This window comes from Gordonia sp. NPDC003504 (assembly GCF_053587995.1).
In genome coordinates this window covers 630,709-687,696 of sequence record NZ_JBSFPC010000001.1, presented here as the reverse complement: position 1 = coordinate 687,696, position 56,988 = coordinate 630,709, and the positions used below count along the sequence as shown (strand labels likewise).

Below are 56,988 nucleotides of genomic sequence, written 5' to 3'. Positions count from 1 at the left end.
GATCAACCTCGCCGCGGCGCTGGCGGGGTAGCGGGCGGCTCGTCGTCGGCAACTCTGGGCGAAAGTGGGGGAAGAGATTTCTTCCCCCACTTGTCCGTTCGCTCCCGAGGAGTTTCTGCCGCAGAACGCAAAGAGTGGGGGAGGAACGTTCCTCCCCCACTTTTCGCAGTTTGGCCGGCTCGGCGTCGGCGGCTCACAGCCAGTGCGGCGCAGTCACTTCCGCGGAGGTCTGCACACCGGAGTTCTGCGCACCGACGGTGGTGCGCTCGGCCATCCAGCCGACGACGGCCGACAACTCGCCGCGCACCTCGATGCGCTCACCGGCGAAATCCGGGTCGACGTCGGTGATGCCGGCCGGCGTGATCAGCCGGAGTTGCGCACCGCTGCCCTTGCGAGCCCATGCGCCGACGATGTCGCCGAACAGGTCGAGCAGCACGGCCTCGGGGAAGTCGGCGAAGGAGCCACCCGCGCCGAGATCGATGGTGTGGATCCAAACCTCCCGGGTGCGCATCCACGCGGTCTCCGCGGCCGGAACCGTGCGACCCTGGATAGTCTTGACCTGTGCCTCCCACTTCTCGGTGGGCAGCCGACGCCACGCCTCGTCGAGGCGTGCCGCGGTGTGATCGACGAGGTTGCGCAAGGGCTGCGCACCCAACGTCGATCCCTCCTCGATCTCGGTGTTGCGTTGTGTGGCCGAGGAATACATCGGTGTCTCGACTCCGGTCGCGGCCCAGATCATCAGGTTGCACAGGGCGGCGGCGTTGTAGCCGACGTGCGCGACGAGATGTTTGCGTGACCAGCCGGGCAGCAGTGACGGCCCGGCGAGCTCGTCGTCGGAGACGCGTGCCAGGTGCTGCACGAAGTACGCGGTTCCGTTGCGGGCGATGGCCAGTTGCTCGTCGAGGGGGAGCTGGTGGAAGCCCGCGATGTCGGTACTCACCGCGCTGACGTTACTTGACAATGGTCTTGTTCCGGACGGTTCCGAGGCCCTCGACGGTGACCTCGACGGTCTGGCCGTCGCCGATGTAGCGGGCCGGCTTGCGGGCGTGGCCGACGCCGCCGGTGGTGCCGGTGATGATGACGTCGCCCGGGTTGAGGGTCACGATGTGCGAGATGTACTCGACGAGTTCGGCGGGCTTGAACACCAGGTCATCGGTGGTCGACTCCTGCATGACCTCGCCCTCGAGGCGGGTCTCGATGCGGCTGCCGAGCTCGTAGTCGGTGTCGAGCCACGGCCCGAAACCGCTGGTCTTCTCGAAGTTCTTGCCCTGATCCCACTGCAGGGTGCGGTACTGGTAGTCACGCATCGTGTAGTCGTTGATGACCGAAAAGCCGGCGATGTGGTCGGCCGCCGAAGCGGCGCTGACCTGGTAGGCCTGCTTGCCGATGACGACGGCGAGCTCGGCCTCCCAATCGAGCTGTGAGGCAGCGTATTCGGGGACGACCACGTCGTCGTACGGTCCCGTGAGGGCATCGGCGACCTTGAGGAACAGGGTGGGGTACTCCGGCAGGTCGCGGCCCATCTCCTTGATGTGCGAGGCGTAGTTCAGACCGACGCAGAACATCTTGCCGGGGCGGGGGATCACCGGGGCGTAGTCGGCGTCATCGAGGGCGACGGTGGTGCCGTGGGCGTCCTCGGCGATGTCGCGCCAGTTGTCTTGGGCAAGAAGGGCTCCCAGGTCGGCATAGCCGTCGATCACGGTCGCGGTGGTCTCGTCGACGCGGGCGGCGGTAGTGGTGCCGGCAAGGCGGAGGGTGGTGAGTTTCATCGGGTGGGCTCCTTTTCGTGGTGGCCGAGTTCCGGCAGATTGTCGCGTGGTGTGGTCTAGATCTCGACAAATCGACCAGCGGGGGGTACTTCTGGATCTGCGAGCGATCGAAGTGCAGGCGCTCCATGATCGGGGCGTCGGAGAAGGTGAACACGTCGATGCCGGGATCGGTGGCCAGTGACCAGGGCACCCAGGAGGGGATGACCACGAGGTCGCCGGTGGACAGTTCGCGGCGGTCGTCGCCGATGGTGACCTCGCCCTCGCCATCGAACACCTGGAAGACGGTGGAGCCGACGTCGCGGCGGGTGGCGGTCTGGGCGCCGGCGCGCAGGCGGTGGAACTCGGCGCGGATGGTCGGCATGACATCGCCGCCGGTGGTCGGGTTGGTGTAGCGGACGGCGGCATGGCCGGGTTCGGTGGTCGAGGCGTAGCCCTCGGTCTCCAGCTCGAGCTGCTCGCGCAGCGCGGCGTCGGTGTACTCCCAGCGGTAGCACGCGATCGGCGAGCTGACCTTGGCGTCGAGCCCGACCAGCGGACGCAGGCCGGGGTGGCACCACAGGCGTTCGGACCGCGAGACCTCGGGCATCGACTCGTCGGTGACGCCGTCGGAACCGAATTCGAAGAAGCCGGTGTCGGCGTAGTAGCTGAACGGGATGTCCAGGCCGTCGATCCAGGCCATCGGCTGGTCGGTCTCGTTGTGGTGGCCGTGGAAGTTCCAGCCAGGGGTCAGCAGGAAGTCGCCGCGGCGCATCGCGACCGGGTCACCGTTGACGACGGTCCACACGCCCTCGCCCTCGACGACGAAGCGGAAGGCGTTCTGGCTGTGCCGATGCTCCGGTGCGGTCTCGCGCGGTCCGAGGTACTGGATCGCGGCCCACAGGGTCGGGCTGACGTACGGGCGTCCACCCAGACCGGGGTTGGCCAGCGCGATCGCGCGGCGCTCGCCGCCGCGGCCGACGGGCACCAGCTTGCCGGCCTGCTCGGCCAGGGGCAGGAGCTCGGCCCATCGCCAGACGTAGGGGATCGCCTGGGGCGCGGGCGACATCGGCATCAGGTCGCCGATCTGGGTCCACAGCGGGATCAGGTTGGCGGCGTTGAAGTCGGAATACAGGGCGTCGAGGGCCGCGTCCTCGTCGGGGGCGGTGTCGGTCCCGCTGGGGGTGGTGGTGGTCATCGCGTTCTCCGTCTGGCTATGGGATGGATCACTGCTCTCGACGGTAGGGGGAGGGCGAGGTGAAGATCCCGAAGTTTCTGTACAGCAGAAACGGAGTGGGCGCCGGCGGTCAGGGTTCGAGGTCGGCGACGTCGACCTCGATCTCGTGCACACACCTCCGCATCTGTCCGATCAGCGGCCCGCGGGCGTGCTGCTCGTAGCGGGTGGACGGGACGGCGACGGTGATCGCGCCGAGGGTCAGACCGCGGTGATTGTGGATGGCCATGCCGAAGGCCGACACCCCGTTCTCCGACAGTTGCAGGTTGATGCCAACGCCGGAGTCGCGGATCGTGCGCAGCGACGCGCTGAACGCGGCGAACTCGTCGGCCGGCAGTCGGGGATCGGCGTCGTCGCGCCGCTGTTGACCATCGGGCAGCAGGTAGAGATGGGTGAGCACCGCCTCGTCGAGTTCGGCGAGCAGAGCCCGCCCGCCCGCGGTGCGGTGTGCGTCGAGCACCTGGCCCTGCCGATCGCCGACCCTCAGGATGGTGGCGGATTCGGCCGAGTAGAGGAATCTCGCCTGGGTGCCGACCCGGATCACCAGGTTGGAGGTCTCGCCGGTCTGGGCGGTCAGCGCCTCGAGGTAGGGCCGCGCGCGATCGGTGAGGTCGCGGGTCCAGCCGCGTCGTGCCGGTCCGGCTCCGAGTGCCGGTCCGGGGTGATAGACGCGATGCTCGTCCTGCACGGCGAAACCGCGGTACACCAGCATCGCGAGGAGTCGGTGGGCGGTGGAGTTGGCCACCCCGAGCTCGGCGGCCGCATCCGACAATCGCACCGCGCCCACGTCACGGAGCAGCACGACCAGGCGCAGGGCACTGTCGACGGAGGTGATGACGTACGACGGCCGCTCGATCACGCGTTTCTGCATAGCAGAACAATATTGCGACGGTTGTGGTGTCCATCACTGTGATCGTCATGACCGCTTCACCGCACAGCACCCACGTCCCGCGTGATGCGGCGGCACGCCACGGCCTGTCTCCACGTCGCGCCGCCATCACCGTCACCGCGTGCTGGCTCTTCGTCGTCTTCGACGGATATGACCTCATCGTCTACGGCAATGTCATCGGCAGCCTGCAGAGGGAATGGGGGATCAGTGCTTCGACCGCCGGAACCCTCGGCAGCCTCGCCTTCCTCGGCATGATGATCGGCGCTGTCCTCCCGGCCGGCTCTCCGACCACATCGGCCGACGCGACGCCATCGTCGGATGCGCCGTCGTGCTGTCGGCGTTCACCGCCGCCTGCGCGTTCGCACCCGGACCGGTCACCTTCGGCATCCTGCGACTGATCGCCGGGCTCGGCCTCGGCGGTCTGGTGCCGACGGCCAACGCCCTTGCCGCCGAACTCGTTCCGGATCGCTGGCGCTCGCCGGTGGCCACCCTGATGATGTCGGGTGTCCCGCTGGGCGGATCGGCGGCCGCGCTCATCGGCATGTCGGTCATCCCTGCCTGGGGGTGGCAGCCGATGTTCCTGTTCGCCCTCATCCCGCTGGCGCTGCTGGTCCCGTTGGCCTGGCTCGTCTTTCCCGCGGCGCACGTGCATCACGTCGGGCATCCGGTCGGATTCCGGGTGCTGCTGGGCGAGCGCTATCGCACCCTGAGCATTCTGTTCGCCATCGCCACCATGTTCACGCTCCTGGCCTGGTACGGACTGGGGACCTGGCTGCCCAAACTGATGCAGTCGACAGGCTCCGATCTCGGCAGTGCCCTGACCTTCGCGCTCGCCCTGAACCTGGGCGCGGTGCTCGGATCGATCGTGACCGCCTGGGCCGGAGCGCGATTCGGTGCGGTGCGCACCGCCGTGGTGGCGGCGCTCGTCGCCGGCGGTGCTCTGCTGTTCCTGGTGACCGGACCGACCACCGCCATGATCTATGTGATCTTCGTCCTCGCCGGCGTGGGTACCCACGGGACCCAGTGCCTCATCATCGCCGCGGTGGCCTCGGCATATCCAACACCGTTGCGCGGCACCGCACTCGGCTGGGCGCTCGGCGTCGGACGTATCGGTGCCGTCGCGGCACCGCAGATCGGCGGCTGGCTGATCGCCGCGGGGCTCGGTGCGAACTCCAACTTCATCCTCTTCGGTGTCAGTGCGTTGATCGCCTCGGTGGTGCTTGTCGCGGTCTCCGCGGTGCGTGGCCCGCAGCCGGCCGCCGTCGCCCCGTCCACGGTCGCCGCCTGAGCGTCGGTGAACCCTGGTCCGTCACCGGTTCTCCCTCATCCTCATCTTCAGATCGGAGTCAGAAATGTCATTGTCAACCTCCCGGGTCCTGATCGCCGGCGGCGGAATCGGCGGTGCCGCCGCCGCACTCGCCATGGCGCGCAAGGGTGCCTCGGTCACCCTCTTCGAACGCGCCGCCGAGTTCGGTGAGGTCGGTGCCGGACTGCAGATCGGCCCGCACGGAGCACGCATGCTCGACTCGTGGGGTCTGCTCTACACCGCCTTGCAACGCGGCGTGCTGCCCGGCAACATCGTCTTCCGCGACGCCGTCACCAGCGAGGAACTGACCCGCATCGATCTCGGTACTGAGTTCCGGAACCGTTACTGCGGACCGTATTTCGTCATCCACCGCAGCGATCTGCACTCGCTCATCATCGACGCGGCGCGTGCGGCCGGCGCCGAACTGCTCACCGGACAGACCGTCGCCGACGTCGTCACCGAAGGTGACCGGGCGGTGCTCTCGACCGCCGACGGGCAGGCCCACGAGGCCGACGTGGTGCTGGCGATGGACGGCCTGAAATCCCGTCTGCGCCGCAAGCTCTCCGACGACGAACCCGTCGCATCCGGATATGTCGCCTACCGTGGCACCTTCCCGCGGGACGAGGTGTCCGCCGGTGCCGACATCACCGACGTGGTCGGCTACATCGGACCACGCTGCCACTTCATCCAGTACCCGCTGCGCGGCGGCTCCATGCTCAATCAGGTCGCGGTGTTCCAATCTCCCAAATATCTTGCGGTCGAGCAGGATTGGGGCGGGCCCGAAGAGCTCGCGCACGCCTACGATCACTGCCACGAGACCCTCCGCTCCGCCACCGATCACCTCTGGCGGGACCGGTGGTGGCCGATGTATGACCGTGAGCCCATCGAGAACTGGGTCGACGGCCGGATGATCCTGCTCGGTGACGCCGCGCACCCGCCGCTGCAGTACCTCGCATCCGGCGCGGTGATGGCGATCGAGGACGCCAAGTGCATCGCCGACTACGCCGAAGAGGAACTGGCCCTTGGTGGTTCGGATGCGTGGGACCGCACCCTGGCCGCGGTCAACGCCGAACGGGCGCCGCGCTGCAACCGCATCCTGACCACCGGCCGGATGTGGGGTGAGCTCTGGCATCTCGACGGGGTGGGCCGCATCGCCCGCAACGAACTGTTCCGGACCCGGGACACCTCGAGCTACAAGTACACCGACTGGCTGTGGGCCTACTCCAGCGACCGCACCCCCGCGGGCGCGTTGACCGTGTGAGTTGCCGGACTGAACCGCCCCGGGTTTGTCGGAGGCTCTCGAACCTGTGAAGGATGGAGAGCATGGCAGCACCACGGAAGTACAGCGTTGAAGGACAGGCAACGCGGATGGTGGTGGAAGCCCGCAACGACCCGGCTACGCGCGGCCGGGAGCGCTCAAAAGGATCGGTGATCAGCTCGGCGTGCCACCGGAGGCGTTGCGTACCTGGGTCAAGCAGGCCGAGACCCCACGACCCCACATCGACCGGCGCAGTCTGAAAGCAATAGGGACTGCCAGGGAAGGGGGTGGGTCATGGGGATCGGGTGGCGTGGGGTGACCATCCGCGCATCGTGGGATTGCGTCGTGCCGATGCCGGATTCGTGCGGCGCAGCGACACCGTCGGACTACGGCCCAGCGATCCGGTCGGTCCCGCTCACGGCGTGCCGTCGCCGGGCATCCCGCACACCAGCGGGCTCGGCATGGGATTTCAGGGCCCACGGTAGCTCGCCGGTGTCGAGGGTCGATCAGACCGAACCGGTGCCGCGATCCTCGACCGACGTGGGTGTGGCCGTGACGTCCTCGTCGACGATCCCCTTCTTGGCGGCGCGGTGTCGGCGGTACCACTCGATGAGCATCGGGGCCACCGAGATCACCACGATGAGGATGAAGATCGGTTCGATGAGCTTCTGCACGATCTCGAAGCCACCCAGCCAGTAGCCGAGCAGCACGATGCCGGCACCCCAGACGATGGCGCCGACGACGTTGTAGATGGCGAACACCGTCCACTTCATCCGCGCGGCACCCGCCACGATCGGGGCCAGGGTGCGCACGATGGGCACGAACCGGGCCAGGAAGATCGTGATCGGGCCGTGCTTCTCGAAGAAGTCGTGGGCCTCGGTGAGGTAGCGCTCCTTGAGGAATCGGGCGTCGGGTCGGAACATCTCGGTGCCGACGAACCGGCCGATCCAGTAGCCGATCTGGCCGCCGATGATCGCGGCGACGGGCACGAAGATCAGCAGTTGCCACAGCGAGGCGAACTTGTCGATGCCCTCCTTACCGCCGGCCGCGACGACCATGCCCGCCACGAACAGCAGCGAGTCACCGGGCAGGACCGGAAACAGCACCCCGGACTCGATGAGGATCACCAGGAGCAGGCCCCAGAACGCCCAGGCGCCGAACCAGCTGAGCACGTTGATGGGGTCGAGGATGCCCGGCAGTGCGACCGCGGTGGTCGTGGCCTGGGCGAGAGCGGAATCGATCACGGGTCACCAGGCTACTTGGTCGGCCTGTGAGACGGCCAAAACCCGCTGCGGGTCGCCTGGGCGACGTGGCGTCGCCTCAGGAGGCTGCGGGCGGGACCTGTGACGGTTCGGGCGCACGGTCGTCGACGGGTTCCTCGACGATCCCGCGGCGGGCGCGGAGGACGCGCTTGCCGACCTCGGAAATGATCGGCAGCACCGAGACGAAGACGATGAGCAGGAAGATGTAGTCGACGTTGTCGCGGATGAAGGCGATCTGGCCGAGGAAATACCCCAGCAGGGTCACTCCGGCGCCCCACGCGATGGCACCGACGATGTTGTAGGTGAGGAAGATCGAGTAGCGCATCTTGGCGGCCCCGGCGACGAGCGGGGCGTAGGTGCGCACGATCGGCACGAATCGGGCCAGCACGATGGTGATCGGCCCGTGCTTCTCGAAGAACTCGTGCGCCTCGATGATGTACTTCTCTTTCAGCACCCGCGCGTTCGGCTTGAACAGGGAGTATCCGAGCCGGTTGCCAATGAGATAGCCGACCTGATCGCCGAGGAAGGCGGCGATCGGAATGGTGACCAACAGCACCCACAGCGGTGCGAAGGGTTCGATGTCGGCGGACTTGGCGGCCACGATCAGGCCCGCGGTGAACAGCAGCGAGTCACCCGGAAGCAGCGGAAACAGCAGGCCCGACTCGATGAACACGACGAGGAGGAGCCCGGCGAGAATCCATGTGCCGAACGAGTTCAGCAGGTTGACGGGATCCAGGAAACCCGGGAGCAGTGCCAGATTTGTCGTGTTTGCGGCCAACGCGAAGTTCGTCACGGAAATTCAGGGTACCGGGTGGATATGAGTGTCTGGTGAATCCGTCGTGTGCCGACATCCCGGGCCGCTGCGCGCCGGTGGCTCGACCTTGACATACTGAATCCGAGTGGACCCGCTCACACGGTGAGAAGACGCCTACCCGGTTGGAGGACGTGACATGCCCATAGCAACCCCAGAGCAGTACGCCGAGATGTTCGCCAAGGCGAAGGAGGGTGGCTACGCGTTCCCGGCGATCAACTGCACGTCGTCGTCGACGATCAACTCGGCCATCAAGGGTTTCGCCGACGCCGGCAGCGACGGCATCATCCAGTTCTCGACCGGTGGCGCGGAGTTCGGTTCCGGGCTCGGCGTCAAGGACATGGTGACCGGTGCGGTGGCACTCGCCGAGTTCGCGCACGTCGTCGCCGCGAAGTACGGCGTGACGATTGCGTTGCACACCGACCACTGTCCGAAGGACAAGCTCGACACCTACGTGCGGCCGCTGCTGGCGATCAGCCAGGAACGCGTCGACGCCGGCAAGAACCCGCTGTTCCAGTCGCACATGTGGGACGGCTCGGCCGTGCCGATCGACGAGAACCTCGAGATCGCGCAGGAGCTTCTGGCCAAGGCGGCCGCGGCCAAGATCATCCTGGAATGCGAGATCGGTGTGGTCGGCGGTGAAGAGGACGGCGTCGAGGCGGAGATCAACGACAAGCTGTTCACCACCCCCGAGGACTTCGAGAAGACCGTCGACGCGTTGGGAACCGGTGAGAAGGGTCACTACCTGCTCGCCGCCACCTTCGGCAACGTCCACGGCGTCTACAAGCCGGGCAACGTGAAGCTGCGTCCCGACGTACTCAAGACCGGTCAGGAGGTCGTCGTCAAGAAGTTGGGCCTCGCCGAGGGATCCAAGCCGTTCGACTTCGTCTTCCACGGCGGATCGGGATCGCTCAAGAGCGAGATCGAGGAGGCGCTGAGCTACGGCGTCGTCAAGATGAACGTCGACACCGACACCCAGTACGCCTACACGCGACCCATCGCCGGGCACATGTTTGAGAACTACGACGGTGTGCTCAAGGTCGACGGCGAGGTCGGCAACAAGAAGACCTACGACCCGCGTGTGTGGAGCAAGAAGGCCGAGGCGAACATGAGTGAGCGCGTCGTCGAGGCCTGCACCGACCTGAAGTCGGTGGGCAAGTCGATTAGCGCATGACCTGACGGGTCCGAGGGGACCCGGCACAGACCGACGGCGGCGTCCCGGATGATTCCGGGGCGCCGTCGGCGTGTCGGGGGCGACGGGTGCTCGGCCTCAGAGGGTGAGAAGCCCGACCAGGACTCCGATGGCCAGCAGCACCATCACGGTGGCCGCCGTGATGATCAACAGATCCGGTCGGTGCTTGCGCGTGTGGCCGGGCGACGCAGAGGTGGCCCTGGACGGCGACGGGCGACCGGCCGAGTCGTGGGGGCCGCGGACCGGGCGGCGGGGATCAGCGGCGCGGGAATCGGTGCCGCGGGGATCGTTGGCTCGGGGATCGGCGGCGGCGCGGGGATCGATGGGATGGGGGCCTGCGGCGGGCGGACCGGCCGGACGTGGTTCGGCGATCTGCGGCGCGGGCGCAGCGGCCTGCGGGGAGCCCGGCGCACGCGGACCGCGGAACGCGGTCGGTGCGGGTTCACTGGGCTGCGGCAGTCGTGGAGTGGGATCGTCGGACCCGGCGATGACCGCCGCCGGGACGGGGAGGCCCTGCGGCGGGGCCGCTGGGGCCTCGGGTGCAACGGGCTGGGCCCCGGGCGGGACGGCTGGAGCCGCGAGTGGGGCTGGCGGAGCCGCGGATGGAATGGGTGGAGCCCCGGGTGGGACAGGGCCGTCGGCACGTGGGCCCGGAACCGGACGCGCAAGAGCGTCGGCATGATGCGCACCGGGCATCGGGCCGCGGACATCGGGTGCGGCCGGACGCGTCCCCATCGGCAGCGGTGGACGGTCCGGCGGCGGAATGGGCCGCTGGTGGCGCCCGCGACCGTCGATCCGGCGCGTCTCGGCGGCCTCGTGACCGGGGTCTGCCGCGGACGGATCGCCCGCGGCGCGATCACCGGTCACTGCGGATCGCAGACCTTCCAGTCATCGCCCTGCTTCTGCAGATTGATGGCAACCCGCTGTGGCTGGTCCGGGGTGCTCGTGTTCAGCGCGGTGACCTCGACGACCGCACTGTTGCCGCCGTCGTCGATGCGCACCGCATTGACCGACTCGACCTTGGTCAGCTCGTTCTTGGCCTTCTGGGTCTGGTAGAGCTTCGTCCAGTCCGCGTCGTTCATGTTGGTGTAATAGGCCAACTTCGCGCCACAGGTGACGTCACGAAGCGTCGCGAGATCGCCCTCGTACAGAGCGGTGGTGAAGGTGGTGGCGGTATCGGCCGCCTCGTCTTCCGGTGCCACCGGCCGCAATTGGAAGTAGGCGAAGATACCTCCGGCGATCACCACGAGCGCGATGATGATCCCGAGAACGGCGAGCAGTGCACCGCGGCCCTTCCGGGGCGTGGCCTTCTTGGGTTCCTGCGTACCCGGAATGACCTGCGGCTGATGGGCTGTCGTCGACCAGCCTGCAGTCGCCGATCCGGCGGAGGCCTTGGCGGCGGACGCACCTGCGGCCACGGCACCCCCGGCCACGGCTGCACCGGCGACCGCTGCACCGGCGCCCCTGGTGGCCGACTGCTCATCCTGCTGCGGGGCCCCGGATTGCTGCGATGCCTTGTTGAGGATGACGGTGTCGGCATCGTCGCCCGCGACATCGTCTGCGGTGTCGGTGGTTTCGGTCTCGGCGACGTCTGCCGCATCAACCTCGTCGGCGACCCGCTCGTCGACCTCCGCCTCATCCTCGGCGGCCTCGGCGACGGCGGCCTCTGCTGCGTCGGTGTCGGGGATGTCGGTATCGGTGACCGCATCTTCGGCTGTGGCGGAATCGGTTTCGGTGACGGTGTCGTCCGCCGTGTCGGAATCCGCCTCCGCGACAGTATCTTCCGCTATCGCCGAGTCTGCCTCGGTGTCGGCCTCATCCGAGGTGTCTGCGGTCTCGGGTTCTGCGGTCTCGGGTTCTGCGGTCTCGGGTTCTGCGGACTCGATATCTGCGGTCTCGGTGACGCCGGCCTCGGTCTCCGATCCCGTCTCCGCTACCGCATCTGATCCGGCGTCGGAGTCAACGGTCTCGGTATCTGCGGTCTCGGGGTCGCCGGCCTCGGTCTCGGCAACGGTGGGCGCATCCGCATCGGTTGCGGCGTCTGCTGGCACCGGCTCACCCTGATCCGGCTCACCCTGATCCGGCTCGGCCTGCTCCGCCCCACCGGGCTCGGTGGTGGCGGTTTCGGTGTTGCTCGGGGTGGTGTCGTCGCTCTCGACCTCGGCGGCGGGTTCCTCGGATTCCTGTGCCGGTGCCTCGGCGACGTCGTCGCCCTGCGGGGCGTCCTCGGCGGGCGCGTCCAGGGCCGATTCATCGGTGGTGGCGGTCTCGGTCGCATCGTCGTCGTCATCCGTGGTGGCAACGACTGCGGCTGCGGTGCCCGCGGCGACACCTGCCGCGACGGCCGTGCCGTGACCGGAACCGTCGTCATCCGGGGTGGCGTCATCCGAGGCTGCGTCGGCATCGGTATCGGCATCGGCAGATTCTGCGTCGTCCGCGTTCTCGGCGGACGGGCTTTCGGTCGACGGGCTCTCGTCGGTCACTGTGGCGTCGTCGGGGGAGGCGACGGGCTCGGTGTCCTCGGCGACGACGGCGTCGTCGGTCTCGCTCGGCGCGGTCTCGGTGGCAGCCGATTCCGCGGCGGGCGCCGGGGCATCGGTCTCAACTTCTGCCTGAACCGCGGATTCGGCGTCACTCGCGGTTTGGGCGGTGCCCTCCGATTCAGCGGTGCCGTCCGATTCAGCGGTGTCAGCGGTCTCGGTGCTGCTCTCCCGCTCGACGGTGTCGCTCGAATCGGCTGCGGCCGCGTCGGTCGCATCCACCGACTCCGGACCACTGCCGTAGACCTCGACATCCTCGAGGTCGTCGAGGTCCGTGGTGTCGGGGAGGCTGGCGCGTGAGATCACCTTGGTCGCCGAATCGATACCGCGCCCGCCGCGCGGCCGGGGATGCGGGCTCTCGGTGGAGGAGTCCCGCCCCGGCTTCGTACCCGGTGCGCTCTGCTGATCCGACGGCCTCCGTCCGGCTCCGGCGGTCGGATGGGGTGCGGTCGTGGCGTGCATCGGCGCCGTTGAGGGACTGTCACCGGCCGGACGCCCGGCCTGCGGTCCTCGCGCCGGACCACCCTGGGGGCGCGCGGGGCCGCCCTGCGGACGGGGCGGAACGGCCTGCTGGGGTCCCTGCTGAGGTCGAGGTGCGGGACCTGCCGGGCGCGGTGGCGTCGGTGCTGCGCTGCTCGATCCGGCAGCATCGCCGCCACGCTCACGCAGTTTCCGCAGCTTTGAAAAAGCCCTGGTGACAGCCGACTTCTGATCGTCAGACTGCGTCATCGGACATCACCACACCTTCTTCGAACACGAGGCTCGACATACCCACAAAGACTCACGTCGCCCCGAGTGGAGCGACGAAGCACATCCCGACTCGACGAAGTGCGCCATTCACACTAGCGAATCGATCTGCCATCTCTCCGCTGGGGAGACCGCGATCGACGCGGCGAGGAACGCCCATCGGAGACCTTCGGGGCATTGTGCCATCGAGACGACCGGACGTCCCGCCGAGAAGTCCGGTGATTGAATGGTGGGGTGACTTCCTTCGGAGACCTCCTCGGACCGCAACCCACGCTCCTGACCGGTGATGACGATGCCGAATCCGACCTGCTGAACGGAGCCGAACCCGCCGAGGTGGCGGCAACGCATCCGACCGCGTCGATCGCGTGGGCCTACCTCGCCGAACGTGCACTGGCCACACAGGGCGCCCAGAAACCCGAGACCGTCAAGGTGATCGAGGCCTACGCCTACGCCCGAACCGGATATCACCGTGGGCTCGACCAACTGCGACGCCACGGCTGGAAGGGCTTCGGCCCGGTGCCGTGGAGTCACGAACCGAATCAGGGATTCCTGCGGTGTGTGGGTGCGCTCGCCCGGGCCGCGCAGGCGATCGGTGAAGAGGACGAATACCTGCGGTGCCTCGATCTGCTCAACGACAGCGACCCGAGGGCCGTCGATCACCTCGGGCTGAGCTGACCCGTCGGTGACGTCGCTGACGTCGCGGGTGCGGGGCGGATACGAGGCGCTGCCGCGGCTCCTGCGGGTGCGGATCCGCCGGCTCTACCTGTCGGCGGTACCGATCCTGCAGTGTTCGATCGCGGCCGGGGTGGCGTGGTGGTTCGCCCTCGACGTCCTGGGTCATTCACAACCCTTCTTCGCGCCGATCGCCGCGGTCATCTCGCTCGGTCTGTCGCTGGGCCGCCGGTGGCGCCGATCGGTCGAACTGGTCGCCGGGGTCACCATCGGCATCCTGGTCGGCGATCTGCTGATCGTCGAAATAGGAAGTGGCGGTTGGCAAATCGTCGTCGTGGTGGCCCTGGCCATGGCGGTCGCGGTGTTCCTCGACGACGGGCCGCTGATCCCGATGCAGGCGGCGTCGTCGGCGGTCCTGGTCGCCACGCTGCTGCCGCCCGGGGGGATCGGCGGATTCCACCGCGCGATCGACGCGCTCACCGGTGGGTTGATCGGCATCCTCGTCGGGGCGTTGCTGCCGGCCAACCCGGCGGCCCGAGCGCGTCGTGACGCGGCCGGGGTGCTCGCCACGGTCCGTGATGCCGCCCGTCAGCTCGCCGACGGACTCCGCGCCGGTGACCAGGAACTGGTGCTCGCCGCGTTGGAGAAGGGCCGCGGTACGCAGGGCGCGATCAACACGATGCGGCAGGACATGAGCGGTGGCCGGGAGATCAGCACGCTCTCGCCGCTGTACTGGGGCTCGCGGATGCGACTCCAGAGAATCTCGGCGACCGCGGACCCGATCGACAACGGGGTCCGCAACTTCCGCATCATCGCCCGACGTGCGCTGGGCATCACGCAGCGGGGCGAACCACTGCGTCCCGAACTCATCGAGATCGTCGGCGACCTCGCGGATGCGTTCGAGATCCTGCGGGAGATGATGCTCGCCGATCCCGGCGAATCGCCCGATGCCGCCGACGCCGCACGGGTGCTGCGCACCATCGCCCGTAAGGCGCGGATGGAACTGGCCGAGGAGCGTGGCATGGCCGAGACGGCGTTGCTGGCCGAGATTCGGTCGCTGCTCGTCGATCTGCTGATGGTGGCGGGACTGCGACGGTCGTCGGCGGTGGCGACGCTGCGCTGAAGATCCGCGCGGTCGGCGGTCGGTTGCCGGGCGGGCATCGGAGTTGGCGCGGTTGTTGCTGCTCGACGCGGAGTCCGCGTACTTACGCGGTCGTTGCGCTAACCGCGTGACTATGGGCGTACCGCGCGGGTCAGGAGCGATCGCGCCACCCACTTAGCCGACCCTAACTCTTGTCATATATGCGAACTCGTGCATATATTGGCTGGGTCATGGGACATTCACATTCGCACTCGCACGGTCACGTCGACGCCGCCTCGGCCGCGCATCGACGGATCTGGCCGATGGCCGTGGCCGTCGGTCTGATCAGCACCTACTTCGTCGTGGAGCTCACCGTCGGCATCGCCGTCGACTCCCTGGCCCTCATCGCCGACGCCGGGCACATGCTGACCGACGTCGTCGCGCTGCTCATGGGGCTGACCGCACTACTGCTCGCGCGGCACGGCAAGACCACCGACACCCGGACCTTCGGCTGGCACCGGGCCGAGGTGTTCACCGCGGTCGCCAACGCGGTACTGCTCATCGGGGTCGCGGCGTTCGTGCTCTACGAGGCCATCGAGCGGATCGGCTCCGACCCGCAGGTCCCGGGTCTGACGTTGATCGTCGTCGCACTGATCGGGCTCGCGGTGAACCTCGCGGTCATGCTGCTGCTGCGGGACGATTCCCGCGACTCCATCGCCGTGCGCGGTGCCTACCTCGAGGTCCTCGCCGACGCCGTAGGCAGCGTGGGCGTGCTCGTCGCCGGCATCGTCGCGCTGACCACCGGGTGGGGCTACGCCGACATCATCGTCGCCGTCGGCATCGCCCTCTGGGTGGTGCCGCGCGCACTGCGGCTGGCCATCGACGCGTTGCGCATCCTCAACCAGCAGGCTCCCTCGCACATCGACGTCGATGCGCTACGGTCCGAACTCGCGGCCATTCCCGGCGTCGACGACGTCCACGATCTGCACGTGTGGTCGCTGACCACCGGGATGGACGTCGCCACGGTGCATCTCGGGAGCTCGCGGGAGGGCGCCGAGGTGCTCTCGGCCGCCCGGCAGGTGCTCACCCGTCATGGACTCGAACACGCGACGGTGCAGGTGGATCCCGAGGATCAGCAGCACAAATGCCACGACGAACTGCGGTGGTAGGGCCGCGGTTTCGTTTGCCGAGGTAACGAATGTCGCGTATGTCGCGAATCCTCCGGTAGGAGTTCACCACCCGATCCGGAAAAGAGGCATCACCCATGAGCATCATCCGACGACTCTGCACCACCACGGCCATCGCGGGTATGGCGCTGGGCACGGCTGCCACCCTGGGCGCCGGCGACGGTCAGGCCGCGACCGTGCGCGACTGCTCGATCTACAACTACTGGGCGGGCGCGTCCATCAACTGCCCGGCCAATGTCCGGGCCGTCCTCGAACTCGACTGCGTGGGTCTGGGCCGCAACACCGGCGAGACCGCCGGCGTCCGGGTCTTCTATCACCGCACCAGTCCGGCGACCGATGGCAGCGGATTCACCGCCACCGACTGCGGCAAGGGCAGCTACATCGGCTCCGGCGTCAACACCCGATCGTGGGTGCGCCCGGTCTGATCGGGTGCGGCGGCCGGCGCCGGAACATGAGGTCAGCGGCGCCAGAACAGGAAGGTTTCCCAGCCCCAGCCGGCGAGCTGGGAGGGCACACCCGACAGCTCGAACAGCCAGAAGATGACGTCGAAGAAGGCCTTGTTGAGTGCCGGGATGAACAGCAGCGCGAAGACGATCAGGAAGCCGTAGGGTGCGATCTTGGCGGCCGACTGCCGCGTCTGCGGCGACAGATACGGCTCGATGGCCCCGTACCCGTCGAATCCCGGCATCGGGATGAGGTTGAGGACCGCGGCGGTGATCTGCAGGAACGCCAGCATCGCCAGTCCGTCCCACAGGTTGATGGTGGACGGGTCGGTGATGATGACCCCGAACGGACTGTCGGTGAACGGCCCGAACGCCCGGATCACCGCAAGCAGGATGATCGCCAGCACTATGTTCATCGCCGGTCCGGCCAGCGATACGAGGGTGCGCTGTGCGCGCGTGAAGCCGCGCTCGTTCAGATACACCGCGCCGCCGGGGAATCCGATGCCGCCCATCAGGATGATCAGCAGCGGCAATCCCAGTGACAGGCCGGGGTGGGTGTAGCGCAGCGGATTGAGGGTCAGGTAACCGCGCAGTTCGGCGTCCCGGTCACCGAATCGGTAGGCGGTGACCGCGTGCCCGAATTCGTGCAGACACAGCGAGATCACCCAGCCGGACAGCACCAGCAGCAGCATGCCCGCGGTGGCCCTACCCGAAGCGCGATCGAATCCTGCTGTGGCACACAACCATCCGCCGACGATGGCCACGGCGATCAGGCCGAGGAAGATCGCCCCGGGCTGGACCGCCCGGCCGATCTCGGTGATCGTCGGCGTGCGTCGCCGCTCGAAGCCCTGGCCGGTCATGACGATTCTCCGGACGGCAGCACCAGTTTCAGATCCACGTGGTGACGGTAGTACGTCGAGCGCTTGACCACCCGCTCGGTGAGCTCACCCTCGCGTTCCACAACGATGTTCGTCCCGCCGGTCTGTACCGCCCGACCCGGATACCACCGCTGCCGGCGCAGCACCCGGCGCATTCCCGACGGCTCGAGGCGGGCCCGCAGTCCCGGCTCGCCCGGCGTCGGCTCGATCCGGATCCCGGGCACCTCGCCGCGGAAAAGCCGATGATCGTCGGCGTAACTCTCGCCGTGCAGGGGAGCGCCGTCGGCGCCGAGGTGTCGGGCGACGCCGACGAGCACCGTCGCGGCGTCGTCGCGGATCAGCGGTAGATCCCGTGCCCGTCCGGTGCGGGCCAGGTCCCGCGCCGCGTCGCCGTGGGGGAGGCCGTAGATGCGGGTCGCCGGTGTCGGTCGGTCGGCGACGTAGGCGACCTCGACGTCGAGACGCTCGATCAGCATCAGGGCGGCGATGACCTGCGCGAGATAGCGGTCGGAGGCGGCGGCCGCGTCGGCGGCGGGAGCATCACCGGGGCCGCCCGCGTCGGGTTCGACGATCAGGCGCGACACCCCGGGTTCGGCGATCCGCGTCGACACGGCGTCGCGCAGGGCCCGGCGAGAGCTGCCCACCGACGGTGCCTGGACGGACGTGATGAGGGCGAACGACATGGGAATAGCGTATCGAGCAGGCCGAACCAGTAGGGTTGTCCCGGTTCGACGAACGCAACTGAAGGGTGAACAGACCATGGCCGCGATCGTGCTGATCGGCGCCCAATGGGGTGACGAGGGCAAAGGTAAGGCCACCGATCTCCTCGGCGGCAAGCTGCAATGGGTGGTCCGCTACCAGGGCGGCAACAACGCCGGTCACACGGTGGTGCTGCCCAACGGCGAGACCTTCGCCCTGCATCTGATTCCGTCGGGCATCCTGACCCCGGGCGTGAACAACGTCATCGGCAACGGCGTTGTCGTCGACCCGGGTGTGCTGCTCACCGAACTCGGCGGCCTCGAGGACCGCGACGTCGACACCACCGGCCTGATGATCTCCGCCGACGCCCACCTGCTGATGCCGTATCACGTGGCCATCGACAAGGTGACCGAACGCTTCCTGGGCAACAAGAAGATCGGCACCACCGGTCGCGGGATCGGGCCCTGCTATCAGGACAAGATCGCCCGCGTCGGCGTCCGCGTCGCCGACGTCCTCGACGAGTCGATCCTCGCCCAGAAGGTCGAGGCGGCACTCGAGCTGAAGAATCAGATCCTGGTGAAGATCTACAACCGCCGCGCGCTCGATCCCCAGCAGGTCGTCGACGAGGTGCTCACCCAGGCCGAAGACTTCAAGCACCGCATCGCCGACACCCGGCTCCTGCTCAACCAGGCCCTCGAACGCGGTGAGACCGTCCTGCTCGAGGGTTCGCAGGGCACGCTGCTCGACGTCGACCACGGCACCTATCCGTATGTGACGTCGTCGAATCCGACCGCCGGCGGCGCGGCGGTGGGTGCGGGTATCGGACCCAATCGCATCACCACCGTGCTCGGCATCCTCAAGGCCTACACCACGCGCGTCGGCTCGGGCCCGTTCCCGACCGAACTGTTCGACGAGTGGGGTGCGTATCTGGCCAAGACCGGCGGCGAGGTCGGCGTGACCACCGGCCGGGCCCGGCGCTGCGGCTGGTTCGACGCCGTCATCGCCCGCTACGCGACGCGCGTCAACGGCATCACCGACTACTTCCTGACCAAGCTCGATGTGCTCTCCAGCCTGGAGACCGTGCCCATCTGCGTGGCCTACGAGGTCGACGGTGAACGGGTCGAGGACATGCCGATGACGCAGACCGGGTTTCATCACGCCAAGCCCATCTACGAGGAGATGCCGGGCTGGTGGGAGGACATCAGCGAGGCCAAGACCTTCGACGATCTCCCCAAGAACGCGCAGGACTACATCCTGCGTCTCGAGGAACTGTCCGGTGCGCACATCTCGTGCATCGGCGTCGGCCCGGGACGCGAACAGACGATCGTGCGCCGCGACATCGTCTGAAAGCGGGCGAGAATTGCGGATATCGTTGCCGGCTGTCCTGTTAGTCCCGGAATTCGCAGAAGCCTGGGCGTGTAAGCGCGGATAACCGCTGCCGATGTGTCTCAATACGGCGGTATCGGCGGCATGTCCGCGTGATGTTGGTTAGCCTCGTGGAAGCAGGTGGTGGCGCCCCGGCCACCCCGCAAACGAGGAGAGTGTCCGATGGGCCTGTACGCCGTCACCGATCCCGCGACCGGTGAGGTCGTCAAGGAATACCCGACCGCCACCGACGATCAGGTCACCGCCGCGATCGCGTCGGCCGCCGACGCATTCGCGAACTGGTCCAAGACCTCGACGGTGGCGCAGCGGGCCGAGTTGATCCGCAAGGTGGCGGCACTGCACACCGAACGCAAGGATGAGCTCGCCGCCATCATCCAGAGGGAGATGGGCAAGCCGCTCGATCAGTCGGTGGGTGAGGTCGAGTTCAGCGCCGCGATCTACGAGTACTACGCCGACAACGCCGAGAAGTTCCTCGCCGACGAACCGATCACCCTGCTCGAGGGCGAGGGCTCGGCATTCGTCCGGCGCAGTGCCGTCGGGGTGCTCCTCGGCATCATGCCGTGGAACTACCCGTACTACCAGGTCGCCCGGTTCGCCGGTCCGAACCTGGTGCTGGGCAACACGATTGTGCTCAAGCACGCGCCGCAGTGCCCGGAGTCGGCGGCCGCGCTACAGCAGATCTTCCTCGACGCCGGCTACCCGCCCGGCGCCTACGTCAACATCTATGCGACCAACGATCAGATCGCTGCGGCCATCGCCGATCCGCGTATCCAGGGAGTCTCGCTGACCGGTTCGGAGCGGGCCGGTGCCGCCGTCGCCGAGGTGGCCGGGCGCAACCTGAAGAAGGTGGTCCTCGAACTCGGTGGATCCGACCCGTTCATCCTGCTGTCCACCGATGATCTCGACGCGACCATATCCGCCGCGGTCGACGGGCGGTTCGAGAACACCGGTCAAGCCTGCAATGCCGCCAAACGTTTCATCGTCGACGAGAGCATCTACGACGACTTCATCACCAAGTTCACCGACAAGGTCAAGGCGACCGCGCAGGGACTCGCCCCGCTGTCGTCGCTGGCCGCCGCCGAACGTCTCGAAGAGCAGGTGAACACGGCCGTGAAGTCAGGCGCCACACTGGATTCGGCGGGTGAACGCTCCGGCGCGCACTTCCCGCCCGGCGTGCTCACCGGCATCGATCCGGAGTCGCCGGTCGCCAAGGAGGAACTCTTCGGCCCGGTGGCCACCGTCTACAAGGTGGCCGGCGAGGACGCGGCCGTCGCGCTCGCCAACGACATCCCGTTCGGGCTCGGTTCCTATGTCTTCACCACCGACGCGGATCAGGCGCTGCGGGTGGCCGACAAGATCGAGGCCGGCATGGTCTTCGTCAACGCCGTCGGTGCCGAGGGTGCCGAATTACCCTTCGGTGGCGTGAAGCGATCGGGCTTCGGACGAGAACTCGGACGTTTCGGTATCGACGAATTCGTCAACAAGAAGATGATCCGCATCAGCTGACGCGCTCGACCACCATCCCGGTGCGTCAGCGCACTGGGGTGGTGGTGGTCAGCGCCGAACCCCCGGCGGAACCCCGACGCTCGGTGATTCGCTTGCTGGCGAGGGGCTTTCGCTCGCGCCGGGATGGGCCGGGGTGGTCGTTCCGGCCGGGGCGGAGGTCGACGGATCATCCGCGTCCGACGACGGGACCGACGAGTCGGCCGTCCCCGACGACGGATCGTCCGAGGACGCCGCGCCCGACGGTGAAGCCACCGACGGCGATGCCCCTGACGAAGATGCTTGTGCCGCAAGCACTGTGGGCAACGCGACGGTGGTGCTCGCCCCGTTCCGTGCGGCTGCGGTGGCCGCGGCGACGCCCGTGGTGTTGGTGTCACCGCCGGCGCTGACGACCTGCGCCTTGGTGGTCACCGGCGGATTCGCCCGCAGAGCGGCCAGCAGGTCGTCCCGGCCGTCGGTGAGACTGCGGTCCCAGGTCGTCCAGGTGTGGCCGCCGTAGTTGGGCAGCGAGATCACCGACGCCCCGGACTGGGCGAGCTGCAACTGCATCAGCACCGTCGACACCGCCGACAGCATCTCCAGCGCCATCGCGCTGATCTGATCCTGCTGGGATAGCTTCGCCATCTCCGATGTGGTGAGGAATCCGTTGCCGGAGGAGATGATCAGCACCTGGCCGTTCTCCTTCAGCTTGTCGACGTTGCGGGACGGATCGTTGGCGGCCCACTGTGCGCTGCCCGGCGCACCCCACATGTTGACGATGCCGTTGGTGTAGTTGGAGACGATCGTCTGCGACGCCAGCACGCCGAGCGCGCCGATCGGGTTGTCGAGTTGGTAGTACCCCGACATCGCCTGCACCACCTTGAACTGCTCGGGATGCTTCTCGGCGAGGGTCACCGCCGGACCCGCCGACATCGACAGCCCGACGATCGCGTTGCCGGACTTGCTGACGCCGAAGTTCTGCGACAGATAGTCGGGCAGTTCCTGGGTCAGGAAGGTCTCCTGCTTGATCGTCGTGTTCGCCCCGGCCGGGCCGTTCCAGTCGGTGTAGAAAGACGACGCCCCGCCGGCCGGCATCACCAGCGTGGTGTCGGTCGACGAGTCATACACCTTGGCGGCCTGCACATCACTGGTCCATGCCGAATGGGTGTCCACCGCACGCATGCCGTCGAGCAGGTAGATGCCCTTGTCGCTGCCGTTGGAGGCGCGGACCTGCACGACGATGTACTTGTTCATCGACGCCGACCACACCCTGCAGTTCTGCACGTAATTGCCCGAGGAGTCCCAGGTGCAGCCCGGGCGCAGCACCTCCGGGTGCCCGACGAGCGCAGAGGCGGTGTTCCCGCCGGTGATCAGGCCGCTGAGGACGTAGAGGAGCAGCGTCACCACGGCGGCGATGCCCGGGATGACCAAGCGGCGACCCGGCAGGCGCCGACGACGCGGTGATCGGCCGGAGGGCTGCTGCTGTTGCGGGTGAATCGTCCACCCGGATGCGATCGGCGATCCGGCCGCATCCGGGGCGACGTGGGCGTCATGGGAACCGGACATCGACACTGCTATCCGCGGCGCAGAACCAGATCGCGCCGATATTGTTTGCATCGCGAATGACCGGCGCGGGTGTTACACGCACCGGACGCCCGGATCGATTCCACCTCGGGCGAGTCGTGAGAAGGTGATCGGGTGGCGAGGACGGGTAGACGTGACTACGGATCGATCCTGCTCGGCTCGTCGAAGGAGAGCGGGGTCAGACAGCGCGTCCGCATCCAGACGCTGCTCACGTCGTCGATCGTGTTCGCGAACCTGGTGGGTGCGATCATGGCGATCACGCTCACCTCGGTGGGGATTCCCGAACCGTCGGTGTTCCGGAGCAACCTGTGGTGGGTCAACTTCATCGCGCTCCCGGTGTACGTGGTGTTCGCCTTCGTCATCGGGATCGTCCTCGGTACCGTCGTCGTGGTCCGCGATCTGCGCTGGGCCATCCAGGATCGGGAACCCACCAAGAAGGACGCGCGCCGCGCCCGACGCGCCCCGATACGTCTGCTCGGCCTCCAGGCAGCCCTGTGGGCCGGTGCGGTGGTCTTCTTCACCCTCGCCTATGGGATAACCGACCCCGACCTCATCCCCAAGATGTTCTTCGTCGTCGGGCTCAGCGGGGTGGTGGTCGTCGCGATCTCGTCGCTGCTGATCGAGTTCTCCCTGCGTCCGGTGGCCGCGGAGCTCATCAGCGCCGGCTACGGCCGACGCAAACGCAGCGGCGTCCGCAGCCGATCGGTGACCTCCTGGATGGTCGGATCGGCCATCCCCATCGTCGGCATCCTGCTGGTGGTGATGTTCGGCGCGTTCCGCGCCGAGACGACCAAACTCGACCTGTTCGTCGGGGTGATGGTGCTCGCGCTCACCGCGCTGGCCACCGGTCTGATCCTGACCCTGCTGTCCAGTCTGTCCGTCATCGGGCCGATCCGCAGTGTCCGCTCGGCGATGGAACGGGTCCAGGCGGGCCGGCTCGATGACGCCGACCTCGTCGTCTACGACGGCACCGAACTCGGCGATCTGCAGGCCGGATTCAACTCGATGGTCGGCGGGCTGCGTGAACGAGAGCACATGCGGGACATATTCGGTCGGCATGTCGGACGCGAGGTGGCCGCGGCGGCGTTGTCATCGGACCCGGAACTCGGCGGTGTCGAACGGGTGGTGGCCGCTGTCTTCGTCGACGTGATCGGTTCGACAACCCTTGCGGCGCAACGTTCCCCGGTGGAGGTGGTGGAGATCCTGAACCGCTTCTTCGCGGTCATCGTGGCGGCGGTGGAGGAACAGAAGGGCTTGGTCAACAAGTTCGAGGGCGACGCGGTGCTGGCGATCTTCGGTGCGCCGCTGGCCCTTCCGGATGCGGCCGGGGCGGCGTTGGCCGCGGGCCGGCACATCTCGATGCGGCTGCGCTTGGAGGTGCCGGAACTATCCGCCGGCATCGGGATCAGCCACGGACCGGTGGTCGCCGGAAACGTCGGTGCCATCGAACGATTCGAGTACACGGTGATCGGTGATCCGGTCAACGAGAGCGCCCGGCTCTCGGAGCTGGCCAAGCGTGACCCATTGCGCCCCTTGGCATCCGGTCGTGCAATGGATGCGGTGAAGGGCGACGAGGGTCGGCATTGGCGCCGTGCGGAAACCGTCACGCTGCGGGGCCGGACCCAGGAGACGGTGGTCTACGAACTCGACGACGTCGACGACACCGACGATTCCGGGGGTGTCGAGCACATCGACGAGATCGGGGACCGCGTCGGCTCCGACGAGGCGTGACCCGGCCGCTCAGCTGTCGCTGCGGTCGGTGTATCCCTCGGCGAAGTCCAACCGCCGCAACGCCATCCGGAGCACCTCGTCGTCGATGCGGCCGGCGTCGCGTTCCTCGATGAACACCTTGCGTTGCACCGCGAGGATCTTGCCGCGGATGCGGTTGCCGGCCGCGGTGGGGCTCTCGCCGATGGCATCGGGTCCCCGGCCGAGCTCCTCCCACGCCGTATTCCGTTGCGTGGTCACCCATTTGCGCTGCATCCCGATCTGATGCCGACGGACGTCGTCGGGTGCCATCTGCGCCTCGATCTGATCGAGCAGCGCCTCGGATTCGCGCGAGGCCCGGTCCTGTGCGCCGGCATAGGCCAGGCGTTCGGTGGCGGCGTCGTCGCCGGCGACACCGAGACGTCGGATGATCCACGGCAGCGTGGTGCCCTGGATCAGCAGCGTGCCCACCACCACGACGAAGGTGAGGAAGATGATCTCCGCCCGCGCCGGGAACGGGGCGTCGGAGTTGGTGGTCAGCGGGATCGCGAACGCCGCCGCGAGCGACACCACCCCACGCATTCCGGCCCAGCCGACGATGAATACCCAACTCGGCTTCGGGAACGGCTCGCGTTCCCGGATGGTGCGTGACAGCAGCCGCGGCAGATAGGTCGCCGGATACACCCAGATGAAGCGCACCACGATCACCGCGAGGAGTACCACGACGGCGTCGATGGCGATCTGGGCCCACGACTCACCGTGTAGTCCGTCGACCAGGTCGGGCAGTTGCAGGCCGATGAGCAGGAAGACGAATGCCTCGAGGACGGCGTCGATGGATTTGCGCACCGCCTCGTCCTGCAGGCGGGTCTGGTAGCCCTCGCGGACCGATCGTTGTCCGAGCAGCAGGCCCGCGGTGACCACCGCGATCACCCCGGACGCTCCGAACTCCTCGGCGACGAAGTAGGTGCCGAATGGCACCATGATGCCGATCGCGGTCTCCATGGTCGGGTCGGTGAGCCAGCCGCGCACCCACGAGGTGAGGTAGCCGATCGCCAGGCCGACGAGGAGTCCGCCGATGGCGGCCAGCAGGAACGTCGAGATGCCGTTCCACACGGTCGTGGTCATCCCGACGGCCGCGGCGACGGCGACGCGCAACGCGGTGAGCGCCGTCGCGTCGTTGAGCAGGCTCTCGCCCCCCAGCAACGTCATGATGCGCCGCGGCAGGCCCACCTTGCGCCCGATCGCCTGCGCCGACACCGCGTCCGGCGGCGCCACGATCGCACCGAGCACCAGGGCGGCGGCCAGTGGCACGTGCGGGATGCTCCACCAGGCGACCAGCCCGACCAGCACCGTCGAGAACAGCGGCAGGCCGACGGCCAGCAGACCGATGGATCGGCGATTGGCCCGTATCTCCTGATACGAACTGTCCTGCGCGGCCGAGTACAGCAGCGGCGGCAGGATGACGAACAGCACGAAATCGGGTTCCAGGGTCACCTCGGGCAGACCCGGGATCCATCCGAGGGCCAGACCGACCGCGACGAGTACCAGCGGAGCGGACAGACCGAAATGACGACACAGCGCGGCGATCGCGAGCGACACCGCCGCGACGAGCAGGAGTGAGGCGCTCACTCGGACGAACGTAGCACCGGTGTGGCCGCGTCACAGTGGCGATAATGGATGAATGCGATTGTTTGGACGTGGAAACCGCAGCGACGACGCGGCGGGCGCCGGGGCGACGGGCGACCGTTGCCCGGAACTCGCCCGCTACGGTGCCGATCCGGCCGGCGACCCGCCGCCGGAGAACGGCCGTAGCGACCAATGCCAGGACTGTGTCGAACTCGGTGAGCAGCACTGGTCGCATCTGCGTGAGTGCCTGGAATGCGGGCATATCGCCTGCTGTGACTCGTCGCCACGTAAGCACGCGACCGCGCATTTCGCGGCGTCGGGCCACCCCGTCATGCGTTCGGCGGAACCCGGAGAAGTGTGGCGTTGGTGCTACGTCCACCAGGTGATGGGCTGACCGGCCGTGATGGTCCGGCGTCCCTGCAGGTCACAGCCCCATATCGACTCCCGGTTCACCGAGTGTGGTGTCGATGACCGCGCTCGGTGACGCCACGTAGAATCCGGGAATGACCTCGAACACCGAGAGTGGTGCATCGCCTCAGGAGCCGCAGCGCACCGAGGCCGCCGCGCCGAGTGCCCCGCCGGCCCAGGCGCCCGTCGTGCAGGTGCCGCAACCGTCGACGGATTCACCGGACGCCGCAGCGGTGCCCTCGGGACCGGGTATCGACACGCCGCTGTCGGTGACCGAATCCGCCCCCGCGGCGGAGTCGGGACCCGAGGCGGAATCCGCACCCGCGGCGCAGCCGGTGGTCGCGGAGTCGACACCGGAGCCGATGACGATGGCCAAGGAGCCGGCGGCAATGGGCACGGAGCCGGCGGCAATGGGCACGGAGCCGGCGGCAATGGGCACGGAGCCGGCGACAATGGGCAAGGAGCCGGCGGTACCGGCCGCAGCCGACGCCGCCGAGGTCGCGGCATCGCAGGCGCCGACGCAGGTGCAGGCAGTGTCCGGGCCGAAGGAATCACCCGTCGGGCCGCCCGACATCCTGGGTACCCCGCTGTCGCCGACGGCGACGCGCGTCATGGTGCTCGGCGCGGGTGAACTCGGCAAGGAACTCGTCATCGCGTTCCAGCGGCTCGGCGTCGAGGTGATCGCCGTCGACCGTTACGAGGGGGCGCCCGGGCATCAGGTGGCCCATCACGCCGAGGTCGTCGACATGACCGACGGCGCCGCCATTCACGCGCTGGTACAGAAGTACCGCCCGCATTACGTCGTTCCCGAGATCGAGGCAATCGCCACCGACGCGCTGAAATCGATCGAGGATCGCAAGCTGGCCGAGGTCATCCCGACGGCGTCGGCGGTGGTGGCGACGATGAACCGGGAAGGCATCCGCCGGCTGGCCGATGAGGATCTCGGGCTGCCGACCTCCCCGTACCTGTTCGCCGGCTCGCATGACGAAATGGCGGTCGCGGTCAAGCAGATCGGGTTCCCGTGCGTGGTCAAGCCGGTCATGTCGTCGTCGGGCAAGGGCCAGACCATCCTCAAGAGTGCCGCCGACATCGACTCGGCCTGGGAACGTGCCACCACCGGTGGCCGCGTCGCCGGGGAGCGGGTCATCGTCGAGGGATGGGTCGAATTCGATTTCGAGATCACCCTGCTGACGGTCCGGGCCATCGATCCGGCCACCGGTAAACTGATGTCGCACTTCTGTGCCCCGATCGGTCACAAGCAGGTCAACGGTGACTACGTCGAGAGCTGGCAGCCCCACGACATGACGCCCGACGCGCTGGGCGCGGCCACCTCCATCGCGGCCCGCATCGCCACCGCACTCGGTGACGGAAAGCTCGGTGGCCGAGGTATTTTCGGTGTCGAGATGTTCGTCAAGGGCGACGACGTGTACTTCTCCGAGGTCAGTCCGCGCCCGCACGACACCGGCCTGGTGACGATGGCGACGCAGCGGCTGAGCGAGTTCGAGATGCACGCGCGCGCCATCCTCGGTCTGCCCGTCGACGTCACGCTGGCCTCCCCGGGCGCATCCGCGGTCATCTACGGCCAACTCGACGAGAAGGCCATCGGCTTCGAGAACGTCGCGCGGGCGCTGGCCGTGCCCGAAACCGACATCCGGCTGTTCGGCAAGCCGGAGAGTTTCCATCGGCGCCGCGTCGGCGTGATCACCGCAACCGCCGACGACGTGGCCACCGCCCGCGAACGTGCCGTGCAGGCCGCCTCGATCGTCACGCCCGTTCCCGGCCGACCGGCCCGTCACGGCGTACCCGCGCCGATGCCGCCGACCGCGCCCGCCGGTGCCGCATCCCGCGGACCCGCGGGTCCGCCACCGGGCGCGCCACCACGACCGGGTCCACAGCAGATGGCACCACAGGCCGGGCGACCGCCGGTCGGTCCCGGTGGTCCGGGAGGCCCGGTCGGTCCTGGTGGTCCGGCGCCGCGTGGTCCGCAGGGGCCGGGGCCGGGTGCTCCGCAGGGTGGACCGCACGCCGGTGGACCCCGCGTCGGCCCGCCGCCGGGCGGTCCCCGTCCGCCGATGGCTCCTCGTCCGCCCGCGGGTCCGGGTGGTCCGCCCGCTGCGCGTCCACCGGCGGCCGCGCCGGCACCGGCACCTCGGGGTGCCGAATCGTCTCCCGCACAGGTCGACTGACGCCTCGCCCATGCCGCTCTACGGCGACGTCATCGTCGGTGTCTGCATCCTGATCGGTCTGCTCGGCATCGTGGTGCCGGTACTGCCCGGCACCCTGGTGGTGGTCGTGTCGATTCTGGTGTGGGCCATCGTCGTCGGCGGTTGGGCATGGTTGATCTTCGGGATCGCCGCGGTCCTGATCGCCACCAGTGAGGTCATCAAGTACGTGCTGGCCGGCCGGGTCATGCGGCGCCACGAGATACCCAACCGCACCGTCCTCGTCGGCGCCGTGGTGGGTATCGTCGGGTTCTTCGTCATCCCGGTGATCGGCCTGTTCATCGGATTCATCGCCGGCGCAATGGTTTCCGAGTTGATCCGCACCCGCAGCACCGCGGCCGCATGGCGCGGCACCGTCGGTGCCACCAAGGCATCGGCGGTCACCATCGGGATCGAACTGCTCGGTGCGTTGCTGGCATCCGGTGTGTGGCTGGCGGGCGCGATCGCGGTCTGAGTGCCCTCAGGCGCTGGGAATCTTGCGCAGGCCGGGAACCCCACGGGCGCTGTGCGTTCCGATCGGCACGATCATCGGGCCGCCGAACACCGGATCGGGGACGATCCGGGCGCGCAGGCCGAACGCGTCGTCGAGGAGGTCGGTGGTGATCACCTCGTCGGGCACGCCGTAATGCACCAGTCCGCCGTCCTTCATCACAAATAGTGAATCACTGTATCGCACAGCAAGGTTGAGGTCATGCAGGACCATCACGATGGTCTTGCCGTGGTCGGTCTTGAGGGAGTGGACCAGATCGAGCACCTCGAGGGAGTGCGCCAGATCGAGGTAGGTGGTCGGTTCGTCGAGCAGCAGCAGGTCGGTGCCCTGGGCGAGGGCGAGGGCTATCCAGACCCGTTGGCGTTGCCCGCCGGAGAGGGCGTCGAGGGTGCGATCGGCGAGGTCGGCGGTGGCGGTCAGTTCCAGCGCCTCGGCGACGGCCCGCTCGTCCTCGGCGGAGGCCTGCTGATACCACTTCTGATAGGGATGACGACCCCGCGCGACCAGATCCTCGACCGTGAGCCCTTCGGGCGCAACGGGATTCTGCGGCAGAATGCCCAGGGTGCGGGCGACGGTCTTCGGTTTGATCGTGGTGATGTCGGCGCCGTCGAGAAACACCGTGCCGGATCGGGCAGGCAACAGACGCGCAAGGCAGCGCAGCAGCGTCGATTTGCCGCAACCGTTGGGGCCGATGATGGTGCTGATCGCGGCGTCGGGGATGTCGATGTCGAGTCGGTCGATGATGACCCGTTCGTCATAGCCGACGACGAGGTCGCGTGCGGACAGGCGGGTCATGTCTGCGCCGCCCATCGGTGGGGCGGCGATGCTGCGATCGTTCACGCGGGGCCTGGTCATACGGTGGCCTTTCGGGAGATCGTGACCATCAGATAGATGAGGAACGGGCCGCCGATCGCGGCGGTGACGATGCCGACCGGCAGGCCGGAGGGCAGCAGGGTGCGACACGCGATGTCGCCGGCGACGACGAGGATCGCACCTATCGCACCCGACGCGACGGGGGTGGGGACGGCGCTGCCGGTGATGCGCATCGCGATCTGAGGGGCGAGAAGTGCGACGAAGGCGATCGGTCCGGCCGCCGACACGGCGAGGGCGGCCACGATCACGGCGATGAGCAGGATCGCCGAGGAGACCGCCAACGTCCGGACCCCGAGGGATCGCGCGAGATCGTTGCCGAGGCTCATCGCGTCGACCTGCCGGGCGAGCACCCCGACGCCGACGACGGCCAGCACGACGGCGATCGCCACCGGCCACACACTCGACCACGAGGTGTTGGCCACCGAGCCGACGAGCCACGTCTGGGCGCGTGCGACGTCGCGGATCTCCGCGCGGGTCAACAGGTAGGAGGTGCCGGCCTGCAGGACCCAGGTGATGCCGACGCCGATCAGCACCAGCCGCAACGGATTGATGGCGTGATTGGCCTTTCGGCCGGGCCACGCGAGGAGATACATCAGCGCCGCAGTTCCCAGACCGCCGACAAGCGCGGCCATCGGCACGCCGAGTTCGGCGAACCAAGCTCCCCAGCTGGTCCCGAAGGCGATCGCGGCCACCGCTGCGGCGCCGGCGCCGGCGGTGATGCCGAGCATGTCCGGGGTGGCGAGCGGATTCTGCGCGATCAGCTGGGTCAGTGAGCCCGACATCCCGAGAGCGAACCCGACGAGCACCGACACGGCCGCACGTGGCACCGCGTCGTCGAGGATGACGACGTTCTCGATGCGGGTGCCACCACCGAGCAGGATGCGCATCACGTCGATCGGGGTGACCGGGTACTCGCTGATGGTGACGCTGAGCAGGAACAGCACGACGGCGATCACCAGCGAGCAGGTCACGGTGATCAGCACCCGGGGCCGGATCACCCACGACGTCGGGCCGAACCGGACGATACGACGGGCGGTGCTTGTGGGCGCCGCGTCGGCGGCGACGGGGTGGGGCGTCGTATCGGTGCTCATACGCTCGTCAACTTCGTCCGTCGGACCATGGCGATCAGGAACGGGGCGCCGACGAAGGCCAGCACCACACCGACCTGCACCTCACCGGGTCGCGCGACGACGCGCCCGATGATGTCGCAGACCAGCAGCAGCGCGGCGCCGATCAGTGCCGAGTACGGGATGATCCAGCGGTAGTCCGGCCCGGTGATCGCACGCGCGATGTGCGGGACGACCAGTCCGAGGAAGACGATCGGGCCGCAGGCGGCGGTGGCCGCGCCGATCAGCAGAGTGATACCCAGGATGCCGACGCCACGGATCAGCAGCACCCGCGATCCGAGTGCCTTGGTCATGTCGTCGCCCAACGACAGCAGATTGAGAAAGAAGCCGCTGGCCATCGCCAGGATCAGGCCGATCACGATGAACGGCAGGCTCGCCCAGAACACGTCGATGGAGCGGCCGGACGTCGAACCGACACTCCAGAAGCGCCAGGCGTCCAGCGACTGGGTGTCGGTGAGGACGATCGCCGACGCGATGGCCACCAGCATCGCCGACAGGCCGGTGCCGGCCAGGACGAGGGTCACCGGGCCGGTGCCGGTGAGTGCGGCGACACCGAAGACGGCCGCCGACGCGACGATCGCGCCGAGCAGTCCGAACCCCATGTATGCCAGCGGCGAGGAGATGCCGAAAATGTAGACCCCGGTCACCACCGCGCACGCGGCGCCGGCGTTGACGCCGAGCATGCCCGGGTCGGCGATCGGGTTACGAGTGTGACCCTGGGTGATCGCGCCGGCCGCGCCGATTGCCAGGCCGACGACCAACCCGAGCAGTGTCCGCGGTACGCGGAGGTCCCAGACGATCCCCGAGACGTCGGTGGATGTGTCGATATGCGGCGCGGTGAAGTGGATCAGGCCGTGCCAGATCTGGGCGGAGCCGCTGGTCAGGCTGTCCCAGGTGGTGGCATACGGGATCTCGCGCGTACCAATCAGGACCGAGCCGATGACCGCGACGAACAGGACGGCCACGATGGTCACCAGCCCCGTCAGTCGTCGCACGAAGGGTTACCTTACCTGACACTCGATTTCGGCGAATCGGGTGACGGTCCGGGTACTGACCGGACACAATTCTTAAAAAGCAGTAACGGTTACCTGTGAGGTTGCGATAAACCTGGACGTAACTGATTTGGCGCGCAGCGCCGCCTGGTTCATGACCTTCGGGTCACATCGACGAAGAAGGAGTCGACATGAAGAAGACGCTGAAGCGCCTGGTGGCCGGTGTGGCCGTCGCGGCGGGTATTGCGAGTGGCTCGATGGTCGCCGCAGGTGAGGCGCAGGCCGCGACGCCGGGTAACCTCGCACTGTTCGGCGGGGTGGACTGCTACTTCAAGGGCTGGGGGCCCACCTGGGACAACCTTCCCGGCTGGCGTATGCACCGGTGGATGACCGTGCGAAATATCGGTGGCATGACCATGCACAACGTGAGCATCACCGAACTCGGTGGCGGTCCGATCTATGTGCCCAAGCGCACCAAGGCTCAGGCGATCGCGGCGGGTGCCGCGCCGGCGACCGCGCGGGATACCAAAGTCGGCGAACTCTTGCCGGGTCAGGCCTTCAAGCCGGCGCAGCTCGAGACGACCTGGCGTGCCTGCTTCCCGTCGTCGATCTCCGGCTACACGATCGGTCAGGAGGTCGAGGACGTGACCAACAACTTCGGCTTCTGGGCCAACGTCCGGCAGCAGCAGGGAACTCCGGGGACGGTCAACACGCCGCCGTCGGCGACGAACTGATCTTTCACACACCGAACCCGCGGAAGAACCTTCTTCCGCGGGTTTTGTGTTCTCTGGCGAACAGTTCCCCGGTGCGAAAACAAAGGTGGCGGAAGAAGATTCTTCCGCCACCTTCGGTATTTGTTTGAATCCCTGACGGAGTCAGGCCTTTTGCACCTTGCCGGGCTCGGACGCGGCGAGCATGTCCTCACGCTCGACGACCTTGATGCGCTCGCGGCCCTGTTCGGCGCCGAGGGACCGCTCGTGCTCGTCGAGGCGGTACCAGCCGTCCCAGGTGGTGAACGGGATGCTCTTGGACTCGAGCAGTTCGATGACGGCGTCTTCGGACGGGCTCGACGGCGTGTTCAGCACGCCGTTGGTCATGTCCTCGATGATGCACTCGACGGTCTCGTTGGCATCGCCCTTGGTGTGGCCGATCAGGCCGACGGGACCGCGCTTGACCCAACCGGTGGTGTACAGGCCCACGAGGTGGGTGCCCTCGTCGAAGATGCGTCCGGCCTCGTTGGGGATGACGCCGGCCTGGGTGTCGAACGGGATCTCCGGCAGGTTGTCCGACAGGTAGCCGACGGCGCGGTAGATGGCGGTGACGTCCCAGTCGGTGTGCTTGCCGGTGGGCTTGACGTTGCCGGTGCCGTCGAGCTGGGTGCGCTCGGTGCGCAGACCCACGACCTTGCCGTCCTCGCCGAGGATCTCGATGGGGCTTTCGAAGAAGTGCAGGAACAGCTTATGGATGGCGCCCTGCTTGGGCTCGCGCATCGCGTAGTTCTCGATGATCGTGGCCACCTGGTCGGTGATCTTCGATCCGCGACGGGCCACGGCTGAACCCTCGTCGTAGTCGATGTCCTCCGGGTCGACGATGACCTCGATGTTCGGCGAGTGGTCGAGTTCCTTGAGCTCGAGTGGGGTGAACTTGGCCTGCGCCGGTCCGCGTCGTCCGAAGACATGCACCTCGACGGCCTTGTTGGCCTTGAGTCCCTGGTAGACGTTGTCCGGGATCTCGGTCGGGAGCAGTTCGTCGCCGGTCTTGGCGAGCACGCGCGCGACGTCGAGTGCGACGTTGCCGACGCCGATGACGGCGACCTTCTCCTGGTCCAGCGGCCATTCGCGGGGGAAGTCGGGGTGGCCGTCATACCAGGCGACGAACTGCGCGGCGCCGTAGGAACGATCGAGGTCGACGCCGGGGATCTGCAGTCCGCGGTCGTCGGTGGCGCCGGTGGAGAAGATCACCGCGTCGTACAGCGACTTCAGTTCGTCGAGGGTGATGTCGGTGCCGTAGTCGATGTTGCCGAGCAGGCGGACCTGCGGCTTGTCGAGTACCTTGTGCAGGGCGGTGATGATGCCCTTGATGCGGGGATGATCGGGTGCGACGCCGTAGCGAATCAGGCCGAACGGCGCGGGCATCCGCTCATAGAGGTCGATGCTGACACCGCGATCCTTGGCGGTGTCGGACTTCATCAGCGCATCGGCGGCGTAGATCCCGGCGGGACCGGCCCCGATGATGGCAACGCGCAGCGGGCGGCTCTGATCGGTCATAAGGTGTCGTCTACCTCGTTCTCGTCTGTCTTCGACGCGCGCGGGAGGTCAGCGATGCGTCGACGCTTATCCCCTCTACGGTAGGCGTTGGTGGGCCGTACCCAAAATCTCGGGTTAGGGTGACCTCACTCGCGGCGGCGACGTGTGATCGAGCGCATCCGGCGACAAGGCCCTCGAAACCGGCGAGAACTGCGGCGATACACTCGCCACCATGGCCAAACGCGCACCTCGTAAGTCCGCACCGGAGACCGTCGGTGACGATCTCGGTGCCGACGACCCGGGTGCCGGGGTGCCGTCGTGGCGCAAGGCCTGGCCGTTTCTGTTGGCGTTGATCGTCGTGGGTGTGGCGGTGCTGGGGATCTCGCTGTCGTATCTGATCCGACCGGCCGAGGAACGGGCCAGTGAACCGGCGCAGGTCCAGTACGGCATCAACGATTTCTACACCGCGCGTAACAACCTCGACTACGCGGAGTTCCGCGATCACACCTGCGCCGCCGATCTGAATGCGAGTGACTTTCCGTCCGAGGCGGAGTTCACCGCCGAGAACCAGAAGTCACTGGAGGCCAACGGACGGATCGTGATTCCGGAGATCAGCGATGTCAGCGTCTCCGGTGACCGCGCGACGGCGACAGTACATTGGCAATTCGACAAGAAATCCGACGAGAAGCAGACGACGAACGTCGTGGTGCTTCGGGAGAACGGGAACTGGAAGGTGTGCAAGGCATGACTTATGCCGGAGATCTGACCCCGCAGCAGGCCTGGGAGAAGCTCGAGAACAATCCCAAGGCGAAGTTGGTGGACTGTCGCACGCGCGCCGAGTGGTCGTTCGTGGGTGTGCCCGACCTGGAGGTCCTGGAGAAGCAGACCATTTTCGTCGAGTGGACCACCTTCCCCGCCGGGACCCCCAACGAGGCGTTCGTCGCCGAACTGCGTGACGCGGGCATCGCCGATGACGACGAGGTCATCTTCATTTGCCGTTCGGGTCACCGGTCGATCGGTGCGGCCGAGGCGGCCACCGCCGACGGGGTCTCCCTCGCCTACAACGTGCTCGACGGATTCGAGGGTGCGCTCGACGAATTCGATCATCGTGGTTCCACCGGTTGGCGGGCCCAGGATCTTCCGTGGAGACAGTCGTGAGCGAAACGAGCGAGCCGGCCGACCGTGCAGAGTGGAGGCAGTCGTGAGTCGCGAACTGCCACCTGGTGTTTCGCCGGAGACCATCTCGGTCCGCGGCGGACTGGATCGATCCGGTTTCTTCGAGACGTCGGAGGCCCTGTACCTGACGAGCGGGTACGTCTACGACTCCGCCGAGGCCGCCGAGCGTGCCTTCACCGGTGAGGACGAACGATTCGTCTACTCCCGCTACGGAAATCCGACCGTCGAGATGTTTCAGGAGCGGCTGCGGCTACTCGAGGGCGCCGAGGCGTGTTTCGCCACCGCGAGTGGAATGGCCGCCGTCTTCGTCTCTCTCGGTGCGCTGCTGAAGGCCGGGGACCGGCTGGTAGCGGCACGCAGCCTGTTCGGTTCGTGCTTCGTGGTGGCCAACGAGATCCTGCCGCGCTGGGGTGTGACAACGGAATTCGTCGACGGTGAGGATCTCTCCCAGTGGGAGAAGGCGTTGTCCACGCCGGCCGACGCAGTGTTCTTCGAAACCCCGTCGAATCCGATGCAGACCCTCGTCGACGTGGCGCGGGTGTCCGAGCTGGCGCATGCCGCGGGTGCAAAGGTGGTGTTGGACAACGTGTTCGCCACCCCGTTGCTGCAGCGTGGTCTCGAACTCGGGGCCGACGTCATCGTCTACTCGGGCACCAAGCATATCGACGGGCAGGGCCGCGTGATGGGTGGTGCGGTGCTCGGCACCAAGGAGTACATCGACGGCCCGGTGCAGACGCTGATGCGTCACACCGGTCCTGCGTTGAGCCCGTTCAACGCGTGGACGCTGGTGAAGGGTCTGGAGACCCTACGCCTGCGCGTCGACGCGTCGGTCGCCTCGGCACTGCGAATCGCGCAGTTCCTGGAGGACGATCCGCGGGTGGGGTGGGTCAAATACCCGTTCCTGCAATCACATCCGCAGTACGAGCTCGCCAAGGAGCAGATGTCCGGTGGCGGCACCGTCGTCACCTTCGAGTTGGCCGAAATGGGCGGTGTCAAGGGCAAGAAACGCGCCTTCGACGTGCTCAACGCACTCCGCGTCATCGACATCTCGAACAACCTGGGCGACTCCAAGTCACTGATCACCCACCCCGCGACCACCACCCATCGGGCGATGGGACCCGAGGGTCGGGCGGCGATCGGGTTGGGTGACTCGGTGGTTCGGCTGTCGGTGGGCCTCGAGGGCATTGACGACCTCCTCGGCGACCTGGATCAGGCACTGGGCTGACCGATGTGTGGCCGCGGTTTGCGGTCGCGCAGCAATCTGGCAGGTCGTGTGCACGGCACCGCAAGGGTGGACCGGCATCGTGGAAGACGTCAGAGAGAAACGCACACAGCGGATCTCACGTCTATGAACACAGGAGTTCATCATGCCCGCACCTCGCCGCAACAACAATCCCGTCCGCGTCCAGCGTCGTCGCCGCGTGCGTCGCTACGACCCGCGCAGCCGTCAGTGGCTGTGGATGTGGATCTGATCGGCTGGCCTCGGTCGATATGCAACGGCCCCACCCGGGAGTTCCGGGTGGGGCCGAGGTGCGTGAAAGTGGTTCTGGTTCAGATGAACTCGTCTGTGCTCTTCCGGGTGTATCCGGCGGGCGTCGAGCCAGGGCTTCGCCGCAGTCAGCGGATCGGCGGTCGATGGCGCAGCGTCGTGCCGATGCGTTGATCGCGTTGACCCAGGGGCAGGACCGATTGGCGGTCGGTCTCCGGTGTGTGAGGAGCAACGCGATTCCGACGTGGTTCCTGGCGGTGCTCGCACTGACGATGGCATGGGCGAGGATCCAGCAGATCCTGCGATCCCAGTCGACGCACCTGTGGTCGCCGGCACAGAGTTGGCCTCCGCCCAGTCGGGGTCCGCCCAGCCCGATCCGCAGCAAGCTGTTTGTGTACTGGTCCCGAACACCGCGCCCCACCGCCGCTACCTGTGCCGCCGCCCGCGCATCGATCTTCGTGGTCGCCGACCAATCCACCCTCGACGCTGAGGATGACGAACCCGGCTATCTCGACGGGTACGGCGTCATCGATGCCGACTCGGTGCGCGCCCTCGACAATCGGGAGTTCACCTGCCGCGTCGGGGTGTCCCGAGAACTCGCGATGCAAGGCGGGAAAGGGCACCCACTCGACGGGAAAGGGCACCCACTCGACGGGAAAGTGCGCCCACTCGACGGGAAAGGGCGCCCACTCGACGCGGCGAGTCAGTCCTCGATACCCAACGCCCGCAATACCGTTAGGAGTTTCGCGGTGGTCTCGGCGAGTTCGGCATCGGGGTCGGAGTCGGCGACGATGCCGCCACCCGCCCAGCTGCGGAAGGAACGGAGGTCGGGCTCGAGTTCCAGGCACCGGATGGTCACCATCCATTCGCCGTTGCCGGCCGCGTCGGCCCACCCGACCGCACCGGCGTACAACCCGCGCGGTTCCTCGTGTGCGCGAATGAATTCCGTGGCCACCTCGCTCGGTGTGCCGCCGACCGCCGGTGTCGGACTCAGCGCGATCGCAAGATCCAGGGCGCCGACGGCGTCGTCGTCGAGTATCGCCCGGATCGGGGTCGCCAGATGCCACATCTCGCCGGTCGACAACAACTGCGGCTCATCGGGGATCGCGAGTTCGCGGCACAACGGTGCCAGGCGATCCCGGAGGTGCTCGACGACGAACGCGTGCTCGCGGTGATCTTTCTCCGACGCCGCGAGCTTCTCGCGGGACTCCCGGTCGGCCTCCGGATCGGCCGAGCGCGGCGCCGAACCGGCGTATGGCCGGCACGTCACCTCGCGACCGTCCTTGCGCAGCAACAGTTCCGGGCTCGCGCCGAGCAGCCACGAGGTGCCGGTGTCGACGGCAAAGGCGTTGTGTTCGCTGTTGCCGCCGGCGAGTGCGGCCAGCAGCCCGTCGACCGTGACCGGCGAATCCAGTTGAGCCCGAATCATTCTGGCGAGGACGACCTTCGCCAATGCGCCGGAGGCGATCGCCGACAACGCGGCACGCACCCGATCACGATGGGTGGCCGAATCGGGAATCTGCTCCGACGAAATCAGCGTCCGGCGCGGTGGTCGGCTCCCGGCGAGCGGAGTCGGTTCATGGGACAGCGTCACCGGCTCGAACAGCGCCGACGGGGCCGAGGGATCGAAGGCCACCGCCCCGACGACCGCATCGACGGCGCCGCTGCGCAGCCGGGTCGCGGCGTCGTCGGCGTCGGCGAATCGCGTCCGCACGCCGCGCGCTCGCACCGTCCCGTGCGGCCGCGACAGGACGAACGGTGACGCGGCGTGGGTATCGGAGACGGGCACCCAACCAACTTAGGCGACGACGGGCCGCGGCCTTTCGCTCACGCTGAGTGAAAATTGACACCCTTGCGCGCCGTAGGCCACCCTTGGTGCAGGTCATGAGTGCCAGCGACAAGCCCCGGCTAGCTGGCCGGCAACCCTCCTCCGCGGTGGGGTGCTCCGGGTGACGACCTGGCCGTGTACCGACCGGGCACGGCAAGCGTGGATTCCAAGGAGCCTTTGCGATGACTGCTGTCGCCACCACCACTGATTGCCGCAACGACTGCGCGGTGCAGTCCGATGCCGCCGACCTGTCGACCATCGGACCGCTGACCTCGGTCGTCGGTGCCGCCGAACTCGTCCCGCTGACCAGCGGTGATCAGATCCGCTACGCCAACTTCGACTACGCGGCCAGCGCGCCCGCCCTCACCGCCGTCGCCGACGCCGTCGCGGCGTCGGTGAGTCAGTACGCCAGCGTCCACCGCGGCGCCGGCCACCTGTCGCAGGTCACCACCCGCCGCTACGAGCAGTGCCGGGACACCGTCCGACGTTTCGTGCGTGGCCGCACCGACGACACCGTCGTCTTCACCCGCAACACCACCGACGCGATCAACCTGGCCGCCCACTGCACCCCCGGTGACGTCGTCGTTCTCGACATCGAGCACCACGCGAACCTGCTGCCGTGGGTGTCCCGTGACAACGGGACCGCGCGCATCGTCTCGGCGTGCGACACCCTCGAGGACACCCTGGCCGCGCTCGACGCCGAACTCGCCGCGGCGCCGGCCGCCCTGCTCGCCGTCACCGCGGCATCCAACGTCACCGGCGAGGTGCTGCCCATCTCGCGGCTGGCCTCGATCGCCCACCGCCACGGTGCCCGCATCCTCGTCGACGCCGCGCAACTGGTGGCACACCGACCGGTGTCGATCGTCAGTCACGGCATCGATTACCTCGTCTTTTCCGGCCACAAGCTCTACGCACCCTTTGGATCCGGAGTCCTCATCGGTCGCAGCGACTGGCTCGACGCCGCCGACCCGTACCTTGCCGGCGGCGGGGCGTCGGCGCAGGTGAGCCTCGTCGACGGACCCGACGAGAACTGCGCCTCGACCGCCTGGCACTCGGGTGCCGCGCGGCATGAGGCCGGCTCACCGAATGTGTTGGGCGCGATCGCCATTGCCGCCGCCTGCGATGCCATCGTCGATCTCGGATTCGAACTGATCGGCCTGCATGAGGCGGAACTGCGCGCCCGTCTGGACGTCGGACTGGCCGGCGTCGCCGACGTGACGCCGCTGCGGATCTTCTCCGACGACCTCGATCGCGTCGGCATCGCCGGCTTCTCCGTCGACGGACACACGCCGCGCGCCGTCGCCGAGTACCTCAGCGATCATCACGGAATCGGCGTGCGCGACGGCAAGTTCTGCGCGCATCCGCTGCTGGCCCGACTCGGACACACCGACGGCGCGGTCCGCGCGAGCTTCGGTCTCGGTACCGATTCCGCCGACGTCGACCGGCTCGTCACCGCACTCTCCGAACTCACCCGCACTACTCCCGGAAAGGCACAGCCATGACCGCCGAACTCTCCGACGTCCGCATCAGCATCGGCCGCCCCGGTCTGCGCGTGGCACTGGCCGGGGATGTGTCGGCCATCGACGTGCCGATCGTGGTGCGTCGACCGACCCTTCGCGACGCGCAGCGGGCGCGGTCGGTGCTGCGATCCGGCACCCGGGACACCGCGAATTTCTGTGTGGCACTGGAGGTCGAGGTGGCCATCGCCCCGAATGCCGCGTCCGCACGGGCGGCGGTCGCGGGTATCCCCGACGAGCTCGACGGCGGTACCGTCCGCTACATCGGCACACCCGGCGGGCTGGTCACCCTCATCCGCGACATCTACGCCGCCGAGGTCGCCGACGCGGTGATCCTGGTGTCGTTGGACGGGTCGGCGACCGAGAACCGGGTCCGTCAGCTCGTGCTGCCGGCGTTCACCGGTGCCGCCCGACGCGTCGCCTGATCCGCAGATCTCGCACCGGTCCGGAGTGCACAGACTCGACCTCAGGCCTCGCCGCGCTCCCACTGCTCGATGAGCCCGGCGTAGGACTCCTCGGTGAGCAGTCCGTACAGCTTGAACCGGGCCATGCCCCCGTCGGGGTAGATGTCCAGCCGTGCCTCGGTCATCGGCCGGTCCAGGTCGATGACGAACCGATGCCGGGTGTCGGGCTGCAGCTCGGTGCGGGGCAGGACCTCGAACCACTCGCCGTCGTCGCCGTCACGGCCGCGGACCGTGGCGGCGCCTGGTGCATTGCCCAGGAAGTAGCTCGTGTCGAGCTCGATCAGACTGACCCGCCCCTGGCCGGCCAGGCGCACCTGCACCCAGTCGTTGCCGTCGTCGCGGCGTCGGGAGGTCTCCCAGCCCTCACCCATGTGGCGGGCCCGGCCGGGCATCAGCAGGTTGTTCGGTGAGCTGTAGAACATGTTGGAGCAGGCCGTGATCAGGCCGCCGTTCTCCAGCGCGGCCAGGTCGAAGTGGCCGTACCGGAAGAAGTGCGGGTTGGGCACGCCTCGGCCGTGCACCCGGAAGCGGGCGATGCCGCCGTCGGGGTGCATCGTCAGACGCACATGGGTGAAACGGTCCTTGGCATCCACCCGGAACGGATTGCGGGTGTCCCCGTCGACCGGACTCTTGTCGACGATGGTGATCCACTCGGTGTCGTTGACCAGTTCGTCGACGGAGACCACACCCTCCTTGGCGGCGGCCTCCACCGAGATGAACGGTGGGTAATTGCCCTTGAACCAGGCGGTGTCGACGACGACGCCGTAGATCACGCCCGGAGCGCCGAGGCGGATGATCGCCTGGTCGACCCCATCGCGACGACGACGCCGTGTTTCCCAGCCGTCATAGATCTGGCCCTTGTGACCGAACGTCGCGGGCCGGTACTCCGCGGGCGGCGTCGAGATGAGGTTCTGCGCCTCCGCGAACAGGTCGTCATTCGACCACACGACGGCACCGCCGAGATCCCGTAATGCCAGGTCAGGCATCGAAGTGAAGTGAGGGCGGGTTCCGGACGCGGTGGGTGGGGGCGAAGGGGTCACGGCCACCGATCCTAATGGCGTTTGCGATCGCGGCACATTCGAGGGCATACTTGCGCAGTCCAACTAGGTGCACATTGCAACTGATTGATTCGCGCACCGAAGAATTGCTCCGACTCATCCGGGGGGATCCGCCATGCTCGATCCGGTCGAGGTCGACCGCCTCTTCGACGCGCTGTCCCGCTACCTGCGGGTACGTGACCGAGCCGTGCACACGACCCTGCGCACACCGGACGGCGACGTCGAGATCGCGGCGTTCAAGGGACTCTTCCATCTGCAGCGCCGACCGATGCGTTCCCGCGAACTCGCGGGCGCGCTCAACTCCGATCCGTCCACGGTCAGCCGACAGGTCGCCCAACTCGTCGACAAGGGGCTGGTGCGTCGGGAGGCCGACCCGCACGACGGACGGGCGACTTTGCTGGTGATCACCGAAGCCGGAGACGCCCAGGTCGAGGCCATGCGCTCGGCTCGGCGCGCGGCGATGAACGACGCCATGTCGGACTGGACCGCCGACGAACTCTCCACCTTGGTGAGCTTGCTCAACCGATTCGTCGACGCCACCGAGACCTTCATGGTTCCCGACTGCGCGAGACCCCCATCCGGGAAGCACGCCAACGACGAATCCCAGCCCGATCGAAAGGACCCCGATGACCAACCATGACGCGGCGGCCGCCTCGTCGGCCTCACCCGTAGAACACGCGGGTGCCGGTCTGACGCATCGCCAGATCCTCACAGTGATGGCCGGACTGATGATCGGCATGTTCCTCGCCGCCCTCGACCAGACCATCGTCTCGACGGCGATCCGCACCATCGCCGACGACCTGCAGGGCTACGACCTGCAGGCCTGGGTCACCACCGCCTACCTGGTGACCTCCACGATCGTCACCCCGCTCTACGGCAAGCTCTCCGACATCTACGGCCGCAAACCGTTCTTCCTGCTGGCCATCTCGATCTTCGTCATCGGGTCACTGCTGTGTTCGATGGCCACGTCGATGTACATGCTGGCCGGCTTCCGAGCGCTCCAGGGGCTCGGTGCCGGTGGTCTGTTCACCCTCGCACTGACCACCATCGGCGACATCGTCCCGCCCCGGGAACGAGCCAAGTACCAGGGCTACTTCCTGGCGGTGTTCGGCACCTCGAGCGTGCTCGGCCCGGTCCTCGGCGGCTTCTTCGCCGGCCAGTCGTCGATCCTGTGGATCTCCGGGTGGCGCTGGGTGTTCCTGGTGAACGTGCCGATCGGCATCATCGCGCTGTTCGTCGTCTACGCCGTCCTCAACTATGACCAGAACAAGGGCACCGGAACCCGCACCGACTACTGGGGCGCGACGGCACTCGCGGTGACAGTGGCGCCGATCCTGGTGGTGGCCGAGCAGGGCCGCGTGTGGGGATGGTGGTCGACGAAGTCGATCGTGTGTTACGCCATTGCCGTCGTCGGGCTGGCTGCGTTCATCTGGATTGAGAACAAGATGGGCGACGACGCCCTGATCCCGCTGCGGGTGTTCAAGAATCGGGTCTTCGCGCAGGGCATCGTCGTATCGATGGTCGTCGGCGCGGTGATGTTCGGCGGCATCTCGATGCTGCCGCAGTATTACCAGGTGCTGCGCGGTTCGAGCCCGATGGTGGCCGGACTGCAGATGCTGCCGATGGTGCTCGGACTGATGTCCGGATCGGTGGCGTCGGGTCAATTGATCTCGCGCACCGGCAAATACAAGGTCTTCACGATCCTCGGGTCGGTACTGATCACGGTCGCGACATTCCTGCTGCACTACGTCAGCATCACCACGCCGGTGTGGGTGGTTATGCTCTATGCCGCACTGCTCGGCTTCGGCCTGGGCAATCTGATGCAGCCGATCACCCTCGCGATGCAGAACATCCTGCCGCCCAAGGATATGGGACTGTCGACCGGAACCGCCACGTTCTTCCGGCAGATCGGTGCGACCCTCGGTGTGGCCGTGTTCTTCTCACTGCTGTTCTCACTGATGGGACCCAACATCAAGGACGAGATGACCGCCGCGTCGACGCAGCCGGGATTCTCTGCCGGGGTGATGGAGGCGGCCCAGAGCAGCGATCCGCAGGTGCGTGAATTCGGTCAGTCGCTGATCGCGAGCCAGGCCAATCCCGGCGCGGCCGGTTCCGGATCCTCCGACAGTGTCATGAATGACACGTCGATCATCGCGAAGCTGCCCGACTCGCTGTCGGAACCCATCATGACCGGCTTCGCCAACTCGATGGACCGGGTGTTCCTGACCGTGTCGATCGTGTCGCTGCTCGCCATCATCGGCACCGTCACCTGGAAGGAACTGCCGCTGCGGTCGGGGCGCCCGATCGGTGCGCCCAAGGACGCACCGAGTGGGGAGCCGCAGAAGTCCTGACCGAGCCCCACTGACGGCGCTCTCCTGAACGTTGACAGCGCTCTCCTGAACGTTGACAGCGCTCGTCACCACACTGACAGCGCTCGCCACCACACTGACAGCGCCCAGACAACAGCCGAGCGCGCCCGCGGATCAGATCGCGGGCGCGCTCGGCGTCATGTAGAGCGCTGTCAACGAGAATCAGAGCGCTGTCAACGTCAGAAAGAGCGCTGTCAGCGACATGGCGTCAGCCGCGTGAGGGCTCGTTGGCCTCGCCGGGATGCTCGGCCAGGCGTGCGATCGCCGCTTCGGCGACCTTCTCGGCCTCGGCCTTGCCGACCCATCCGCCCGGCGTGACCTCCTTGCCCGGCTCGAGATCCTTGTAGTGCTCGAAGAAGTGCGAGATGGCGCTGGTCTCGTACTCGGAGACGTCACCGATGTCCTGGATGTGGTTCCAGCGGATGTCGTTGGCCGGGACGCACAGGAGCTTGTCGTCGCCGCCGGCCTCGTCGGTCATGGTGTACATGCCGACGACGCGGGCCTTGACGATGACGCCCGGGTACACCGACTCCGGGAGCAGCACGAGCGCGTCGAGCGGATCGCCGTCGTCGCCCAGCGTGTTGTCGATGTAGCCGTAGTCGGCGGGATAGCCGAACGCCGTGTACAGGTAGCGATCGAGATAGATCTTGCCGGTCTCGTGATCGACCTCGTACTTGTTGCGGCTACCCTTCGGGATCTCGATGGTCACATCGAATTCCACGCGTCCTCCTTGATCGTGGCACTGTCGTTGGGGTGATGGCGGCCGCCCCAACTGCGGAGTCGGCTACGCGAATCGCCTCAACGATACTGTTAGGACGCCACCAAGAGAATGTCGAGACCCGGAGGTCATGCGGTGCACAGTACTCCAGCGGCGGACGTGAGCGGACCGCGACGACGCCGCTGGATCGTTCGATCGCTGCTCTCGGTCATGCTGGTGGCGGTGATTGCGGTCGGCGCCGGATTCACCTACCTGCAGCTGACCAAGCCCGATCCGCTGCCCGCCGGCATCCCGGCGCGACCTGCGGCGATCGCGGCCGACCCGCAGATCGACCCGGTCGCCGCCACCGCGCCCGAACCCACCTCGGCGGGGGTCACCGCCGCGATCGCCGACTCCGTCAAGGCGCCTCAACTGGGCACGTTGACCGGGCAGATCAGTGATTCGCTGACCGGCGCCGTGCTGTGGTCGGAAGGTGCCAGTACGCCCCGGACGCCGGCCTCGAACGCGAAGGTCCTCACCGCGGCCGCCGCTCTGCTGGCCCTGCCGCACGATCAACGGGTCACCACGACCGTGCTCGCCGGACCCGACGGACAGGTGATCCTGCGCGGCGCCGGCGATCCGACGCTGACCGCGCAGGCCCCCGGTACCGACACCTTCTACACCAACCCGGCGCGGATCTCCGACCTCGCCAACCAGATCGTCAAATCGGGCGTCGACGTCACCTCGGTGGCGGTGGACCTGTCCGCGTATTCCGGCCCGACCATGGACCGCACCTGGTCTCGGGACGACATCGCCGGCGGTGACATCGCGCCGATGGAATCACTGATGGTCGACGGCGCGCGGATCAAGCCGCTCGACGAGTATTCGCCGCGCGAGGAGCAACCCGGCATCGCCGCCGGGAAGGCGCTGGCGAGTGCGCTCGGCGTTTCCACCGACGTGACCGAGGCGAGCGCACCCGCCGGTGCCCAGACCATCGCGACGGTGCAGTCGGCGCCGCTGGCCACCCGCGTCAACGACATGCTCCGGTTCTCCGACAACGTACTCGCCGAGGCATTGTCCATCGAACTCTCCACCTCCCAGGGCGGGCCGGCGACACTGGCCGGTGGTGCGCAGGCCGTGCTGAAGACCTTGTCGCAGAACGGTTTCGATGTTTCCGGGGCGACGTTGACCGATTCGTCGGGCTTGTCCTACGGCAACAAGGTGCCCGCGTCGCTGCTCGACGAGGTGATGTCGGCGGCCAGCGGCGACACCGAGGCCGGCGCGTCGGCGTCGGACGGCGACGCGTCGAGCACCACCCGGGACCGGGACATCAAGATGCGACCGATGCTCGACGGGCTGCCGGTGGCCGCCGGGACCGGAACCCTGGCCGACCGCTTCGACCCGCGCACCAATCCGGGCGCCGGATGGGTGCGCGCCAAGACCGGAACACTGACCGGGGTCAGTTCGTTGACCGGGATAGTTCAAACCGTCGATGGGCGGGTGCTGTCGTTCGCGTTGATGTCGGGGGGAACATCCCCGGTCGATGCGCGGCCCGCACTCGATGCCATCCCCGGCGACTTGAGGGAGTGCGGATGTCGGTGAGCCAGAGCAGTGAGAACGAGGTCGCGGCCCGCAGTGGGTTGCTCGATCCGGTCGGCGCCAAGATCGACTGGGGTCTGGCCGCGGGGGTGGGCAAGAAACTGTCCCGACCCGGACCGAAGATGACGACCTACACACGCGACGCGGCGCGGGCCGAACTCGCCGACGCCGCCACGCGCGCCGAGGGTCCGGTCCGTGAGGTCACCGGACTCGCCGACGGTCTGGCCGTGCCGGCCGCGCGGGTCCTCGAACGTGACGAGTGGATCGACGCCGCGGCCCTGTCGATGCGGTCGATGCTCTCCGGCGACGGTGAGACCCTCGACGAGTCGCCGGGCATTTCCGGCCGCATCGGCGGACTGCAGGCATCGGGGTTGCTCGCGTTTCTGTCCACCGCGATCCTCGGCCAGTACGATCCGTTCTCGCCGGGACCGGCCGGCGCCGACGATCCGGGCGTGCTGATGCTGGTGCTGCCCAACATCGTCGGGGTGGAACGGTCACTGAAGGTGTCCCCCAGCGACTTCCGGTTGTGGGTGTGTCTGCACGAGGTCACCCACCGGGTCCAGTTCTCCGCGAACCCCTGGCTGCGCCAATATATGTCGGACAACATCGAGGTGCTGACCTCCGATGCCGGGGAATCGGTGGCCGACGTCGCCGCGCGGATCACCGGTGCACTCAAGGGCGGAAAGCCCAGGGAGAAGGGGATCATCGGAGCGATGCAGCTGCTGCAGACGCCCGAACAGTACGACGCGTTCAACCGGATGCTGATGCTCGGCACCCTGCTCGAAGGTCACGCCGACCATGTGATGGATGCGGTCGGGCCCGCACAGGTGCCCACCGTCGCCTCCATCCGGGCGGCCTTCGACAAACGCCGCACCGGACCGCGAAATCCGGTGCAGCGCATCATCCGTGCACTCATCGGAATGGATGCCAAACTGGCCCAATATATTCGGGGCAAGGCCTTCGTCGACGAGGTGGTGTCGACGGTCGGCATGGAGCGGTTCAACACCATCTGGACCTCGCCGGAGACCATGCCGCTTCCAGACGAGATCGACGAGCCGTCGAAGTGGATCACGCGGGTGCTCTGAGACGTGCGGTCGCGGACTTCGCGGCCGCACACCTCGACGGTGCCCGCGAGGTGTGCGTCGGATTGTCCGGCGGCCCCGACTCTCTCGCCCTGACCGCCGCCGCCCTCGACAGCGGCCTGGCCGTGCGGGCGCTCATCGTCGACCATCGGTTGCAACGCGGATCGGCCCACGTCGCCGACTCCGCCGCGCGCGCCGCGACGGCGCTTGGTGCCCGCGCCGACGTCATCGAGGTCAGCGTCGGGCACGACGGCGGGATGGAGGCCGCGGCCCGTACGGCCCGCTACGACGCGCTCGAGCATGCCCGGGAGGGGCTGCCCGTCCTGTTGGGACACACCATGGATGACCAGGCCGAGACCGTGCTGCTGGGTCTGGCCCGCGGATCGGGTGCCCGGTCGATCGCCGGGATGCGCCCGTGGTCGGCGCCGTGGGCCCGCCCCCTTCTCGGAATCCGCCGCGCCCAGACCCTGGCGGCCTGCGCCGAAAGGGGATTGGCGCCGCACTCCGACCCGCACAACCGGGACCCGAGGTTCACCCGCGTGCGTCTACGGTCCGAGGTCATTCCGCTGCTCGAGGACGTGCTGCACGGGGGTGCGGTGGAGGCGCTGTCACGCACCGCCGGTTCCCTGCGCGAGGACAACGATGCGCTCGACGGTTTTGCGGACACGCTGTACCGCGAGGCCGTCCGCACCGGTGATCCGGCGCCGGAACTACTGATCGCATCACTGGCCGCGACCGTGCCGGCGATTCGTCGGCGGGTGATCCGGTTGTGGCTGCACGACGCCGGTGCCACCGAGCCGACGTCCCGGGTGATCGTCGGTATCGATGCGCTGATCACCGATTGGCGTGGTCAGGGTGGCGTCGCCATCGGTGGGGATGCGGATGTACGACGCAGCGCGGCCAGGTGCGGTGACGCCATCGTCGTGCAGGAGAGTCCACGTCGCTGAGGTGCGACGGAACGGCGAGTTGATCGTCTCGATGTACCGGAAGTCGGCGACCACCAGGCTGCCACCGCCGCCGAGGATGCAGACGGTCGACCCGGCGAGCAGTCCTCCTGCGATTCCGCCCACCAACGGCGCCGATGACGGTCCCGACGAGAGTCGAGATCGTCATGCCGGGCACTGACCGTCTGGTTGAACCGTGCCAGTGCCGCATCGTCACGTTCCTAGTTGGCAGTCGGACCGGCCGGGAGCCGATTGCATGCGGCGGCCCGAAATGGTGCCACCTGCTTCGGATCGACGGCGACGGAATGCGCAAGATCATTTGTGGGCATGAGGGTTGCAGCGGTATCGGTGACATGCGCGCCGATCGGGAATCGGCGATCGTCGAGACGATAAACCAGCGGCATCCGGAACACCTCGACGTCGGCGTCGCGTCGGCGTCGATCGACAGGGAGGTGCCGCGGTGCCGGAACGTCCCGTCGGTCAGGGTGAGTGACACTGAGGTGTCGTCGAACGACACGGTGTGGCCGACGATTCTCGGTGGGGCGGCACAGGCCGGAGCGATCACCGAAAAAGATAGCAGTGCAAGGCAATACGGCACGGCAATGGTGAGGTGACGCAGTCGGATCCCGAACGGTCGGGCTTGTCGGTAAGACGCGGCGGAAGGTCGAGGTGGTGCGGTGGTCGACATGGTGGGTCATTTCGATGGTGTCGGGTCCGGTGCCCCGGAGTCGAATCCGCCCGGCGGTGGTCGACCGGGCTCTGTTTTGTGGTCCCGTTATTCATTTTTTTCGGCAATCAAATGGTGCGGTGGCTCGGGGCGGAATGTTGGGAATGACCCGGAATTTCCTGTGGATATTTGATCTACGACCGTGAGAATTAACGAATAAACGCTGCCGTGACTGATGTGGCGTGTTGTGATCGCACCGTGACGCCGGTGCCGACCGACGGTGTACGACGTCGGGCACTCATGGCGGTAGGTCGGCCGATCACCGGCCGATGGTCGATGTCGACGGCGGGCGAATTCTGCCCGTGCGTGCTGCGCCGCCTCGTGGACGTGTCAAGCTTGAGTCCGTGGCGAACGAGACCCAACATCACTACGGCGACGACATCGAAGCGGTGCTGATCACCGAGGAGCAGATCAAGGTGCGCACCGCCGAGCTGGCCGAGTCGGTGGCCGCGCGGTATCGCGAGCTCGACCAGGATCTCGTGCTCGTCGGAGTCCTCAAGGGCGCGATCATGTTCATGACCGACTTCGCCCGCGCGCTACCCATCCCATCGCAGATGGAGTTCATGGCGGTGTCGAGCTACGGGTCGTCGACGTCGTCGTCGGGTGTGGTGCGCATCCTCAAGGACCTCGACCGCGACATCGAGGGCCGTGACGTCCTGATCGTCGAGGACATCATCGACTCGGGGCTGACGTTGTCATGGCTGATGAAGAACCTCGCGACGCGCAACCCGCGGTCGCTGGAGGTGTGCACGCTGCTGCGGAAGCCGGAGGCGGTGCGCTCACCGGTGTCGGTGGCCGACGTCGGCTTCGACATCCCCAATGAGTTCGTCGTCGGCTACGGCCTCGATTACGCCGAGCGGTACCGTGACCTGCCGTTCATCGGCCGGCTGCGCTCGAGCGTGTACGAGCACTGACGCACGGTCGCACCCGTCCTCGTCGGTCGCACCGTTTCCCGCTGCCGGCACGGGACTCACAGGCTGTGCTCGACGCGACCGTTCTCGAACCGGACGAGTCGGTGCGGGCCGCCCATGCCGGGGCGTCCACCAACGCGATATGAAGCACTCGACACCCGATTCGCCCGCGATCGTGCTCGGGCGCTCGCTCTCGATTTCCCGGAATTCGATGTCGAGTTCGCGGCATCGTGACATCGCGTCGGCGATGGCGTAGAGCCTGCCGTCGAGTGAGTCCAGCGACGAGGAGGTGGTTGCTGCGGCCGTCAGGTCGTCCCAGAGTGGTGCAGGTGGGCGCGCACACGCGCGATTGCCGGAGGCGGCGCCAACAAACACAGGGAACGGTTTCACCTGCGTGATCGTTGACCGGTAGCCTTATCACAACGAGCGCGGTTGCTGGTCTGTTCGCCGCGCTCTCGAATCGATGGGAAGGACGATTGGGAACGGCGCCGTCTCCACCGGCCCGCCGGCCCTCCACCAATTCGCATGAACCGCAAGACAGTCTTTCGTAACCTCGCCATCGTGGCGGTCATCGTGCTCGCCTTCTGGGGCTGGAGCGTGTGGCGTGACAATGATCGCGAGTACACGGCCGTGGACACCTCGGTCGCGTTGACGCAGCTCAATGTCAAGAACACCAAATCGATTCAGATCGATGATCGTGAGCAGCAGCTCCGCATCGAGACCGATACGCCGGTCAAGGTCGGTGACGATGAGCTGACCAAGATCAGCACGAAGTATCCGGCGGCGGCGAGTGAAGAGATCTTCAACGACGTCAAGGCCACCGGCGCTCCGTATCAGACGAATGTCAACGAACAGTCGGTGTTCTGGCAGATCATGCTGTTCATCCTGCCGATGATCTTGCTGTTCGGTTTGTTCTTCTTCGTGATGAGCCGCATGCAGGGTGGTGGTCGTGGTGGCGTGATGGGCTTCGGCAAATCGCGCGCCAAGCAGCTCACCAAGGACATGCCGAAGACGACGTTCTCCGATGTGGCGGGTGCCGACGAGGCCGTCGAGGAGCTGTACGAGATCAAGGATTTCCTGCAGAATCCGGCGCGCTACCAGGCGTTGGGCGCGAAGATCCCGAAGGGCGTGTTGCTGTACGGCCCGCCCGGTACCGGTAAGACGTTGCTGGCGCGGGCGGTGGCCGGTGAGGCCGGGGTGCCGTTCTTCACGATCTCCGGTTCGGATTTCGTCGAGATGTTCGTCGGTGTCGGTGCCTCGCGTGTGCGTGACCTGTTCGAGCAGGCCAAGAACAACAGCCCGTGCATCATCTTCGTCGACGAGATCGACGCCGTGGGTCGCCAGCGTGGTGCGGGACTCGGCGGTGGTCATGACGAGCGCGAACAGACCCTCAACCAGTTGCTCGTCGAGATGGACGGTTTCGGTGACCGTCAGGGCATCATCCTGATCGCGGCCACCAACCGACCCGACATCCTGGATCCGGCGTTGTTGCGTCCGGGCCGTTTCGACCGGCAGATCCCGGTCGGCAATCCGGATATGGCGGGTCGTCGCGCGATTCTGCGTGTGCATGCCAAGGGCAAGCCGATCGACGCCGACGCCGATCTCGACGGTCTGGCCAAGCGCACCCCGGGTATGTCGGGTGCGGATCTGGCGAATGTCGTGAACGAGGCCGCGTTGCTGGCCGCGCGTGAGAACAAGCAGACGATCACCGCGGAGATGCTCGAGGAGGCCGTCGACCGGGTGATCGGTGGGCCGCGTCGTAAGAGCCGCATCATCAGTGAGCACGAGAAGAAGGTCGTCGCCTACCACGAGGGTGGTCACACCCTGGCCGCGTGGGCGATGCCCGATCTCGATCCGATCTACAAGGTCACGATCCTGGCGCGTGGTCGGACCGGTGGTCACGCCCTGGCGGTGCCGGAGCAGGACAAGGATCTGATGACCCGCTCGGAGATGATCGCCCGGCTGGTGATGGCGATGGGTGGTCGTGCCGCCGAGGAACTCGTCTTCCACGAGCCCACGACGGGTGCGTCGTCGGATATCGATCAGGCGACGAAGATCGCTCGTGCGATGGTCACCGAGTACGGCATGAGTGCCCGCCTGGGTGCGGTGCGGTATGGCCAGGAGCAGGGCGATCCGTTCCTGGGTCGTTCGATGGGCAATCACACCGACTACTCCGCCGAGGTCGCGAATGAGATCGACGAGGAGGTGCGTCGTCTCATCGAGGCCGCGCACACCGAGGCGTGGGCGATCCTGTCGGAGTATCGCGACACCCTTGACGTGTTGGCCAGCGAACTCCTCGAGAAGGAGACGTTGACGCGTAAGGATCTGGAGAAGATCTTCGGCCAGGTCGAGAAGCGCCCGCGGATCACGACGTTCAACGATTTCGGTGATCGCACCCCGAGTGACAAGCCGCCGGTGAAGACTCCCGGTGAGCTCGCCATCGAGCGCGGTGAGCCGTGGCCGCCGCCGGAGCCTGCGAAGGTTCCGGAGCCGGTCGGTGCGGCCGGTGGCCAGCCGGGCGGTTTCGGTCAGCCTGCCGGTGCGGCACCGGCGTATCCGCCGCAGGCCGCTCCGGGTGGGTATCCGCCCGCGCAGCAGCATCCATATCCGCCGCAGCAGAATCCGTATCCGCCGCAGGGGGGTTACCCGCCGCAGCAGCCGCAGCCGGGTGGCTATCCGCCGCCGGCCGCGCCGCCGGGTGGTGGCGCCACGTGGCCCGACTATGGCGCACCGCGCGACTGGTCGGCTCCCGGCTGGCCGCCCCGTGAGGAGGGGCCGGGTGTCAACGGCGGCTCCGCCCCGAACGGCGCGAACGGTCAGCATGGGCCCGGCCCGAATGGGACCGGTCAGCATGGCAATGGTGTGAACGGCAACGGCGCCTGAAGGGTCAGCTCGATGACGATCAGCAATGGTCACCACCCGGACGTCGCTGCCCTGATCGGTGACGATTCCGTGGAATCTCCGGCGTCGGTCATGTCCGGACGTCACTTCGATCAGGCGCGCGCGGAGGCGGCGGTGCGCGAGCTGCTCATCGCGGTCGGGGAGGATCCCGACCGAGAAGGGTTGCAGCGCACGCCAACTCGTGTGGCGAACGCCTATCGGGAGATGTTCGCGGGGTTGTACACCGATCCGTCGGCGGTGCTCGCGACGACCTTCGACGAGGACCACGACGAGTTGGTGCTCGTCAAGGACATCCCGATGTACTCCACCTGTGAGCATCATCTGGTGTCGTTCCACGGGGTCGCCCACGTCGGCTACATCCCCGGTGAGAGCGGTGAGGTGACCGGCCTGTCGAAGTTGGCGCGGCTGGTGGACCTCTACGCCAAGCGGCCGCAGGTACAGGAGCGACTGACCAGTCAGATCGCCGACGCGTTGGTGGCCCGGCTGAAACCGCGGGGCGCGATCGTGGTGATCGAGGCCGAGCATCTGTGCATGGCGATGCGTGGCATCCGCAAACCCGGTGCCCGCACCACCACGTCGGCGGTGCGTGGACTGTTCAAGACCAGCGCGGTCTCACGCGGCGAAGCGCTCGACCTCATCACACGTTGACCGGCGATCCCGATGCCCGCACGCAGATCATGGGCATCATCAACGTCACCGCCGATTCCTTCTCCGACGGTGGCCGGTACCTCGATGTCGACGCCGCACTCGCGCATGCGCGGCGCCTGCTCGACGACGGGGCCGACAGCATCGACGTGGGCGGCGAATCGACCCGTCCCGGCGCGATCCGCGTCGACCCCGACATCGAGATCGCCCGGGTCACACCGGTGATCTCGGCACTCGCCGAGGGCGGCGTCACCGTGTCCGTCGACACCATGCGTGCGTCGGTTGCGGCGGCCGCGATCGAGGCCGGCGCCGCGATCGTCAACGACGTCTCCGGTGGTCGCGCCGACCCGGACATGGCGCGGGTGCTGGCCGATTCGGGCCTGCCGTGGATCCTGATGCATTGGCGCCCCGCCGGGGAGGATTCCGACGCCGGACGCCGCTTCACCCATCGCGTCGACGACACCGGCGGCTATCACGACGTGGTGGCCGAGGTGAGTCGTGAACTGCTCGGGCAGGTCGACGCCGCGGTGAGCGCCGGCGTCGATCCCGATCGGATCATTCTCGATCCCGGTCTCGGTTTCGCCAAGACCGCCACCCACAATTGGGCTCTGCTGCATGCCTTACCGACATTCGTCGGACTCGGTTTCCCGGTGCTCGTCGGGGCGTCGCGCAAGCGCTTTCTCGGTACCCTGCTCGCCGACGGCGAGGTCGATCGGCCGCCGGCCGGGCGTGACATCGCGACCGCCGCGGTCAGTACCCTGGCCGCCGCGGGCGGTGCGTGGGGTGTCCGGGTGCACGACGTGGCGAGCAGTCGCGATGCCGTGGCGGTGGCGACGGCCTGGGCACACGGTGGGTCCGGGCGTATTGAGGGAGGACTCTGATGGCCGACCGGATCGAGCTCCGCGGATTGCGGGTGCGCGGCAATCACGGCGTCTTCGACCATGAACGCGTCGACGGCCAGGACTTCATCATCGACATCACCCTATGGCTCGAGTTGCGGATCGCCGCAGCCTCCGATGATCTCGCCGACACCGTCGACTACGGCGCGTTGGCGCAACGCGCCCACGACGTCGTCACCGGGACCCCGCGGAACCTGATCGAGACCGTCGGCGCCGAGATCGCCGACGACATCATGGGCGATGAGCGCATCCACGCCGCGGAAGTGGTGGTGCACAAGCCGTCCGCACCGATCCCACTGACCTTCGACGACGTCGCCGTGGTGACCCGACGTTCCCGGAAGTCGCAGCGATGAGCCACACCCGCGCGGTCCTGTCGGCCGGGTCGAACGTCGGTGATCCGATGGCGAATCTGCGGTCGGTGGTCGACGGGTTCGGCGCCGATGTGGTGGCGGTGTCCGACGTGTACGCCACCGCCCCGTGGGGTGGTGTCGAGCAGGCCGATTTCCTCAACATCACTCTCATCGTCGAGGGGGAGCGGAGTGCCGCCGACTGGCTGCGCCATGGTGCCGAGCTTGAGCGGCATGCACATCGGACTCGTGACGTTCGTTGGGGCCCAAGGACACTCGACGTCGACGTGATCACCGTCAGTGATGCGGCGGGGGTGGTGCGCAGCGACGACGAGGCGCTGATCCTGCCGCATCCGCGTGCCGCGCAGCGCGCCTTCGTGCTCGTGCCGTGGCTCGAGATCGATCCCGACGCGACGTTGTGGACCGATGGCGGTGAGCAGCGTGTCGACGATCTCGTCGACCGGCTGCCGGGCGCCGATCGCGAGGGTGTGCGTCGTGTCGGGGCGGTGCCGCGATGACCACACCCACCCCGCCGCCCGGCGATGACGAAAAAGAGCGGATGGGGCCGACGAAGCCGTTCGACCTCGTCGTTGTCGCCCTCATCGTCGGTGTCACCGCGTGGATCCTGGTCCGCTACAACTACTCCAGCGTGCCGCCGCTGCCGGTGCTGACCGGCATCGTGCTCTACATCCTCGCCGTCATCGAGGTGGTGGTGGGGTTCATCGTGCGCGCGCGGGTGGAGGGTCGCGACGTGGGACGTGCTCGCGGACAACTGCATCCGCTCACCGCGGCCCGGGTCCTCGCGCTGGCGAAGGCGTCGGCGATCCTCGGTGCCATCGCCACCGGTCTGTGGGCCGGGGTGCTGGTGTTCCTGCTGACCCAGCACGACATCGCCGCGGCCGAGCACGATCGGCCCGCCGCGGTGGTCGGCCTCATCGGTGGGGTGCTGCTGACGGTTGCCGCGTTGTGGCTGGAGTACTGCTGCCGGGCCCCCGACGATCCGGAGGATTCCTCGATCAACGGGTCGAGTCCCGGTCCGGCCTGAGCGACGATGTCGACCGGAGGGGCGTCTACCGGTACGCATGACCCGCGATTTCCCGGCCGACCCGGCGCGTTATCTGCGGCACCTCAGGGTACCCGGGGCCGCGCCCTACCAAACCCGCGATTCGTGACTCTCCGCCGGGCTTGGGAGATAACACAGAGATCAACGGGTAAGTTGCACTGATATGACGACCACCTCCGGCCGTTCCTCGGACACTCGGCGCACGGGCCGCTCCGTCGGCCAGTGGCTGCTGGGTCTGCTCATCGTCCTTGCCCTCGCGGCCAGCATCCTGATGATCTTCACCGACAACCTCTCGATCACCGGCTCGCTCGCGGTGATCGCGGCGCTGTGGGCCGCGGTGATCGGTGCGATCCTTGTCACCCGGTTCCGCAAGCAGGCCGAGACCGCGGAGGCCAAGAGTCGCGATCTCCGCCTGGTCTACGAACTGCAGTTGGAGCGGGAGATCGCCGCGCGCCGGCAGTACGAGCTCGACGTCGAGTCGACGATCCGCCGCGAGGTGGCGGCCGAATCGGGTGCAGAGCTGGCCGCACTCAAGGAGCAGGTCGTGTCGCTGCGATCGAGTCTGGAGCGACTGCTCGGCGAGTCGCTGCCCGATGATCAGGTGGCGTTGCCCAACGAGAAGCTGCGTGAGCTGGCCTCGGGCCTCGGTGGTCACGGACTCGATCCGCATCCTTACGGCGGTCAGTACGACTCTCCCGAGGCCTACGCCCACGACGACGGGGTTCTTGCCGCCCGCGACTTCGCGCAGACCGCACCGTCGGCCGCCGACGGTCGCCACATCGGGCCCACCGCCGATCCGAACGAGATGACCGAGGTCATCCCGGTCATCACCGACGATCCGCTGTCGCGTCCCTACGGGGCCGAGGCGCCCTACGAGTCGGTGTACGAGACCGAGTATGCGTCCGTGCTCGCCGAAACCGACGAGGTGACCGACGTCGAGACCGCCGACGCGGCGGACGCGGAGATCGCCGACGTCGTCGACGACGGTGGTGTGGCCGGTGGCCCGGGGGTCGGGGAGGCCCCGTCGGCCGACGAAGAGTCACCCGCCGCCGTACCGGTCTCGGCCTACGTCGACGAAACGCCCACCGATGAGTGGGCGACGCAGGCCGCTCAGGCCGAGCCGACCGCACCGGCCCAGCCGACCGGTGGTCCGGTTCCCTTCCTCGGTGGTGGACGGCATGAGAC

52 protein-coding genes, 2 pseudogenes and 1 riboswitch (2 of these 55 cut by a window edge) are annotated in these 56,988 nt (G+C 67.5%); of the genes and pseudogenes, 35 read left to right on the top strand and 19 right to left on the bottom strand.

The annotated features are described in order from the left end of the window. A protein-coding gene (locus ACWDPV_RS03035; RefSeq protein WP_449741694.1) for an acid phosphatase crosses the window boundary here: on the top strand, positions 1-31 show its final stretch. It extends 1,112 nt beyond the left edge of the window; 31 of the gene's 1,143 nt are visible here — the last part of the coding sequence; the start codon falls outside the window, past its left edge; its stop codon occupies positions 29-31. Positions 32-193: 162 nt separating this feature from the next. On the opposite strand, the gene ACWDPV_RS03030 is transcribed toward ACWDPV_RS03035, so the two are convergent. The 4 genes and pseudogenes from ACWDPV_RS03030 to ACWDPV_RS03015 all read right to left on the bottom strand — a co-directional run bounded on the left by ACWDPV_RS03030 (position 194) and on the right by ACWDPV_RS03015 (position 3,850). Then, positions 194-940, bottom strand: coding sequence for a maleylpyruvate isomerase family mycothiol-dependent enzyme (locus ACWDPV_RS03030; RefSeq protein ID WP_449741693.1), 747 nt, complete (start codon positions 938-940; stop codon positions 194-196). Positions 941-950: 10 nt separating this feature from the next. Next, positions 951-1,769 carry a fumarylacetoacetate hydrolase family protein gene (locus ACWDPV_RS03025; RefSeq protein WP_449741692.1) on the bottom strand — a complete coding sequence of 273 codons (819 nt, stop codon included), beginning with the start codon at positions 1,767-1,769 and terminating at the stop codon, positions 951-953. Between the two features lie 88 nt (positions 1,770-1,857). Further along, positions 1,858-2,943: pseudogene (locus ACWDPV_RS03020) on the bottom strand (cupin domain-containing protein); the annotation flags it as partial. Positions 2,944-3,052: 109 nt separating this feature from the next. Then, positions 3,053-3,850, bottom strand: a complete 798-nt coding sequence (locus tag ACWDPV_RS03015) for an IclR family transcriptional regulator (protein WP_449741691.1) — start codon at positions 3,848-3,850, stop codon at positions 3,053-3,055. A gap of 32 nt (positions 3,851-3,882) precedes the next feature. Between ACWDPV_RS03015 and ACWDPV_RS03010 the strand changes: the two are divergent. The 3 genes and pseudogenes from ACWDPV_RS03010 to ACWDPV_RS03000 all read left to right on the top strand — a co-directional run bounded on the left by ACWDPV_RS03010 (position 3,883) and on the right by ACWDPV_RS03000 (position 6,917). After that, positions 3,883-5,156, top strand: a pseudogene (locus ACWDPV_RS03010) (MFS transporter). A 64-nt stretch (positions 5,157-5,220) separates the two neighbouring features. Then, positions 5,221-6,435 (top strand): FAD-dependent monooxygenase, encoded by a 1,215-nt coding sequence (locus ACWDPV_RS03005; protein WP_449741690.1) that lies wholly within the window; start codon positions 5,221-5,223, stop codon positions 6,433-6,435. 284 nt (positions 6,436-6,719) lie between these two features. Continuing rightward, positions 6,720-6,917: a hypothetical protein gene (locus ACWDPV_RS03000; RefSeq protein ID WP_449741689.1), complete on the top strand. Its 198-nt coding sequence runs from the start codon at positions 6,720-6,722 to the stop codon at positions 6,915-6,917. Positions 6,918-6,938: 21 nt separating this feature from the next. On the opposite strand, the gene ACWDPV_RS02995 is transcribed toward ACWDPV_RS03000, so the two are convergent. Next, the gene (locus ACWDPV_RS02995; protein ID WP_449741688.1) at positions 6,939-7,676 is read right to left on the bottom strand and encodes a DedA family protein; all 738 of its coding nucleotides are present in this window, start codon (positions 7,674-7,676) and stop codon (positions 6,939-6,941) included. A 76-nt stretch (positions 7,677-7,752) separates the two neighbouring features. Continuing rightward, positions 7,753-8,487, bottom strand: coding sequence for a VTT domain-containing protein (locus tag ACWDPV_RS02990; protein WP_449741687.1), 735 nt, complete (start codon positions 8,485-8,487; stop codon positions 7,753-7,755). A gap of 157 nt (positions 8,488-8,644) precedes the next feature. Between ACWDPV_RS02990 and fbaA the strand changes: the two genes are divergently transcribed. Continuing rightward, positions 8,645-9,679, top strand: a complete 1,035-nt coding sequence (gene fbaA / locus ACWDPV_RS02985) for a class II fructose-bisphosphate aldolase (protein ID WP_348807086.1) — start codon at positions 8,645-8,647, stop codon at positions 9,677-9,679. A gap of 96 nt (positions 9,680-9,775) precedes the next feature. On the opposite strand, the gene ACWDPV_RS02980 is transcribed toward fbaA, so the two are convergent. Both ACWDPV_RS02980 and ACWDPV_RS02975 read right to left on the bottom strand, forming a co-directional pair. Next, positions 9,776-10,564 (bottom strand): hypothetical protein, encoded by a 789-nt coding sequence (locus tag ACWDPV_RS02980; RefSeq protein WP_449741686.1) that lies wholly within the window; start codon positions 10,562-10,564, stop codon positions 9,776-9,778. Beyond that, on the bottom strand, positions 10,561-12,699 hold the full coding sequence (locus tag ACWDPV_RS02975) for an Rv0361 family membrane protein (RefSeq protein WP_449741685.1): 2,139 nt from the start codon (positions 12,697-12,699) through the stop codon (positions 10,561-10,563). The genes ACWDPV_RS02980 and ACWDPV_RS02975 overlap by 4 nt, the downstream gene beginning before the upstream one ends. Before the next feature lie 519 nt (positions 12,700-13,218). Here ACWDPV_RS02975 and ACWDPV_RS02970 point away from each other — a divergent pair. The 4 genes from ACWDPV_RS02970 to ACWDPV_RS02955 all read left to right on the top strand — a co-directional run bounded on the left by ACWDPV_RS02970 (position 13,219) and on the right by ACWDPV_RS02955 (position 16,349). Further along, positions 13,219-13,659 (top strand): DUF3151 domain-containing protein, encoded by a 441-nt coding sequence (locus tag ACWDPV_RS02970; protein WP_449741684.1) that lies wholly within the window; start codon positions 13,219-13,221, stop codon positions 13,657-13,659. A gap of 16 nt (positions 13,660-13,675) precedes the next feature. Next, positions 13,676-14,779, top strand: a complete 1,104-nt coding sequence (locus ACWDPV_RS02965) for an FUSC family protein (protein WP_449741892.1) — start codon at positions 13,676-13,678, stop codon at positions 14,777-14,779. Positions 14,780-14,988: 209 nt separating this feature from the next. Next, positions 14,989-15,906 (top strand): cation diffusion facilitator family transporter, encoded by a 918-nt coding sequence (locus tag ACWDPV_RS02960; protein WP_449741683.1) that lies wholly within the window; start codon positions 14,989-14,991, stop codon positions 15,904-15,906. A gap of 95 nt (positions 15,907-16,001) precedes the next feature. Next, positions 16,002-16,349, top strand: a complete 348-nt coding sequence (locus ACWDPV_RS02955) for a hypothetical protein (protein ID WP_449741682.1) — start codon at positions 16,002-16,004, stop codon at positions 16,347-16,349. 32 nt (positions 16,350-16,381) lie between these two features. Here ACWDPV_RS02955 and ACWDPV_RS02950 read toward each other — a convergent pair whose 3' ends face one another. Both ACWDPV_RS02950 and ACWDPV_RS02945 read right to left on the bottom strand, forming a co-directional pair. Beyond that, a complete protein-coding gene (locus ACWDPV_RS02950) occupies positions 16,382-17,227 on the bottom strand; it encodes a site-2 protease family protein (protein WP_449741681.1) in 846 nt (281 codons plus the stop codon). Next, complete coding sequence (locus ACWDPV_RS02945; RefSeq protein ID WP_449741680.1) at positions 17,224-17,928, bottom strand: hypothetical protein; 705 nt, start codon at positions 17,926-17,928, stop codon at positions 17,224-17,226. The genes ACWDPV_RS02950 and ACWDPV_RS02945 overlap by 4 nt, the downstream gene beginning before the upstream one ends. Positions 17,929-18,004: 76 nt before the next feature. Here ACWDPV_RS02945 and ACWDPV_RS02940 point away from each other — a divergent pair, with 76 nt between their 5' ends. Then, entirely contained in the window at positions 18,005-19,291 is a 1,287-nt protein-coding gene (locus tag ACWDPV_RS02940) for an adenylosuccinate synthase (protein WP_449741679.1), read from the top strand. Between the two features lie 201 nt (positions 19,292-19,492). Beyond that, a complete protein-coding gene (locus ACWDPV_RS02935; protein WP_449741678.1) occupies positions 19,493-20,836 on the top strand; it encodes an NAD-dependent succinate-semialdehyde dehydrogenase in 1,344 nt (447 codons plus the stop codon). 48 nt (positions 20,837-20,884) lie between these two features. On the opposite strand, the gene ACWDPV_RS02930 is transcribed toward ACWDPV_RS02935, so the two are convergent. Continuing rightward, positions 20,885-22,378 (bottom strand): alpha/beta hydrolase, encoded by a 1,494-nt coding sequence (locus tag ACWDPV_RS02930; protein ID WP_449741677.1) that lies wholly within the window; start codon positions 22,376-22,378, stop codon positions 20,885-20,887. 132 nt (positions 22,379-22,510) lie between these two features. Between ACWDPV_RS02930 and ACWDPV_RS02925 the strand changes: the two genes are divergently transcribed. Beyond that, positions 22,511-24,127: an adenylate/guanylate cyclase domain-containing protein gene (locus ACWDPV_RS02925; protein WP_449741676.1), complete on the top strand. Its 1,617-nt coding sequence runs from the start codon at positions 22,511-22,513 to the stop codon at positions 24,125-24,127. Between the two features lie 9 nt (positions 24,128-24,136). On the opposite strand, the gene ACWDPV_RS02920 is transcribed toward ACWDPV_RS02925, so the two are convergent. Further along, positions 24,137-25,732, bottom strand: a complete 1,596-nt coding sequence (locus ACWDPV_RS02920; RefSeq protein ID WP_348809778.1) for a Na+/H+ antiporter — start codon at positions 25,730-25,732, stop codon at positions 24,137-24,139. A 52-nt stretch (positions 25,733-25,784) separates the two neighbouring features. On the opposite strand from ACWDPV_RS02920, the gene ACWDPV_RS02915 reads away from it, so the two are divergent. The 3 genes from ACWDPV_RS02915 to ACWDPV_RS02905 all read left to right on the top strand — a co-directional run bounded on the left by ACWDPV_RS02915 (position 25,785) and on the right by ACWDPV_RS02905 (position 28,813). Beyond that, positions 25,785-26,123 (top strand): UBP-type zinc finger domain-containing protein, encoded by a 339-nt coding sequence (locus tag ACWDPV_RS02915; protein WP_348809777.1) that lies wholly within the window; start codon positions 25,785-25,787, stop codon positions 26,121-26,123. Between the two features lie 466 nt (positions 26,124-26,589). Then, on the top strand, positions 26,590-28,323 hold the full coding sequence (purT, locus tag ACWDPV_RS02910; protein WP_449741891.1) for a formate-dependent phosphoribosylglycinamide formyltransferase: 1,734 nt from the start codon (positions 26,590-26,592) through the stop codon (positions 28,321-28,323). Positions 28,324-28,333: 10 nt separating this feature from the next. Further along, positions 28,334-28,813, top strand: a complete 480-nt coding sequence (locus ACWDPV_RS02905; RefSeq protein WP_449741675.1) for a DUF456 domain-containing protein — start codon at positions 28,334-28,336, stop codon at positions 28,811-28,813. Positions 28,814-28,819: 6 nt separating this feature from the next. Here ACWDPV_RS02905 and ACWDPV_RS02900 read toward each other — a convergent pair whose 3' ends face one another. The 3 genes from ACWDPV_RS02900 to ACWDPV_RS02890 are packed head-to-tail and all read right to left on the bottom strand — an operon-like array spanning position 28,820 to position 31,844. Next, positions 28,820-29,644, bottom strand: a complete 825-nt coding sequence (locus ACWDPV_RS02900; protein ID WP_449741890.1) for an ABC transporter ATP-binding protein — start codon at positions 29,642-29,644, stop codon at positions 28,820-28,822. A gap of 56 nt (positions 29,645-29,700) precedes the next feature. Beyond that, on the bottom strand, positions 29,701-30,813 hold the full coding sequence (locus ACWDPV_RS02895) for a FecCD family ABC transporter permease (protein WP_449741674.1): 1,113 nt from the start codon (positions 30,811-30,813) through the stop codon (positions 29,701-29,703). Beyond that, positions 30,810-31,844, bottom strand: a complete 1,035-nt coding sequence (locus tag ACWDPV_RS02890; RefSeq protein WP_449741673.1) for a FecCD family ABC transporter permease — start codon at positions 31,842-31,844, stop codon at positions 30,810-30,812. Before ACWDPV_RS02890 ends, ACWDPV_RS02895 begins: the two co-directional genes overlap by 4 nt. 188 nt (positions 31,845-32,032) lie before the next feature. Here ACWDPV_RS02890 and ACWDPV_RS02885 point away from each other — a divergent pair, with 188 nt between their 5' ends. After that, on the top strand, positions 32,033-32,575 hold the full coding sequence (locus ACWDPV_RS02885) for a hypothetical protein (RefSeq protein ID WP_449741672.1): 543 nt from the start codon (positions 32,033-32,035) through the stop codon (positions 32,573-32,575). Between the two features lie 141 nt (positions 32,576-32,716). Here the strand turns inward: ACWDPV_RS02885 and ACWDPV_RS02880 are convergent, their stop codons facing one another. Then, entirely contained in the window at positions 32,717-34,108 is a 1,392-nt protein-coding gene (locus tag ACWDPV_RS02880; protein WP_449741671.1) for an FAD-dependent oxidoreductase, read from the bottom strand. Between the two features lie 211 nt (positions 34,109-34,319). Between ACWDPV_RS02880 and ACWDPV_RS02875 the strand changes: the two genes are divergently transcribed. From ACWDPV_RS02875 to ACWDPV_RS02865, 3 genes are read left to right on the top strand one after another with little or no spacing between them, the layout of a single operon-like run. Next, complete coding sequence (locus tag ACWDPV_RS02875) at positions 34,320-34,835, top strand: Rv0361 family membrane protein (protein WP_449741670.1); 516 nt, start codon at positions 34,320-34,322, stop codon at positions 34,833-34,835. After that, positions 34,832-35,245, top strand: coding sequence for a rhodanese-like domain-containing protein (locus tag ACWDPV_RS02870; RefSeq protein WP_348809770.1), 414 nt, complete (start codon positions 34,832-34,834; stop codon positions 35,243-35,245). The genes ACWDPV_RS02875 and ACWDPV_RS02870 overlap by 4 nt, the downstream gene beginning before the upstream one ends. Before the next feature lie 43 nt (positions 35,246-35,288). Continuing rightward, positions 35,289-36,488: an O-succinylhomoserine sulfhydrylase gene (locus tag ACWDPV_RS02865; protein WP_348809769.1), complete on the top strand. Its 1,200-nt coding sequence runs from the start codon at positions 35,289-35,291 to the stop codon at positions 36,486-36,488. Positions 36,489-37,455: 967 nt separating this feature from the next. On the opposite strand, the gene ACWDPV_RS02860 is transcribed toward ACWDPV_RS02865, so the two are convergent. Beyond that, positions 37,456-38,541 (bottom strand): isochorismate synthase, encoded by a 1,086-nt coding sequence (locus tag ACWDPV_RS02860; protein WP_449741669.1) that lies wholly within the window; start codon positions 38,539-38,541, stop codon positions 37,456-37,458. 91 nt (positions 38,542-38,632) lie between these two features. Continuing rightward, a riboswitch (SAM riboswitch) is annotated at positions 38,633-38,746 on the top strand. 16 nt (positions 38,747-38,762) lie between these two features. On the opposite strand from ACWDPV_RS02860, the gene ACWDPV_RS02855 reads away from it, so the two are divergent. Further along, positions 38,763-40,082 (top strand): aminotransferase class V-fold PLP-dependent enzyme, encoded by a 1,320-nt coding sequence (locus ACWDPV_RS02855; protein WP_449741668.1) that lies wholly within the window; start codon positions 38,763-38,765, stop codon positions 40,080-40,082. Continuing rightward, positions 40,079-40,522, top strand: coding sequence for a hypothetical protein (locus tag ACWDPV_RS02850; protein ID WP_449741667.1), 444 nt, complete (start codon positions 40,079-40,081; stop codon positions 40,520-40,522). The genes ACWDPV_RS02855 and ACWDPV_RS02850 overlap by 4 nt, the downstream gene beginning before the upstream one ends. Before the next feature lie 41 nt (positions 40,523-40,563). Here ACWDPV_RS02850 and alc read toward each other — a convergent pair whose 3' ends face one another. Continuing rightward, positions 40,564-41,547: an allantoicase gene (gene alc, locus ACWDPV_RS02845; protein ID WP_348809765.1), complete on the bottom strand. Its 984-nt coding sequence runs from the start codon at positions 41,545-41,547 to the stop codon at positions 40,564-40,566. A 187-nt stretch (positions 41,548-41,734) separates the two neighbouring features. Here alc and ACWDPV_RS02840 point away from each other — a divergent pair, with 187 nt between their 5' ends. Both ACWDPV_RS02840 and ACWDPV_RS02835 read left to right on the top strand, forming a co-directional pair. Beyond that, positions 41,735-42,259 (top strand): MarR family winged helix-turn-helix transcriptional regulator, encoded by a 525-nt coding sequence (locus ACWDPV_RS02840; protein ID WP_348807116.1) that lies wholly within the window; start codon positions 41,735-41,737, stop codon positions 42,257-42,259. Continuing rightward, a complete protein-coding gene (locus ACWDPV_RS02835) occupies positions 42,246-43,970 on the top strand; it encodes an MDR family MFS transporter (protein ID WP_348807117.1) in 1,725 nt (574 codons plus the stop codon). Before ACWDPV_RS02840 ends, ACWDPV_RS02835 begins: the two co-directional genes overlap by 14 nt. A gap of 226 nt (positions 43,971-44,196) precedes the next feature. Here the strand turns inward: ACWDPV_RS02835 and ACWDPV_RS02830 are convergent, their stop codons facing one another. Further along, positions 44,197-44,709: an inorganic diphosphatase gene (locus tag ACWDPV_RS02830; RefSeq protein WP_348807601.1), complete on the bottom strand. Its 513-nt coding sequence runs from the start codon at positions 44,707-44,709 to the stop codon at positions 44,197-44,199. A gap of 207 nt (positions 44,710-44,916) precedes the next feature. Here ACWDPV_RS02830 and dacB point away from each other — a divergent pair, with 207 nt between their 5' ends. The 12 genes from dacB to ACWDPV_RS02770 form a co-directional block, all read left to right on the top strand. Next, on the top strand, positions 44,917-46,287 hold the full coding sequence (gene dacB / locus ACWDPV_RS02825; RefSeq protein ID WP_449741889.1) for a D-alanyl-D-alanine carboxypeptidase/D-alanyl-D-alanine endopeptidase: 1,371 nt from the start codon (positions 44,917-44,919) through the stop codon (positions 46,285-46,287). Further along, positions 46,278-47,369 (top strand): zinc-dependent metalloprotease, encoded by a 1,092-nt coding sequence (locus tag ACWDPV_RS02820; RefSeq protein ID WP_449741666.1) that lies wholly within the window; start codon positions 46,278-46,280, stop codon positions 47,367-47,369. The genes dacB and ACWDPV_RS02820 overlap by 10 nt, the downstream gene beginning before the upstream one ends. After that, a complete protein-coding gene (tilS, locus tag ACWDPV_RS02815; protein WP_348809763.1) occupies positions 47,348-48,313 on the top strand; it encodes a tRNA lysidine(34) synthetase TilS in 966 nt (321 codons plus the stop codon). The genes ACWDPV_RS02820 and tilS overlap by 22 nt, the downstream gene beginning before the upstream one ends. A 134-nt stretch (positions 48,314-48,447) precedes the next feature. Beyond that, complete coding sequence (locus tag ACWDPV_RS02810; RefSeq protein WP_449741665.1) at positions 48,448-48,924, top strand: hypothetical protein; 477 nt, start codon at positions 48,448-48,450, stop codon at positions 48,922-48,924. Between the two features lie 457 nt (positions 48,925-49,381). Further along, the gene (hpt, locus tag ACWDPV_RS02805; protein WP_348807605.1) at positions 49,382-49,951 is read left to right on the top strand and encodes a hypoxanthine phosphoribosyltransferase; all 570 of its coding nucleotides are present in this window, start codon (positions 49,382-49,384) and stop codon (positions 49,949-49,951) included. A gap of 522 nt (positions 49,952-50,473) precedes the next feature. Beyond that, positions 50,474-52,831 (top strand): ATP-dependent zinc metalloprotease FtsH, encoded by a 2,358-nt coding sequence (ftsH, locus tag ACWDPV_RS02800; RefSeq protein ID WP_449741664.1) that lies wholly within the window; start codon positions 50,474-50,476, stop codon positions 52,829-52,831. A 90-nt stretch (positions 52,832-52,921) separates the two neighbouring features. Further along, positions 52,922-53,497 (top strand): GTP cyclohydrolase I FolE, encoded by a 576-nt coding sequence (gene folE / locus ACWDPV_RS02795; RefSeq protein ID WP_348807618.1) that lies wholly within the window; start codon positions 52,922-52,924, stop codon positions 53,495-53,497. A gap of 29 nt (positions 53,498-53,526) precedes the next feature. After that, positions 53,527-54,375, top strand: coding sequence for a dihydropteroate synthase (folP, locus tag ACWDPV_RS02790; RefSeq protein ID WP_449741888.1), 849 nt, complete (start codon positions 53,527-53,529; stop codon positions 54,373-54,375). Continuing rightward, positions 54,375-54,746 carry a dihydroneopterin aldolase gene (gene folB, locus ACWDPV_RS02785; RefSeq protein WP_449741663.1) on the top strand — a complete coding sequence of 124 codons (372 nt, stop codon included), beginning with the start codon at positions 54,375-54,377 and terminating at the stop codon, positions 54,744-54,746. Before folP ends, folB begins: the two co-directional genes overlap by 1 nt. Next, entirely contained in the window at positions 54,743-55,258 is a 516-nt protein-coding gene (folK, locus tag ACWDPV_RS02780; RefSeq protein ID WP_449741662.1) for a 2-amino-4-hydroxy-6-hydroxymethyldihydropteridine diphosphokinase, read from the top strand. The genes folB and folK overlap by 4 nt, the downstream gene beginning before the upstream one ends. Next, positions 55,255-55,785, top strand: a complete 531-nt coding sequence (locus tag ACWDPV_RS02775; RefSeq protein WP_449741661.1) for a DUF3180 domain-containing protein — start codon at positions 55,255-55,257, stop codon at positions 55,783-55,785. The genes folK and ACWDPV_RS02775 overlap by 4 nt, the downstream gene beginning before the upstream one ends. Before the next feature lie 181 nt (positions 55,786-55,966). Then, a protein-coding gene (locus ACWDPV_RS02770; protein ID WP_449741660.1) for a DUF6779 domain-containing protein crosses the window boundary here: on the top strand, positions 55,967-56,988 show its 5' portion. Its footprint extends 193 nt past the window's final position; only the first 1,022 of its 1,215 coding nucleotides appear in the window; it begins with the start codon at positions 55,967-55,969; its stop codon lies beyond the right edge, outside the window.

Bases quoted from the DNA above. Each gene is read 5' to 3' on its own strand.
- ACWDPV_RS03025 (WP_449741692.1), bottom strand. From the start codon at position 1,769: ATGAAACTCACCACCCTCCGCCTTGCCGGCACCACTACCGCCGCCCGC.
- ACWDPV_RS03015 (WP_449741691.1), bottom strand. From the start codon at position 3,850: ATGCAGAAACGCGTGATCGAGCGGCCGTCGTACGTCATCACCTCCGTC.
- ACWDPV_RS03005 (WP_449741690.1), top strand. From the start codon at position 5,221: ATGTCATTGTCAACCTCCCGGGTCCTGATCGCCGGCGGCGGAATCGGC.
- fbaA (WP_348807086.1), top strand. From the start codon at position 8,645: ATGCCCATAGCAACCCCAGAGCAGTACGCCGAGATGTTCGCCAAGGCG.
- ACWDPV_RS02975 (WP_449741685.1), bottom strand. From the start codon at position 12,699: ATGCACGCCACGACCGCACCCCATCCGACCGCCGGAGCCGGACGGAGG.
- ACWDPV_RS02960 (WP_449741683.1), top strand. From the start codon at position 14,989: ATGGGACATTCACATTCGCACTCGCACGGTCACGTCGACGCCGCCTCG.
- ACWDPV_RS02955 (WP_449741682.1), top strand. From the start codon at position 16,002: ATGAGCATCATCCGACGACTCTGCACCACCACGGCCATCGCGGGTATG.
- ACWDPV_RS02950 (WP_449741681.1), bottom strand. From the start codon at position 17,227: ATGACCGGCCAGGGCTTCGAGCGGCGACGCACGCCGACGATCACCGAG.
- ACWDPV_RS02945 (WP_449741680.1), bottom strand. From the start codon at position 17,928: ATGTCGTTCGCCCTCATCACGTCCGTCCAGGCACCGTCGGTGGGCAGC.
- ACWDPV_RS02940 (WP_449741679.1), top strand. From the start codon at position 18,005: ATGGCCGCGATCGTGCTGATCGGCGCCCAATGGGGTGACGAGGGCAAA.
- ACWDPV_RS02935 (WP_449741678.1), top strand. From the start codon at position 19,493: ATGGGCCTGTACGCCGTCACCGATCCCGCGACCGGTGAGGTCGTCAAG.
- ACWDPV_RS02930 (WP_449741677.1), bottom strand. From the start codon at position 22,378: ATGTCCGGTTCCCATGACGCCCACGTCGCCCCGGATGCGGCCGGATCG.
- ACWDPV_RS02915 (WP_348809777.1), top strand. From the start codon at position 25,785: ATGCGATTGTTTGGACGTGGAAACCGCAGCGACGACGCGGCGGGCGCC.
- purT (WP_449741891.1), top strand. From the start codon at position 26,590: ATGGGCAAGGAGCCGGCGGTACCGGCCGCAGCCGACGCCGCCGAGGTC.
- ACWDPV_RS02905 (WP_449741675.1), top strand. From the start codon at position 28,334: ATGCCGCTCTACGGCGACGTCATCGTCGGTGTCTGCATCCTGATCGGT.
- ACWDPV_RS02900 (WP_449741890.1), bottom strand. From the start codon at position 29,644: ATGACCCGCCTGTCCGCACGCGACCTCGTCGTCGGCTATGACGAACGG.
- ACWDPV_RS02895 (WP_449741674.1), bottom strand. From the start codon at position 30,813: ATGAGCACCGATACGACGCCCCACCCCGTCGCCGCCGACGCGGCGCCC.
- ACWDPV_RS02885 (WP_449741672.1), top strand. From the start codon at position 32,033: ATGAAGAAGACGCTGAAGCGCCTGGTGGCCGGTGTGGCCGTCGCGGCG.
- ACWDPV_RS02880 (WP_449741671.1), bottom strand. From the start codon at position 34,108: ATGACCGATCAGAGCCGCCCGCTGCGCGTTGCCATCATCGGGGCCGGT.
- ACWDPV_RS02875 (WP_449741670.1), top strand. From the start codon at position 34,320: ATGGCCAAACGCGCACCTCGTAAGTCCGCACCGGAGACCGTCGGTGAC.
- ACWDPV_RS02870 (WP_348809770.1), top strand. From the start codon at position 34,832: ATGACTTATGCCGGAGATCTGACCCCGCAGCAGGCCTGGGAGAAGCTC.
- ACWDPV_RS02855 (WP_449741668.1), top strand. From the start codon at position 38,763: ATGACTGCTGTCGCCACCACCACTGATTGCCGCAACGACTGCGCGGTG.
- ACWDPV_RS02850 (WP_449741667.1), top strand. From the start codon at position 40,079: ATGACCGCCGAACTCTCCGACGTCCGCATCAGCATCGGCCGCCCCGGT.
- alc (WP_348809765.1), bottom strand. From the start codon at position 41,547: ATGCCTGACCTGGCATTACGGGATCTCGGCGGTGCCGTCGTGTGGTCG.
- ACWDPV_RS02840 (WP_348807116.1), top strand. From the start codon at position 41,735: ATGCTCGATCCGGTCGAGGTCGACCGCCTCTTCGACGCGCTGTCCCGC.
- ACWDPV_RS02835 (WP_348807117.1), top strand. From the start codon at position 42,246: ATGACCAACCATGACGCGGCGGCCGCCTCGTCGGCCTCACCCGTAGAA.
- dacB (WP_449741889.1), top strand. From the start codon at position 44,917: ATGCTGGTGGCGGTGATTGCGGTCGGCGCCGGATTCACCTACCTGCAG.
- ACWDPV_RS02820 (WP_449741666.1), top strand. From the start codon at position 46,278: ATGTCGGTGAGCCAGAGCAGTGAGAACGAGGTCGCGGCCCGCAGTGGG.
- ACWDPV_RS02810 (WP_449741665.1), top strand. From the start codon at position 48,448: ATGACGGTCCCGACGAGAGTCGAGATCGTCATGCCGGGCACTGACCGT.
- ftsH (WP_449741664.1), top strand. From the start codon at position 50,474: ATGAACCGCAAGACAGTCTTTCGTAACCTCGCCATCGTGGCGGTCATC.
- folE (WP_348807618.1), top strand. From the start codon at position 52,922: ATGTCCGGACGTCACTTCGATCAGGCGCGCGCGGAGGCGGCGGTGCGC.
- folP (WP_449741888.1), top strand. From the start codon at position 53,527: ATGGGCATCATCAACGTCACCGCCGATTCCTTCTCCGACGGTGGCCGG.
- folB (WP_449741663.1), top strand. From the start codon at position 54,375: ATGGCCGACCGGATCGAGCTCCGCGGATTGCGGGTGCGCGGCAATCAC.
- folK (WP_449741662.1), top strand. From the start codon at position 54,743: ATGAGCCACACCCGCGCGGTCCTGTCGGCCGGGTCGAACGTCGGTGAT.
- ACWDPV_RS02775 (WP_449741661.1), top strand. From the start codon at position 55,255: ATGACCACACCCACCCCGCCGCCCGGCGATGACGAAAAAGAGCGGATG.